This is a genomic window from Halobacillus litoralis (genome assembly GCF_009856355.1).
Classification (GTDB): Bacteria; Bacillota; Bacilli; order Bacillales; family Halobacillaceae; genus Halobacillus; species Halobacillus litoralis_B.
Genome location: NZ_WMEW01000020.1, coordinates 1 through 49,579 on the forward strand (window position 1 = coordinate 1; position 49,579 = coordinate 49,579).

55 protein-coding genes, 12 tRNA genes, 1 rRNA gene and 1 pseudogene are annotated in these 49,579 nt (G+C 48.5%); 19 read left to right on the plus strand and 50 right to left on the minus strand.

Annotated elements, in window-relative coordinates:
* From GLV97_RS18790 to GLV97_RS18855, 14 genes are all read right to left on the minus strand, one after another.
* Positions 1-89: ribosomal RNA gene (locus GLV97_RS18790) — 16S ribosomal RNA — on the minus strand; the annotation flags it as partial.
* Positions 90-203: 114 nt separating this feature from the next.
* A tRNA-Ile gene (locus GLV97_RS18795) sits at positions 204-280 on the minus strand.
* Positions 281-297: 17 nt separating this feature from the next.
* Positions 298-371: transfer RNA gene (locus GLV97_RS18800), tRNA-Gly, on the minus strand.
* A gap of 23 nt (positions 372-394) precedes the next feature.
* A tRNA-Pro gene (locus GLV97_RS18805) sits at positions 395-471 on the minus strand.
* A 6-nt stretch (positions 472-477) separates the two neighbouring features.
* A tRNA-Arg gene (locus GLV97_RS18810) sits at positions 478-554 on the minus strand.
* A gap of 83 nt (positions 555-637) precedes the next feature.
* Positions 638-725 (minus strand) — tRNA-Leu (locus GLV97_RS18815).
* Between the two features lie 39 nt (positions 726-764).
* Positions 765-846 (minus strand) — tRNA-Leu (locus tag GLV97_RS18820).
* Between the two features lie 7 nt (positions 847-853).
* Positions 854-929 (minus strand) — tRNA-Lys (locus GLV97_RS18825).
* 107 nt (positions 930-1,036) lie between these two features.
* Positions 1,037-1,111 (minus strand) — tRNA-Gln (locus GLV97_RS18830).
* 7 nt (positions 1,112-1,118) lie between these two features.
* Positions 1,119-1,195 (minus strand) — tRNA-Asp (locus GLV97_RS18835).
* A gap of 20 nt (positions 1,196-1,215) precedes the next feature.
* A tRNA-Glu gene (locus GLV97_RS18840) sits at positions 1,216-1,287 on the minus strand.
* A gap of 10 nt (positions 1,288-1,297) precedes the next feature.
* Positions 1,298-1,388 (minus strand) — tRNA-Ser (locus GLV97_RS18845).
* A 4-nt stretch (positions 1,389-1,392) separates the two neighbouring features.
* Positions 1,393-1,467, minus strand: a tRNA-Asn gene (locus tag GLV97_RS18850).
* A 174-nt stretch (positions 1,468-1,641) separates the two neighbouring features.
* The gene (locus GLV97_RS18855; protein ID WP_337192773.1) at positions 1,642-2,094 is read right to left on the minus strand and encodes a SprT family protein; all 453 of its coding nucleotides are present in this window, start codon (positions 2,092-2,094) and stop codon (positions 1,642-1,644) included.
* A gap of 73 nt (positions 2,095-2,167) precedes the next feature.
* On the opposite strand from GLV97_RS18855, the gene cmpA reads away from it, so the two are divergent.
* The gene (gene cmpA, locus GLV97_RS18860; protein ID WP_156896544.1) at positions 2,168-2,278 is read left to right on the plus strand and encodes a cortex morphogenetic protein CmpA; all 111 of its coding nucleotides are present in this window, start codon (positions 2,168-2,170) and stop codon (positions 2,276-2,278) included.
* Between the two features lie 36 nt (positions 2,279-2,314).
* Here the strand turns inward: cmpA and GLV97_RS18865 are convergent, their stop codons facing one another.
* The 15 genes from GLV97_RS18865 to acpS all read right to left on the minus strand — a co-directional run bounded on the left by GLV97_RS18865 (position 2,315) and on the right by acpS (position 14,847).
* Positions 2,315-4,483, minus strand: a complete 2,169-nt coding sequence (locus GLV97_RS18865) for a Tex family protein (RefSeq protein ID WP_423784981.1) — start codon at positions 4,481-4,483, stop codon at positions 2,315-2,317.
* Positions 4,484-4,611: 128 nt separating this feature from the next.
* Positions 4,612-5,187, minus strand: a complete 576-nt coding sequence (locus tag GLV97_RS18870; RefSeq protein ID WP_160890332.1) for a SpoIIE family protein phosphatase — start codon at positions 5,185-5,187, stop codon at positions 4,612-4,614.
* A gap of 20 nt (positions 5,188-5,207) precedes the next feature.
* Positions 5,208-5,987, minus strand: a complete 780-nt coding sequence (sigB, locus tag GLV97_RS18875; protein ID WP_027956778.1) for an RNA polymerase sigma factor SigB — start codon at positions 5,985-5,987, stop codon at positions 5,208-5,210.
* Entirely contained in the window at positions 5,959-6,435 is a 477-nt protein-coding gene (gene rsbW / locus GLV97_RS18880; protein WP_027956779.1) for an anti-sigma B factor RsbW, read from the minus strand. Before rsbW ends, sigB begins: the two co-directional genes overlap by 29 nt.
* A 2-nt stretch (positions 6,436-6,437) precedes the next feature.
* Positions 6,438-6,764 carry an STAS domain-containing protein gene (locus GLV97_RS18885; RefSeq protein ID WP_160839723.1) on the minus strand — a complete coding sequence of 109 codons (327 nt, stop codon included), beginning with the start codon at positions 6,762-6,764 and terminating at the stop codon, positions 6,438-6,440.
* 62 nt (positions 6,765-6,826) lie between these two features.
* The gene (locus tag GLV97_RS18890; protein WP_160890333.1) at positions 6,827-7,837 is read right to left on the minus strand and encodes a PP2C family protein-serine/threonine phosphatase; all 1,011 of its coding nucleotides are present in this window, start codon (positions 7,835-7,837) and stop codon (positions 6,827-6,829) included.
* Positions 7,838-7,851: 14 nt separating this feature from the next.
* Positions 7,852-8,253, minus strand: coding sequence for an anti-sigma regulatory factor (locus GLV97_RS18895; protein ID WP_160839721.1), 402 nt, complete (start codon positions 8,251-8,253; stop codon positions 7,852-7,854).
* Positions 8,254-8,255: 2 nt separating this feature from the next.
* Positions 8,256-8,612, minus strand: coding sequence for an STAS domain-containing protein (locus tag GLV97_RS18900; protein WP_027956783.1), 357 nt, complete (start codon positions 8,610-8,612; stop codon positions 8,256-8,258).
* A 5-nt stretch (positions 8,613-8,617) separates the two neighbouring features.
* Positions 8,618-9,487 carry an RsbT co-antagonist protein RsbRA gene (locus tag GLV97_RS18905; RefSeq protein ID WP_160839720.1) on the minus strand — a complete coding sequence of 290 codons (870 nt, stop codon included), beginning with the start codon at positions 9,485-9,487 and terminating at the stop codon, positions 8,618-8,620.
* A gap of 224 nt (positions 9,488-9,711) precedes the next feature.
* Entirely contained in the window at positions 9,712-10,062 is a 351-nt protein-coding gene (locus GLV97_RS18910; protein ID WP_027956785.1) for a type II toxin-antitoxin system PemK/MazF family toxin, read from the minus strand.
* Positions 10,063-10,067: 5 nt separating this feature from the next.
* Positions 10,068-10,349 (minus strand): CopG family ribbon-helix-helix protein, encoded by a 282-nt coding sequence (locus GLV97_RS18915; protein ID WP_027956786.1) that lies wholly within the window; start codon positions 10,347-10,349, stop codon positions 10,068-10,070.
* A 160-nt stretch (positions 10,350-10,509) separates the two neighbouring features.
* On the minus strand, positions 10,510-11,667 hold the full coding sequence (alr, locus tag GLV97_RS18920) for an alanine racemase (protein WP_160890334.1): 1,158 nt from the start codon (positions 11,665-11,667) through the stop codon (positions 10,510-10,512).
* Positions 11,668-11,854: 187 nt separating this feature from the next.
* On the minus strand, positions 11,855-12,883 hold the full coding sequence (locus tag GLV97_RS18925) for a LolA family protein (RefSeq protein WP_160839718.1): 1,029 nt from the start codon (positions 12,881-12,883) through the stop codon (positions 11,855-11,857).
* A 42-nt stretch (positions 12,884-12,925) separates the two neighbouring features.
* Complete coding sequence (locus GLV97_RS18930; protein ID WP_160890335.1) at positions 12,926-14,419, minus strand: NAD(P)H-hydrate dehydratase; 1,494 nt, start codon at positions 14,417-14,419, stop codon at positions 12,926-12,928.
* Positions 14,420-14,481: 62 nt separating this feature from the next.
* Positions 14,482-14,847, minus strand: coding sequence for a holo-ACP synthase (gene acpS, locus GLV97_RS18935; RefSeq protein WP_160839716.1), 366 nt, complete (start codon positions 14,845-14,847; stop codon positions 14,482-14,484).
* 130 nt (positions 14,848-14,977) lie between these two features.
* On the opposite strand from acpS, the gene GLV97_RS18940 reads away from it, so the two are divergent.
* The gene (locus GLV97_RS18940; RefSeq protein WP_160890336.1) at positions 14,978-15,748 is read left to right on the plus strand and encodes a rhomboid family intramembrane serine protease; all 771 of its coding nucleotides are present in this window, start codon (positions 14,978-14,980) and stop codon (positions 15,746-15,748) included.
* Positions 15,749-15,816: 68 nt separating this feature from the next.
* On the opposite strand, the gene GLV97_RS18945 is transcribed toward GLV97_RS18940, so the two are convergent.
* Complete coding sequence (locus tag GLV97_RS18945) at positions 15,817-17,295, minus strand: DEAD/DEAH box helicase (protein WP_160839714.1); 1,479 nt, start codon at positions 17,293-17,295, stop codon at positions 15,817-15,819.
* A 217-nt stretch (positions 17,296-17,512) separates the two neighbouring features.
* Here GLV97_RS18945 and GLV97_RS18950 point away from each other — a divergent pair, with 217 nt between their 5' ends.
* Entirely contained in the window at positions 17,513-18,430 is a 918-nt protein-coding gene (locus tag GLV97_RS18950; protein WP_160839713.1) for a DMT family transporter, read from the plus strand.
* 49 nt (positions 18,431-18,479) lie between these two features.
* Positions 18,480-19,334, plus strand: coding sequence for a DegV family protein (locus tag GLV97_RS18955; RefSeq protein WP_160890337.1), 855 nt, complete (start codon positions 18,480-18,482; stop codon positions 19,332-19,334).
* 42 nt (positions 19,335-19,376) lie between these two features.
* Here the strand turns inward: GLV97_RS18955 and GLV97_RS18960 are convergent, their stop codons facing one another.
* From GLV97_RS18960 to GLV97_RS18975, 4 genes are all read right to left on the minus strand, one after another.
* Complete coding sequence (locus GLV97_RS18960; RefSeq protein ID WP_160890338.1) at positions 19,377-20,642, minus strand: MFS transporter; 1,266 nt, start codon at positions 20,640-20,642, stop codon at positions 19,377-19,379.
* Positions 20,639-21,349: an alpha/beta hydrolase gene (locus GLV97_RS18965; protein WP_160839710.1), complete on the minus strand. Its 711-nt coding sequence runs from the start codon at positions 21,347-21,349 to the stop codon at positions 20,639-20,641. The genes GLV97_RS18960 and GLV97_RS18965 overlap by 4 nt, the downstream gene beginning before the upstream one ends.
* A 71-nt stretch (positions 21,350-21,420) precedes the next feature.
* Entirely contained in the window at positions 21,421-21,804 is a 384-nt protein-coding gene (locus tag GLV97_RS18970; RefSeq protein WP_160890339.1) for a YppG family protein, read from the minus strand.
* Between the two features lie 123 nt (positions 21,805-21,927).
* Complete coding sequence (locus GLV97_RS18975) at positions 21,928-22,206, minus strand: glutaredoxin family protein (protein WP_160839708.1); 279 nt, start codon at positions 22,204-22,206, stop codon at positions 21,928-21,930.
* A gap of 192 nt (positions 22,207-22,398) precedes the next feature.
* On the opposite strand from GLV97_RS18975, the gene GLV97_RS18980 reads away from it, so the two are divergent.
* Positions 22,399-23,490 carry an SDR family oxidoreductase gene (locus tag GLV97_RS18980; protein ID WP_160890340.1) on the plus strand — a complete coding sequence of 364 codons (1,092 nt, stop codon included), beginning with the start codon at positions 22,399-22,401 and terminating at the stop codon, positions 23,488-23,490.
* A gap of 61 nt (positions 23,491-23,551) precedes the next feature.
* On the opposite strand, the gene abc-f is transcribed toward GLV97_RS18980, so the two are convergent.
* The 3 genes from abc-f to GLV97_RS18995 form a co-directional block, all read right to left on the minus strand.
* Positions 23,552-25,387, minus strand: a complete 1,836-nt coding sequence (gene abc-f / locus GLV97_RS18985; RefSeq protein WP_160890341.1) for a ribosomal protection-like ABC-F family protein — start codon at positions 25,385-25,387, stop codon at positions 23,552-23,554.
* A gap of 276 nt (positions 25,388-25,663) precedes the next feature.
* Entirely contained in the window at positions 25,664-26,128 is a 465-nt protein-coding gene (locus GLV97_RS18990) for a MarR family winged helix-turn-helix transcriptional regulator (protein WP_160890342.1), read from the minus strand.
* A gap of 94 nt (positions 26,129-26,222) precedes the next feature.
* Positions 26,223-27,146: a YegS/Rv2252/BmrU family lipid kinase gene (locus GLV97_RS18995; RefSeq protein WP_160839704.1), complete on the minus strand. Its 924-nt coding sequence runs from the start codon at positions 27,144-27,146 to the stop codon at positions 26,223-26,225.
* A gap of 371 nt (positions 27,147-27,517) precedes the next feature.
* On the opposite strand from GLV97_RS18995, the gene GLV97_RS19000 reads away from it, so the two are divergent.
* The 5 genes from GLV97_RS19000 to GLV97_RS19020 all read left to right on the plus strand — a co-directional run bounded on the left by GLV97_RS19000 (position 27,518) and on the right by GLV97_RS19020 (position 32,676).
* Positions 27,518-27,970, plus strand: coding sequence for a MarR family winged helix-turn-helix transcriptional regulator (locus GLV97_RS19000; RefSeq protein WP_160842330.1), 453 nt, complete (start codon positions 27,518-27,520; stop codon positions 27,968-27,970).
* Positions 27,967-29,343: an MATE family efflux transporter gene (locus GLV97_RS19005; protein WP_160890343.1), complete on the plus strand. Its 1,377-nt coding sequence runs from the start codon at positions 27,967-27,969 to the stop codon at positions 29,341-29,343. Before GLV97_RS19000 ends, GLV97_RS19005 begins: the two co-directional genes overlap by 4 nt.
* 166 nt (positions 29,344-29,509) lie before the next feature.
* Positions 29,510-30,181 (plus strand): hypothetical protein, encoded by a 672-nt coding sequence (locus GLV97_RS19010; RefSeq protein WP_160842332.1) that lies wholly within the window; start codon positions 29,510-29,512, stop codon positions 30,179-30,181.
* A 21-nt stretch (positions 30,182-30,202) separates the two neighbouring features.
* Entirely contained in the window at positions 30,203-31,474 is a 1,272-nt protein-coding gene (locus GLV97_RS19015) for an efflux RND transporter periplasmic adaptor subunit (RefSeq protein WP_160839700.1), read from the plus strand.
* A 191-nt stretch (positions 31,475-31,665) separates the two neighbouring features.
* Entirely contained in the window at positions 31,666-32,676 is a 1,011-nt protein-coding gene (locus GLV97_RS19020; RefSeq protein ID WP_160890344.1) for an LLM class flavin-dependent oxidoreductase, read from the plus strand.
* 189 nt (positions 32,677-32,865) lie between these two features.
* Here the strand turns inward: GLV97_RS19020 and GLV97_RS19025 are convergent, their stop codons facing one another.
* Both GLV97_RS19025 and GLV97_RS19030 read right to left on the minus strand, forming a co-directional pair.
* Entirely contained in the window at positions 32,866-33,117 is a 252-nt protein-coding gene (locus tag GLV97_RS19025; protein WP_224872763.1) for a DUF2164 domain-containing protein, read from the minus strand.
* Positions 33,118-33,145: 28 nt separating this feature from the next.
* Positions 33,146-33,733 (minus strand): class I SAM-dependent methyltransferase, encoded by a 588-nt coding sequence (locus tag GLV97_RS19030; RefSeq protein WP_160839697.1) that lies wholly within the window; start codon positions 33,731-33,733, stop codon positions 33,146-33,148.
* Positions 33,734-33,889: 156 nt separating this feature from the next.
* Here GLV97_RS19030 and GLV97_RS19035 point away from each other — a divergent pair, with 156 nt between their 5' ends.
* The 5 genes from GLV97_RS19035 to GLV97_RS19055 are packed head-to-tail and all read left to right on the plus strand — an operon-like array spanning position 33,890 to position 38,356.
* A complete protein-coding gene (locus GLV97_RS19035; RefSeq protein ID WP_160839696.1) occupies positions 33,890-35,116 on the plus strand; it encodes an ABC transporter substrate-binding protein in 1,227 nt (408 codons plus the stop codon).
* Positions 35,097-35,957: an ABC transporter permease gene (locus GLV97_RS19040; protein WP_160890345.1), complete on the plus strand. Its 861-nt coding sequence runs from the start codon at positions 35,097-35,099 to the stop codon at positions 35,955-35,957. Before GLV97_RS19035 ends, GLV97_RS19040 begins: the two co-directional genes overlap by 20 nt.
* Positions 35,954-36,754 (plus strand): ABC transporter permease, encoded by an 801-nt coding sequence (locus GLV97_RS19045; protein ID WP_160839694.1) that lies wholly within the window; start codon positions 35,954-35,956, stop codon positions 36,752-36,754. Before GLV97_RS19040 ends, GLV97_RS19045 begins: the two co-directional genes overlap by 4 nt.
* Positions 36,751-37,719 carry an ABC transporter ATP-binding protein gene (locus GLV97_RS19050; protein WP_160839693.1) on the plus strand — a complete coding sequence of 323 codons (969 nt, stop codon included), beginning with the start codon at positions 36,751-36,753 and terminating at the stop codon, positions 37,717-37,719. The genes GLV97_RS19045 and GLV97_RS19050 overlap by 4 nt, the downstream gene beginning before the upstream one ends.
* Entirely contained in the window at positions 37,712-38,356 is a 645-nt protein-coding gene (locus tag GLV97_RS19055; RefSeq protein WP_160839692.1) for a TVP38/TMEM64 family protein, read from the plus strand. Before GLV97_RS19050 ends, GLV97_RS19055 begins: the two co-directional genes overlap by 8 nt.
* Positions 38,357-38,413: 57 nt before the next feature.
* Here GLV97_RS19055 and GLV97_RS19060 read toward each other — a convergent pair whose 3' ends face one another.
* The 4 genes from GLV97_RS19060 to GLV97_RS19075 all read right to left on the minus strand — a co-directional run bounded on the left by GLV97_RS19060 (position 38,414) and on the right by GLV97_RS19075 (position 42,415).
* Positions 38,414-39,496 (minus strand): FAD-dependent oxidoreductase, encoded by a 1,083-nt coding sequence (locus GLV97_RS19060; RefSeq protein WP_160890346.1) that lies wholly within the window; start codon positions 39,494-39,496, stop codon positions 38,414-38,416.
* Between the two features lie 58 nt (positions 39,497-39,554).
* Complete coding sequence (locus GLV97_RS19065) at positions 39,555-39,872, minus strand: thioredoxin family protein (protein ID WP_160839690.1); 318 nt, start codon at positions 39,870-39,872, stop codon at positions 39,555-39,557.
* Between the two features lie 81 nt (positions 39,873-39,953).
* Complete coding sequence (locus GLV97_RS19070; RefSeq protein ID WP_160839689.1) at positions 39,954-40,772, minus strand: DUF368 domain-containing protein; 819 nt, start codon at positions 40,770-40,772, stop codon at positions 39,954-39,956.
* A 125-nt stretch (positions 40,773-40,897) separates the two neighbouring features.
* Complete coding sequence (locus tag GLV97_RS19075; protein WP_160890347.1) at positions 40,898-42,415, minus strand: glycine betaine uptake BCCT transporter; 1,518 nt, start codon at positions 42,413-42,415, stop codon at positions 40,898-40,900.
* A gap of 362 nt (positions 42,416-42,777) precedes the next feature.
* Between GLV97_RS19075 and GLV97_RS19080 the strand changes: the two genes are divergently transcribed.
* The 3 genes and pseudogenes from GLV97_RS19080 to GLV97_RS20090 all read left to right on the plus strand — a co-directional run.
* Positions 42,778-43,329 carry a GNAT family N-acetyltransferase gene (locus GLV97_RS19080; protein ID WP_160890348.1) on the plus strand — a complete coding sequence of 184 codons (552 nt, stop codon included), beginning with the start codon at positions 42,778-42,780 and terminating at the stop codon, positions 43,327-43,329.
* 101 nt (positions 43,330-43,430) lie between these two features.
* Complete coding sequence (locus GLV97_RS19085; protein ID WP_160839686.1) at positions 43,431-44,963, plus strand: BCCT family transporter; 1,533 nt, start codon at positions 43,431-43,433, stop codon at positions 44,961-44,963.
* 133 nt (positions 44,964-45,096) lie between these two features.
* Positions 45,097-45,289 (plus strand): annotated as a pseudogene (locus GLV97_RS20090) (IS5/IS1182 family transposase); the annotation flags it as partial.
* Here the strand turns inward: GLV97_RS20090 and GLV97_RS19090 are convergent.
* From GLV97_RS19090 to GLV97_RS19120, 7 genes are all read right to left on the minus strand, one after another.
* On the minus strand, positions 45,274-45,606 hold the full coding sequence (locus tag GLV97_RS19090; RefSeq protein WP_160890349.1) for a hypothetical protein: 333 nt from the start codon (positions 45,604-45,606) through the stop codon (positions 45,274-45,276). The pseudogene GLV97_RS20090 and the gene GLV97_RS19090 overlap by 16 nt on opposite strands.
* On the minus strand, positions 45,587-45,733 hold the full coding sequence (locus GLV97_RS19095) for a hypothetical protein (RefSeq protein WP_160839683.1): 147 nt from the start codon (positions 45,731-45,733) through the stop codon (positions 45,587-45,589). Before GLV97_RS19095 ends, GLV97_RS19090 begins: the two co-directional genes overlap by 20 nt.
* A gap of 12 nt (positions 45,734-45,745) precedes the next feature.
* Complete coding sequence (locus tag GLV97_RS19100; protein WP_160839682.1) at positions 45,746-46,771, minus strand: AimR family lysis-lysogeny pheromone receptor; 1,026 nt, start codon at positions 46,769-46,771, stop codon at positions 45,746-45,748.
* Between the two features lie 87 nt (positions 46,772-46,858).
* Positions 46,859-47,470 (minus strand): metal-dependent hydrolase, encoded by a 612-nt coding sequence (locus tag GLV97_RS19105; RefSeq protein ID WP_160839681.1) that lies wholly within the window; start codon positions 47,468-47,470, stop codon positions 46,859-46,861.
* Between the two features lie 69 nt (positions 47,471-47,539).
* Positions 47,540-47,824 carry a hypothetical protein gene (locus tag GLV97_RS19110; protein ID WP_160839680.1) on the minus strand — a complete coding sequence of 95 codons (285 nt, stop codon included), beginning with the start codon at positions 47,822-47,824 and terminating at the stop codon, positions 47,540-47,542.
* A gap of 116 nt (positions 47,825-47,940) precedes the next feature.
* Positions 47,941-48,357, minus strand: coding sequence for an organic hydroperoxide resistance protein (locus tag GLV97_RS19115; protein ID WP_027956826.1), 417 nt, complete (start codon positions 48,355-48,357; stop codon positions 47,941-47,943).
* Positions 48,358-48,428: 71 nt separating this feature from the next.
* Entirely contained in the window at positions 48,429-48,710 is a 282-nt protein-coding gene (locus GLV97_RS19120; RefSeq protein ID WP_160839731.1) for a YkvA family protein, read from the minus strand.
* A 187-nt stretch (positions 48,711-48,897) separates the two neighbouring features.
* Here GLV97_RS19120 and GLV97_RS19125 point away from each other — a divergent pair, with 187 nt between their 5' ends.
* Positions 48,898-49,449, plus strand: a complete 552-nt coding sequence (locus GLV97_RS19125) for an NADPH-dependent FMN reductase (protein ID WP_160839679.1) — start codon at positions 48,898-48,900, stop codon at positions 49,447-49,449.
* The last annotated feature ends 130 nt before the right edge of the window (positions 49,450-49,579 follow it).

Here is a 49,579-nt window from a genome sequence, read left to right on the forward strand (position 1 = left end):
AAGGGATCCGCTCGCTTCCCGCGCTCGACTTGCATGTATTAGGCACGCCGCCAGCGTTCGTCCTGAGCCAGGATCAAACTCTCCATAAAAGTAGTTTGACTTGCTCATCTGCACACCGAATGTGCTTTGTTTCACATTTCTTCATTAAAGAAGAAATGTTTTGACGTACTGGTTGGTTCGTTCAGTTTTCAAAGATCAAATAATGGTGGGCCTGAGTGGACTTGAACCACCGACCTCACGCTTATCAGGCGTGCGCTCTAACCAACTGAGCTACAGGCCCCAATGGTGATTGAATAATGGAGCGGGTGAAGGGAATCGAACCCTCATCATCAGCTTGGAAGGCTGAGGTTTTACCACTAAACTACACCCGCATATATCATGTTGTATTTCTCGATGGTCGGGAAGACAGGATTCGAACCTGCGACCCCTTGGTCCCAAACCAAGTGCTCTACCAAGCTGAGCTACTTCCCGTTAAAATGGCGCGCCCGAGAGGAGTCGAACCCCTAACCTTCTGATCCGTAGTCAGACGCTCTATCCAATTGAGCTACGGGCGCATTTTATAATAGCTTTGCGTTGAAAGCGACTTTTCTATCTTAACACGTTTCCGTGTTGATTGCAACAACTTTTTTAAAATAGTTGGTGCGGTCGAGAGGACTTGAACCTCCACGGGATTAACTCCCACTAGGCCCTCAACCTAGCGCGTCTGCCGATTCCGCCACGACCGCAGCATCATAATAATGGAATGCTGATCATGGTAATTAAAGTGCGGGTGGAGGGACTTGAACCCCCACGCCGTGAAGCACTAGATCCTAAATCTAGCGTGTCTGCCAATTCCACCACACCCGCAAATAAATGGTGAGCCATGAAGGATTCGAACCTTCGACCCTCTGATTAAAAGTCAGATGCTCTACCAGCTGAGCTAATGGCTCTAAAGAAAGGAATCTATTACACTTGGAAATGACTTGTTCTTTTTAAAAGCACAAGAACAATCATACATCTTATTAACAATGTTGTCAACCTTTTTTCGAAGAAAAAATGGCTGGGCCAGCTGGATTCGAACCAGCGCATGACGGTACCAAAAACCGTTGCCTTACCGCTTGGCTATGGCCCAAAAATAGTGGCGGTCCGGACGGGACTCGAACCCGCGACCTCCTGCGTGACAGGCAGGCATTCTAACCAACTGAACTACCGGACCCCTTAAAGGGTGATGTAAAGTGACCCGTACGGGATTCGAACCCGTGTTACCGCCGTGAAAGGGCGGTGTCTTAACCACTTGACCAACGGGCCATTAAGAAAATGGCGGAGAAGGAGGGATTTGAACCCTCGCGCCGCTTACGCGACCTACACCCTTAGCAGGGGCGCCTCTTCAGCCACTTGAGTACTTCTCCGTAATGGCTCCAACGGTAGGATTCGAACCTACGACCGATCGGTTAACAGCCGATTGCTCTACCACTGAGCTACGTTGGAATAATGTCTCAATTTGTGCCGCTCGTTTATCGGCGACGTTTAATATCTTATAACATCCTGCCTTCAATGTCAAACCCTTTTTCGTAAAAAATTGTTGTTTCTTGCGTTTTTCTGGGTTGTTTTGTTAAGGCTTATTTAATTTAACATGTGTGAAGTTGTTCGTCAACACAATTTTTACTTCTTTTTTAAACGGCCTTTACATTTCCCGCAGTGATACTTTTTCGTATCTACTTTCCTCTTTCGTTGATAAGTCTGTCCGCACTGGACACACTCATAAAGGTGAAAGCCTTTCTTTTTGTCAGAAGGAAGCTGCGCACAGAACCTCGGAGATCCTGTTTTATGTAAAAGATCTTTGAATTCAGGGTCGCCATGTCCAAAACCTTTTCCTTCTATATGAAGGTGGTAATGACACAATTCATGTTTGATAATCCCTTCTAATTCAGCACCATCCAATTCTACAACATACTTGGGGTTGATTTCAATGGTTTTTTTTGAAGGAATGTATCGTCCACCTGTCGTTCGAAGACGAGAGTTGAAGTATACATCATCTACAAATGGTTTGTCAAAGTATTTTCTGGATAACTTGTCTGTCCACACTGCCAGCTGCTGTTGGGTCAACGACTGCACAAGCACACCTCCTTGTTCTGTGCATACTGTATCATACGTACTTAAAAAGAGGAACAGAAAGGAGCTGTCCGCCATGCCTTCCTGGTTAAAAGTACAGATGGAGCGTGCTTTTTTCAATAAAGACAAATATCAGATTAAGCTGCTCAATCAGTGCTGGTACTATTATCAGCACCTCTATAAATAAAATACCCGGAAGCCGCAGCTCCCAGGTATACCGCTCCTATTGAGAAATCATCGTCAGGGCAATCCTCTGTTTCTGGACATCCACTTTGTCCACCCATACCGTAACAACGTCTCCGACAGAAACCATGTCCATCGGATGTTTGACGAATTTGTCTGCCAGTTTGGAAATATGGACAAGCCCATCCTGTTTCACACCGATGTCGACGAAGGCCCCAAAATCGACGACGTTACGGACGGTTCCTTCCAGTTCCATCCCCTCTTCCAGATCCTCCATGGAAAGAACGTTGGTCTTCAACAATGGCTTAGGAAGATCATCACGTGGATCACGGCCCGGCTGGATCAAAGCTTTTTGGATGTCTGTGAGTGTGAGTGTCCCTATACCGTACTCTTCCGAAGCGGACGTCATATCCAACTGCTTCAGTTCTTCACTCAACTGGGCATCTCCAAGGTCCTTACTCGTAAATCCAATGTTCTGAAGCAGCTTTCTCGTTGCCTGATAACTTTCCGGGTGAATGGACGTCCGGTCGAGCGGTTCTTCCCCCTCCAGCACACGGAGAAATCCGATACTCTGCTCAAAGGTTTTGGCTCCAAGTCTAGGTATGTCCTTGAGTTCGCTGCGCTTCGAGAACTTTCCGAGTTCCTCCCGCTTCTTCACGATGTTGTTCGCCACTGTTTTACTCAAACCGGATACATATTGAAGAAGCGAAGCGGAGGCAGTGTTCACATTCACACCCACCTGGTTAACCGCCGTTTCTACGACGAACGTCAGAGACTCATTCAATTTCTTCTGGGTAACATCGTGCTGGTACTGTCCGACACCAATCGATTTCGGATCGATTTTCACCAATTCCGCCAATGGGTCCTGAACGCGGCGGGCAATGGATACAGCACTTCTCTCTTCCACTTGGAAATCCGGAAATTCTTCCCGGGCAAGCTTGGACGCTGAATATACACTGGCCCCTGCTTCATTCACAATCATATAGGAAGCTTCCCAGCTGTGCTTCTGAATCATATCTGCGATAAACTGTTCCGTTTCCCGGGAGGCTGTTCCGTTCCCTATGGCGATAAGCTCCATCTGATACTGATCCATTAAAGCAAGGAGTTTCTTTTCTGCACCTTTGGTATCCTTTTTAGGGGCCGTTGGATATATGACTCCAATGTCAAGCACCTTCCCCGTCTCATCGATGACAGCAAGCTTACAACCGGTCCGATATGCCGGGTCCACACCAAGGACGACTTTCCCTTTCAGCGGTGGTTGAAGCAGAAGGCTTCTCAGGTTACTGGAGAACACATCAATCGCCTGCTCTTCCGCCACTTCAGAAAGGGCATTGCGGATTTCTCTTTCCACAGAAGGCTGGATCAATCGCTTATAGCTGTCCTGGATGGCCTCCGTCAAAATATCTCTGAGTGCCCCGGTTGTTCCCCGGTTCACCACTTCTTTTTCAAGGTACTGCTTAATACTGTCTTCGGGCGGCTGGACGGATACCTTAATGATACCTTCCTTTTCCCCACGGTTTACAGCCAGCACACGGTGGGAAGCCATCGACCGGACGGGTTCCTGGTAATCGTAGTACATTTCAAAGACGCCTTTTTCATCTTTGGCCTTGTCTTTCTCCGCAGATGCGATGGTCCCCTTTTCGTGCGTCTGTTTACGAATTCTTTCACGAAATGCTGCATCCTCCGAAATCCATTCCGCCAGAATATCATTGACGCCGGCTCGCACATCCTCAACGGACAGCAGCTCCTGCTCTTCAGAAACATAGGTCTCCGCCTCCGATGCAAAGGCAAATTCCTCCTGTTTCCAGACTTTCAGGGCCAGGGGTTCAAGCCCCTTCTCCTTCGCTGCTGTGGCTCGGGTTCTCCTTTTCTGCTTATATGGTCGGTAGAGATCCTCCACGTTCTGGAGTTTTTCTGCTTTCTCTATGTCGGCTTTCAATCCATCCGTTAATTTCCCCTGCTCGTCAATTAAACGAACAACTTCTTCCTTACGTTCAGCAAGGTTGACGGCATAATTCCACTGATCTTCAATAGACTTAATTTGAACTTCATCAAGTCCACCGGTCATCTCCTTACGATAACGGGCGATGAACGGCACGGTATTTCCTTCGTTCAGCAGCTGAATCACCTGCTGAATAATACTATCTTTCAGCTTCATTTGTCCGGCTACTGATTTGATCAGCTCCGGGCTGTTTTTCCAATCACTCAAAAAAAGACCTCCTTCAATGACGTCCCTCTTATTGTAACAAAACAAAGAAGCGTTTACCTTCTTGTTTCAGGGCTGCTCTTCGAATAAAAAATCCCTATTCCCGGATATAAACCGAAGAATAAGGATTGTTAGTGATAAACCATCGCTATTAATGTTGTATCGTCCTCGCGGTTTTGGCCGTAGAGATTTTTGTACAAGGTCGTAATCTCTTCCGCGTTTCGTACGTGTGTCAGCTTTGCAGACAACCGGCGGTCATTTACTCCGTCAGAGAACATCAGAAAAATCATTCCTTTCTGGATTTTCCCGTGAGTAACCCTCAGCGATCTGGAATAGCCAGATAAATACCCTGCAAGTGGGATATTCCGGTGTCGTTTGCCGTCAGGATCTACAGTAATGACCCCGATATTCCCGATGGAAGAATACGAATACGTCATTCCGCTGTAATCGATTTTCAAAATACCGAGCACAACTCCGCGTTTTCCGACCAGCACTTCATTACACTTTTTCACGAGCGCCTCTACAGAAAGAGAAGGGTGATCTTCAATGATTTCCATGACCGCTTTTGAAGATTCCATCGCCATCTCTCCACTGCCGAGGCCATCAGCCAGTGCACAAAGGAACGCATCATCTGTTTCACGGTAAAAATAACTGTCGCCACAGTAATAATTCCCTTTTTTTGCTTTTTGGAAGACAGATAACTCCACCCGTTCGTTCCCCTTTTCCACTAGAACACCTCAACCGATTCCGACTGGAGAGCTTCCCTCAATTTACGCAGCGCCCGTCTCTGCAGCCGGGATACGTGCATCTGGGAAATGCCAAGCCGCTCGCCTGTATCTTTCTGACTCATGTTTTCAAAATACGTGCACTGCAGAATCTCCTGTTCACGTTCACTCAAGATCGGCAGGACCTTTTCCAGCAGCATCCGCTGATCGATATTGGAGTATCCTTCATCCTGATTCCCGATAAGGTCGAGAATCGTGACGGTACTTCCATCTGAATCTGCTTCGATTTTCCGGTCCACAGAAAGGGCCTTGTAGCTTTTACCCATTTCCATCGTTTCCAGTACATCCTCTTCGGAGACCTCCAGGTACTCGGCAATCTCAAGGACGGATGGAGAACGCTGCTGAATATTCGTCAGTTCTTCAGCTGCTTTTTTGATCTTCGGACCTAGTTCCTTGATCCGGCGGGGGACATGTACACTCCACGTCTTATCGCGGATGAAGCGTTTAATCTCGCCGATGATGGTCGGGATCGCGAACGATTCGAACGATTTCCCGAAATCCTTATCATACCTGCGGATTGCTGCCAGCAGACCCAGCATCCCTACCTGGACGAGGTCTTCATGAATCGTACTGTTCTTCGAATATTTACGGGCGATGGACTCTACAAGGTCCTTATAAACAAGGACCACTTTCTCCTGTACAGCCTCATCTTTCGGATTCTCCTGTAAGTAGGCAATCCATTCGTAAATTTCTTCATTGTGGTGTTGTGATCTGGTCGCCATTTTGACCCACCCCGGTTTCATGGAGGTATTTTGTCATTAATACAATCACTCCATATTTACTGTTGATTTCGACTTTATCCATTAAGGCATCAATCAAAAACAGGCCAAATCCGCCTTCGCGGAGCTCTTCAATATCACCGTCCTGTTTATAAGGTCCGATGTCCTCTTTCACTTCACCAAGGTTGAAGCTTCCGCCGTGATCGGCCACCATTACCTCAAGCCTGTCCTGATAAACACCGAAACCGATGGTGATTTCACCTTCACCCGTTTCTTTATAGGCATGTTTGACAGCATTGGTAATCGCTTCTGAAATAGCCACCTTCAAATCTTCGATATCTTCATACGAAAAGCCCATGCGGTTGGCAATCCCGGACGTGCTCAGACGCACAACTCCGATGTATTCCGCTTTCGCAGGCACCTTCACTTCAACAAAATCAAATGGTTCCATCATTACATTCCACCTTGCACTGTAGAATCAATGTTCATAATTTCAGTCAGCCCGGTAATTTTAAACAGACGGTAGACACGATCCTGCATATGAACGAGGCGGAGCGTGCTGTCGTTTTCCTTCGTCGCTTTCAGGGCACTGATAAACACGCCCAGTCCTGTGGAATCCATATAGTTCACATCTTGAAGATTCACTTCAACGACATCCTGCTCCTTCGTCAATGGAAGCAGCGTTTCTTTAAGCTGGGGCGCCGTGAATGCATCGACTTCTCCGCCAAGCATTACGTTCGCCACGCCGTCATTTTTTGTCACATCTATCGATAAATTCATAAATATCCCTCCCGTGTTGCTGAAAAGTAACCTAAATAGCCAGTACCCGGATTAACAAAACGTTAAACATTCCTTCTCAGGATGATCAACGTAAAGTCATCACGCAGATGGAAGTCCTGGAGGCGCTCAAAGTGCTTGTACACCTGGTCAACGATGCCCTGTGCAGGCAGATGGGAATACTGCTTGATGACATGGAGCACTTCTTCCTGCTCGATAAAACGGTCACCCGTGCGGCATTCTGTCACGCCATCGGTCAAGAGGACGATCATATCGCCCTTCTCCACCTTTTTCTCATACTGGGTATAGGTGATTTCAGGGGACACACCGAGAACAAGGCCCGGAGCATCAATCTCTTCAAATTCGTCCGTATCCTTATGATAATAAAAGCCCGGCTCATGACCGGCAGAAGCATAAGTAAACGTATGATTGTTATTGTTATACAAGCCATAGAACATTGTAATGAACATGCTTGCATCGACATTCCGTTCGACGACCCGGTTCAAGCTGCCCAGGATGACATTCGGGTCAGTCTGCATCTCCGAGAAACTGTCCATGGAATATTTGATCATGGACATGCACAAAGCGGCCGGAACTCCTTTTCCGATGACGTCAGCCACCGCTATACCCAGCCCGCCTTTCTCGTCATGGACAAAATGGTGATAGTCACCGTTCATCTGTTTAGCCGGTACACTGAGTGCTCCGACATCCAGTTCATCAATATCCGGCTTCACCGTGGACAGGAGTGTTTTCTGCATATTGGCTGCAACCGATATCTCCGACTTGAGCTCCAGCTGTTTCTCCCGGAGAGTCTGATATTCCTGATAGGCGAGACCATAGGAAATCATGGTTTCTAAAAGGAAATTCATGGATGTTTGAATATACTCCGGCATATCCGGGTATATTTCCTGTAATGATTGAATGTGCACGTTAATAATTTCTTCCGGTGATATATTCTGCTGCATGGAGTATTTACTGAACTGCTCTGCCTGATACAGAGCCTGCTCATCTTTCGTATTAATATACTCCTGCAGCAGCTCTTTATAATTTTCCAAGTCGAGTTTTAATGTACTCATCGTTTATACCTCCTCTAACGGAGCCATTTCACAACCTTGATTTCTGTACCTTCCCCTACCTGGGATATAATATCGAACTCATCCATCAGCCGCTTTACGCCGGGCAGGCCTGCCCCCAGTCCTCCGGAAGTCGTAAAGCCGTCCTCCATGACCTGGCTGATATCCTGAATCCCAGGTCCTTCGTCCATGGCAACGATGCGGATGCCTTTTTTATTCATGTCCTCAAGCGTTTCAAAACACACTTTTCCGGTCCCTGCATATAAATAGATGTTTCTCGCTAATTCCGAGATGGCAGTGGCGATTCTTGCCTGATCAACGGTACCGAAGCCGATCTTCCTGGAGATATCACGGCCCAGCTGCCTTGCTCCGACAATGTCCCACTCCTTTTGTATGTTCACACAGGATTGAAAATCCATATTCACTCCTCCAATTCCTGGCGAAGTTTAATCAATCCTTGTTCTAGATCTAAAGCTGTAGGAACATCCTGCATATGAATGCCCAAATCGATCAGCGTCATGGCTACCGCAGGCTGAATTCCAGTCAGCACTACTTTTGCCCCCATTAAATCTGACATCGTTACGACATCGCCGAGTACTTTAGCAATAAACGAATCGATAATGTCGACAGAAGTCAGGTCAATGACGACACCTGTAGCTCCACTCTCATGGATTTTTTTCAACAGGTCTTCCTGGAACTGGATAGCCGTCTGATCATCAAGGTCGATTTGAATAGAAATCAACAGGTAGTTATGAAGCTTTAATATAGGTATCCTCATTCGTTTCACTCCCCATCTAGCGAATCAATCAGTTTTTCAATGTCCTGGTCGTTGGAACGAGTGTCCTCAATACGGCGGTTTGTCAGCTCAAGAGCTGATTGGAAGCCTTTGCGGAGGGAACTCTTCGTCGGGAACTTCCCAAGATCGATACCGAGATTGACGATCGTCTGTGCAATTTCCGGGCGTATTCCGACGAGAATACAGCGTGAACCGATCAAACGGACCGCTTCTGCCGCCTGGATAATGTGATGCGCCACCATCGTATCGACAACCGGCACACCCGTAATGTCGATCAGCACGACTTCCGCATTATGCTTAATCACGCCATCCAGCAGGTTTTCCATGATCAGCTTGGCTCTTTCCGTATCAATCGTACCGATCAACGGCATGATCGTGATGTTATCCATCACAGGGATCAGCGGTGCTGATAATTCCTGCAGAGCCACCCGCTGCAGTGAAACGATGTGCTCCCAGCTTCCTGAATACTCATTGACGAGACGGTTGATGATCGGATCCACCCATCCGTCCACTTCTCTCAGAATTTCAGAAAAATGATCGGAATCAACCTTTTCCGACTGCTTGAGAATAAAATCCGTTACAACACGGCGGAATACCTGCATACCGTCCGTCAGGTAGCTCAAAGGCCAGCCAAGATTGATGAGGCGTTCAGAAAAATCATCCAGATCCGAGGATAACCCCTGTTTTTCTATGCTTGAAAATATGACGTTCACGAACTCCCGGTTCGTATTTTCAAACATTTCCTCAGAAATCGTTGATGTATAATCATTCTTTTTATGAGCATCAACTTCCTTCAACCACATATTGACAATATCGTCGCTGTGTTCCAGCACTACGTTTTTTAATCGTTCATCCATTATCGAACCCTCCGCCATTGATACCATTTCATATTTTCAACTGCTGCTTTTGCTATCTGGGTATAATGTTAACAAAAAAGGTCAGGTAATAACACCAATCCGTTTGTAAAAAAACATGCCAACATCAATACCCTCTGTATTTCTATTATAAACTACATTCGACAAAAAAAATAAAGCCGCCTGCAAACCAGGCAACTTTATTTAAAAAAAAGAAAAAAGGTAAGTTAGAAGTCGATCAAACCGAGGCTGACCTGCAGGGATTTATTCACCTGCTGCATCATCGGTTCGTCCAATTGGGTGATCTTGTCGGTCAAACGCTGCTTGTCAATCGTTCTGATTTGCTCCAATAGGATCACAGAATTTCGCTCGAACCCATATTTTTCTGCATTGATTTCAACGTGAGTAGGAAGTTTGGCTTTTTGTATTTGCGCTGTAATCGCGGCAATGATTACGGTCGGGCTGAAGCGATTACCAATGTCATTCTGAAGGATGAGTACAGGACGAACGCCGCCTTGTTCGGATCCCACAACCGGGGACAAATCAGCGAAATAAACGTCACCTCGTTTGACTATCACAGGCTTCACACCCCGCTCACTAATTGCTCCAGGGTGTGTTCGGCCTCCTCTTCAGCTTGAAACGCTTCTGAAGCGATGTTTAAATTGATTTTCGCCATTTCCATATAACCTCTTCGCATCGATTCCCGAATATGACGTTGTTTTTTCTCACGCAAATACATTTTAGTTGCTTGACACATGAAATCGCTCCGATCACTGTTATCGAGTTGAATGAAGCCATCCACTTCATTGAGTAGGTTATCCGGAATCCGGATGACAATCTCCTGCATGCTGTCGGACAAAACCATACACCTCCACCATCTTCTCTCAAAAGAAACCAGTCAAATAGTCCACTCTAATCTTATCAAACGGGAGTGTCCATTGCAAAGGCGTGTTGGAATTTTTTTGTGTATTGGGCTGCTTTCCATCCTTACATCGGGAGATTTGTCCTAAACCTCTTCTTTCCTGTCACAACGTATTTCTTACTTCAATCGTCTTCCCGTCTTTCCGGTATACACGGGGAACCCTGTGGCTGATGATACAGGGAATTTCATAATTGATGGTATCCAGCCAGGCAGCTATTTCATCCGCCGTGATTTCGTCATTCCCCTGTTTACCAATTAAGGTAACCTTTGTCCCTATAGGATATTCCTGATCCAGCTGAATCATGAATTGATCCATGCAGATTCTTCCGACAATCGGATGGCGTTTCCCGTCGACGAGGACTTCCATGCCCTGCAGGCGGCGGATCCAGCCATCGGCATAACCCAATGGAACGGTTCCGATCCATTCTTCTTTTTCTGTCGTATACGTCGCTCCGTAGCTGATCGATTCTCCGGGACCCACCCGTTTCACGTGCACAAGACAGCTGGTCAGGGAAAAGGCCGGGGTCAATTCTACAGGCCGCTCCTGCTTCACATCTTCGGAGGGATAAAGTCCGTACATGCTGATCCCGAAACGGACAAAGTGGTCCATCCGCTCAGGAAAACGCATACTTGCTGCACTGTTACTCGTATGTATTTCGACATCTTCCGGCCAATTCCTCTTAAAATGCTCTGCCAATCGCTGAAATTCGTCCGCCTGCTGCTGATAGTAATCCGTATCCTCATCATCAGCGGTGGCAAAATGAGTGAAGATGCCGGTCAGCCTGAACGTATCATCGGCTTTGACAGCCCGCAGGACACCGTCCATTTCCTCCGTATCACGGACACCGATTCTTCCCATTCCTGTATCCAGCTTCAAATGAATGGACAGCGGCTTCTCACACTCGGCCGTCTGCACCTGATGCAGCCATTCTTCCTGAAAAACCGTAACCGTGATGTCGTTGGCCGCCGCCAGCGGAGCGTCTTCCGGGCGCGTCCATCCCATCACAAGAATCGGGGCCTCCATCCCTGCATCCCGAAGCTTGAGCGCTTCATCCATAATGGCAACTGCCAGTCCGGCCGCACCTGCGCGCAGAGCTTCCGCTGCGACCTGCACATCGCCGTGACCGTAAGCATCTGCTTTGACGACCGCATAAATCCCTGTTTCAGAGGGGAGCCTGCGCCTCAATTGTTGAATATTTGCTTCTATCGCTGATAAATCAATTTCCGCTATCGAATCTCTATAGTATCTGTCCTGCTGCACCTTGCCCGCTCCTCTCCTTTTTCTATCCTATTATTATTGAGCGGAACATTCCCCGCTGTCAAATGGGCACCGCCCCCCTTCTCCCGACAGCCTCCCTCCATAAAAAAGCCGCAGAGCGCTGAACGGCACCTGCGGCTTTTTTATAAAGAAAATAAAAGCAGACGATACCGCCTGCTCCACCCTTCATCTATTTCACCATAGCTCCATGGTTGATGGAACTGGCCACGGCGACCATTTCTTCCTGGGTCAGCTCGTTGCTGGCAAGCTGGTAGGTCGTTCCATTATGGCTCCACTCCAGACGGTTATGCTCCAGCGCCCCAATGACGCCGTCATCCAGCTGCACCGGATCCCCATTCACATGAACCGAGTACTGGGCGCTTGCCGGCTGCACTTCCGCCTTTTCCTGAACGAGTGTGAAGTTCTTGTCTCCGGCATAGGTCATGATCATACGTCTGCCGTCATCTGTCTTCACTTCCCGCTCTTCCGCAAGCTCTGCACCGAAGGTTTCCTGCGGATACAGCACTTCCTCCAGCTCCTCATCCGCTCCTTCCATGTTCGCTACCGGAGCCTCAGCTGGGGACATCGCCATATTTTTGTCTACATCAAAATCCTCTTTTTTCAGCGAGTCATCCTTAGTGAAGTTCGCAAACGAAACTTCTACGAGCGCATTCATATCCTGATCAAAGACTTTGACCATAACGGGCTGGTAGGATTTTTTATCGAAATAAATTTCCTGGTAAGGGAGTGTTTTGTTATTTTGATAGTTGGTTTTCGTCTTGAATTTAAAATAGTTTTCCGTTGCTGTGAATTCCGCTTCCGGATCGGCCTTGATATCATTTAGAAGAGAAGCAAATAAATAGGGCTGACTTGTATTCTGCGGCCAGTCACTCTGGAATTTGAAACTCTTATTCAAAGCCGGAGTGAGAACATAGACACCGGTATCGTTTTTCAGAATGACCTGGCTCCCCTTTTCATCCTGATCGTTCTGAAGTTTGACGCGGTAGTAATCGTCTTTCTTGTGCCACACTTGAATGTGATACTTCTGCTCTTCCTTGCCTGTGCGCATCTTCATGTTCGCTTCCGTTTTATAACCCGCCATCTCTTCTGTCTGTTTCTCAAGCTTCTTGATTACATCCTCTTTTGACTGGGAGCCGCACGCGGTCAGAGCCCCCAGGATGAACAGGCTGAATAAAAGGATCAGAAAACGTCTTTGCATCAGACTCCACTCCTTTGTCTCTACTTATGGACAAAGGGAACGTTATGTTATGGATGAAGAGAGTGTACGAAAGGTATGGGACAGCCCGTCAATGACATCGGTGGCCAGCAGGTCCACTTTTGAATGGCCCTGCTGTACGAGTTGATCCGCTGTGTATCCGTGCAGGACGCAGCCACTGCTGAGTCCGTCCAACGTGGATGTGGACTGCATCAGCATCGAAAGCAGAATGCCCGCCAGGGCATCTCCACTGCCGCCTTTAGCAAGCCCTGCATTCCCTGTGGCATCCACGCGCTGCTCTCCATCCGGCGCCGTAATGATGGTCGACGGACCTTTCAGGACGAGGTAAACCCCATACCTGCGGGCAAACGCTTCGGCCAGAGAAAACGGAGAAAGCAGGACCTCCTTGATCGACAAGCCGGTCAGATGGGCAAACTCTCCCGGGTGCGGGGTAAGGATGGTCGGAGCCGTCCTCTTTTCCAATTCACCGAGAAAGTCTTTCAGCACATACAACCCGTCCGCATCAATCAATAAGGGGACGTCGGTATGAGTAACAGCGTGGCGGATCAGCTCTTGAGAAGCTTCTCCCCTTCCGATACCCATGCCAGCCGCCACACCATCGTATGCAGACAAATCCAGCGTGTCCCTCTGGACAAATGTGGCCTCCTGGATATAAGGGGAAATGGATGGAACCGCCCCTTCCTCCGTGGCGATGGCAACCAATCCAGCTCCGCTTCTAAGCGCAGCCCGTGATGTCATCGCGGCAGACCCCGGCATTAGAACCGAACCTCCAATGACCAGACCCCTGCCGTGGGAACCTTTATGCGAATGGTCATCACGGGAAGGAAGTGTCTGCTTCACATCATCCACCGTCCACAAACGCCGATTCACAGAAGGAGCGGTTTTTGGCGGAATGCCGATTTCAACGACAGACCACTGCCCGTACCAGGGCTGTGTATGCTGGAGAAACGCACTCAGTTTCGGAGCCTCGATCACCGATGTATAATCGGCTTTGTAGGCCGTGAACTCCTCTACTCCTTCATCCGCAGGAACGCCGGTTGGGAGGTCGACGGCAAGACGAAGCAGAGGAGCCTCATTGCAGTACCGGACGATTTGGTTATAAGGTTCACGCAGATCACCCCGGACACCGATGCCGAGCATGGCGTCTATAGAAACATCCGCGCGTCGCAGATACTCTTCCGCGTCTTCCACATCCGTCCATTTTTTCACTGTGTGACCGGAAGCTTGGAAGATCTGCTTATGCACAGCTGCGTCTCCCTTGATTTTGTCATCCGGAACAACCTGCACAGCCTCGACCGTGTACCCAAGGTTCAAAAGGGTACGTGCAATCACGAAACCGTCTCCGCCATTGCTCCCGGCACCTATCCATACGATGATCCTGTCCGATTTCTGAATGTGTCTGACCAGATCACAGGCGGCCGCACGTCCGGCATTCTCCATAAGCATTGGTCCTGCCAGACCGGCCTCTGCCGCAGCCTGATCCCGTTCGTACATCTCTTGTGCGGTTACAATATCCAATTCGTTCCCTCCTACCCGCATTACATGTTATGAGACAAGCGGTTCAATTATGTCTTGCCTGACTATTCCCGACCGGCCTCTTCCAAAACCACCTGGGCCACTGCATGACTCCGGCTGTGGGTGATCGACACCCAGATACGGCACGTTTCATAGCCCTTTGCCGTCATAAGCGGCGCCCCATTTTCTGAAGCGAGGATTTCCATATCCTGAAAACTGAGTGCTCCGATGCCGGTACCTGCTGCCTTCGCGAAGGCTTCCTTGGCTGCGAAGCGCCCGGCAGCAAACTCTGCCTGCCGCTGTTCCTGGAGAGCCAGACAGCGCTGATATTCATTTTCTGTTAATATTCTTTGAACAAAGCGCGGCTGACGCTTTATACTTTGTTTAATACGATCGATTTCGACCATATCGATTCCAATTCCTTTGATCACACCGCATCTTCCTTTTCCATATCAATCTATCACCAGTATACCCCAACGTACCTTTGTTAAAAAAAGAATACGCAGATGGTGATGGGACTACACTTTTAGATAACAAGACATCATAAAGGAGACGAATGTCATGTTTTTACGAACAGAGAGCTTTAAAGAGTTTCTGAGATTTTATCCAGTGGTTTCCGCGCTCGTCGGAATTCATTTCGGTCTATGGCTGCTTGCTGATTTCCTTCAGCTGGGCTTTGCTGTGGATTTGAAGCAGTGGGGAATCGGCGTCAACGTACTCGTGTTAAATGGAGAGTACTGGAGACTGCTGACCCCCATCTTTCTGCACGCCGGCTTCATGCACGCCTTATTCAATTCCTTTTCCCTTGTCCTGTTCGGACCTGCACTTGAACAGATGCTCGGCCGCGTGAGATTTATCGTCATGTACCTGGCCGCCGGCATCGCCGGCAACATCGGCACATTCATCGTCAACCCTGATGCGTACTACGCGCACCTCGGGGCCTCCGGAGCCATCTTCGGGATTTTCGGAGTGTACGTGTTCATGGTGCTGTTCCGGAAGCATTTAATCGACCAGGCCAACGCGCAGATTATCATCGTCATTTTTGCCCTTGGGCTTTTCATGACCTTTACCCGCCAGAACATTAACATTCTCGGTCACCTCTTCGGCTTGATCGGCGGTTTCGCCATCGCTCCTGCCATTCTGAAAAAAGCCCGCCCGTTTTCTCTCTGGCAGATCCGCACCCGTCATTCCAGCCGGGACAGTGACGAGATTTCGTTTGACCCTAACCGGTGGAAAAAACGACGGTACGGCCGTGGCCGCATCGGCAGATACCTGCTGTGGGGCATCATCATTTTTCTTGCCTTGTTTGCACTTGTGAACCGGTCGCTGTAATACAGGCGGCCGCTTGAAACAAAAAAAGATCCGCTTCCTGACAGATAGGAAGCGGATCTTTTTATTTATTAGCTGCGGCCTTTGTTTTGGTAGCTGCCGCGCTTGCCGCCTTTACCGCTGAAGTTGCGGTTGCGGGATTTGTTTTTGTTCTTGTTGTTGAAGTTACGGTTGCCGCCGCCTTTGCGGTAGCCGCCTTTTTTCTTGCCTTTGTCACGCTGAGCGTTTTTCACACTGATTGGTGCAACATAGGACAGGTTCACAGGAACTTCACTGCGCTCTTTTGTCATCATCTTAAGAGCTGCTGCGATAAGATCTGAAGGCTCATAGCGCTCAAGCAGTTCTTCCGCTGCATTCTTGTAGTTGTTCAAGTCATTGTTGTTCACTGTTTCAGCAATCTTTTCGACAGCCACTTTCTGCTGACCGCGTGCAGCTTCTTCAGAAGAAGGCACTTTCAGACGCTCCACTTTTTTCTTCGTGATTTTTTCGATCAAGTTAAGCTGATCTTTTTCACGTGGTGTTACGAAGGAGACAGACTCCCCTTTACGTCCGGCACGACCTGTACGGCCGATACGGTGTACATAGCTTTCCGGGTCCTGTGGAATATCGAAGTTGTACACGTGGGAAACTTCAGAGATATCCAGTCCGCGGGCTGCCACGTCTGTAGCTACAAGGATTTCGATACGTCCACGCTTGAACTTGTTCAATGTAGACATACGCTTCCCTTGAGTCAGGTCACCATGAATGCCTTCTGCGCTGAATCCGCGCGCTTGAAGACCGTCAGCGACTTCGTCTACACGACGCTTCGTACGACCGAAGACGATCGCTAATGCTGGATCATGAATATCAAGCAGACGCGTCAGTGTATCAAATTTGTGCTTTTCCGGAACTTCCACGAAGAACTGCTCGATGTTTTCCACCGTCATTTCCTTCGCTTTTACTTTGACTTCTTCCGGATCGTTCATAAGAGTTGTTGCGATGTCGCGGATTTCTTTCGGCATGGTTGCAGAGAACAAGAGTGTCTGGCGTTCTTCTGGAAGAGCCTTCAGAATGTCGCGGATATCATCGATGAAGCCCATGTTCAGCATTTCGTCCGCTTCATCAAGGACAGCTGTGTGCACGTTCTCCAGTTTAATCGTTTTACGACGAATGTGGTCAAGTAAACGTCCAGGTGTCGCTACCACGATGTGGTTGTTCTTCAACGCACGGATCTGGCGCTCCATATTGGATCCACCGTAAATCGGAAGAACGCGTGCGCCTTTCCCTTTACCAAGGCGGTTCATTTCTTCAGCTACCTGAATAGCCAGTTCTCTTGTCGGGGCGATGACAAGACCTTGAACACCTTTCACCTGTTTGTTGATTTTTTCAAGCATCGGAATACCGAATGCCGCCGTCTTACCCGTACCTGTCTGAGCCTGCCCAATCACGTCTTTCCCTTCCAGTCCTAGAGGGATCGTCTGTTCTTGAATTGGTGTGGTTTCTTCAAAGCCCATTACGTCCAATGATTTGAGAATCGGCTTTGATAATCCTAGTGATTCGAATGTTGTCACTTAATTCCTACTCCTTTATGTTTAAATCTTCTACCTATATCCATGTAAAAAAAGCCTTCTGCCACAGGAAACGGGAGAGGCTTCTCTGGTATCTGCCTGATAGATTTATTCATCATAACATATTTAACACACTATATTCTACACATTTCCGCTATGCTTTTCAAACCCAATAATGATAAAATGATTAAAAACCGACCTATACCAGAGGAGGGCTAGATTGGAAAAGCCTCCGGTGCATCCTTATTTAATTCTGTTTATCGGAGTGGTTTCCATATCCACCTCGGCCATTTTCGTCAAGCTTGCGGGCGACGCCCCTGCTTCAATGACGGCATTCTACCGGCTGCTGCTTGCCGCTGGTCTGATGGCCCCTTATGTATTATGGAAACATTCCGGTGAATTCAAACACATCCATAAAAAAGATTGGCTCCTGGCCACGATCTCAGGAATTTTTCTCGCCTTTCACTTTATCTTCTGGTTTCAATCCCTAAAATATACATCCGTGGCAAGCTCCGTTCTACTCGTTTCCCTGCAGCCCGTCTTCGCTTTTACGGGCGCCTATCTGTTTTTCCGGGAACGATTCACTGTCGGAGCCATTCTCAGCCTTTTCATTACATTGATTGGCAGCGTCATCATTGGATGGGGGGATTTCCAGCTGAGCGGAATGGCACTGGCCGGCGACATTCTGGCGCTGCTTGGAGCGGTTACGGTAACTGGTTACTTCCTGCTTGGTCAGAGCCTCCGCCAGCGGCTGTCCCTTCTCACCTATACACTGATTGCTTACGGAATGGCAGCCGTAACCCTCGGTCTCTATAACCTGGCCGCGGGCGTTTCCTTCACAGGATACTCCGGGGAACAATGGTTCATTTTCCTGGCCCTGGCCGTGATTCCGACCTTCTTCGGACATTCGCTGTTCAATTGGACACTGAGATGGTTGAGCGCCGCCTCCATATCCATGGCGGTTCTTCTCGAGCCGATCGGAGCGTCTCTTTTAGCTTACTGGATCCTCAAGGAATCCATTACATGGGTTCAGTGGCTCGGTGGATCCATCGTTTTATTCGGCTTGATGATGTTTATTTTAAGTACGACAAAGAAAGTCGAGCCTACATTAACCCATGAAGTGAAAAAAGAACCCTGAACCGAATCTGGTATACTGGAAAGACGATATTTTGAGAGCAGGTGACTGAATGACTACACAACTAATCATCGATGGCGGCGGAGATGTCGCGCCGGGAATGATGGAGAAGCACAATATTCTCTCTGTCCCTTTAAATATTCATTTCGGGGATGAGCATTATAAATCCGAGGAAACCATTGATCTGGAGACATTCTATACAAAAATGAGAAATTCAGACGAGCTTCCCGGGTCTTCTTCCCCGAGTCCGAATGATTTTTATGAAACCTATAAACGCTTGGATCCATCTACAAATATCCTCGTCCTTGCCATCAGCCATGGACTGAGCAGCACGTACGAAAGTGCTGAAATCGGTAAAAACATGCTGCTTGAAGAAGAGCCGGACCGCCGGATCGCTGTCCTGAACACGAAAACAGCTTCCTGCGGCATCGCCCTCCTTGTAGATGAAGCAGGAAAGAAAATGGATGATGGGGTATCCTTCGATGAGCTTGTCGCCCACATGGAGGACCGCATCGAGAATACGATTACGCTGTTCATTTTGAAAACATTGGAAAACGTCATCAAAGGCGGCCGCCTCGATAAAGTCAAGGGCGCGCTCGCCAAGACCTTGAACATCAAGCTTCTAATGAAAGCAAGTGAAATCGGGGCTGTGGAAGTAACGGAAAAGGTACGGGGAAACAAAAAATCGATCCGCCGTTTCGTGGATCAGATCGGGGAATACGCCCATTCCTTCGAAGACCGGGTCATTGCCCTTTCCCATTCCAATGATGCAGAACGCGGGAATCAAGTGCTTCAGATGATCAAGGACCGCTATCCATTCAAGGAAAGCCTGTTTATGGATATGGGGCCGTTGATTGCTACTTATGCAGGTGAAGGCGGCCTCGCCATCGCCTTTTTCAAGGATTAAAAATACAAACACCGTATGCCGGAGCCGGCATACGGTGTTTTTTTATCCATGATAGGTTTCATAATCAGGCTGCGGAGAGAGCAGAGCCAGAACCACTGCGGTGACTGGAAACAACATGGTAAGCAGTATGATTTCCTGATAACCTCCAAGCCAGTCAAAAAAAATACCGAAAGGAAGCGGCCCCAGAGCGGAACCAACGACCATCACGGTCTGAGCAAGCCCCTTAATGCTCCCTAGGTGGGCACGTCCGAAATAATTCGGCCAGACGATGTTCAACACAATCCGCTCAAATCCGTTCACTACTCCCCATAAACAGCCAAAGCCAACAGCAGCCGCCCAGGAGTCCGTCACCAGCAGAAGCAGCAGCGTCAAAAGATGTCCGAAAAATGTAACGGCCAGAATATAGTGGACCTTGAACCGGTCAACAAGCCACCCACTGACAAAGGTGACCGGAAAACCGACCACGGCCATCAGCGTCAACACCATCGCTGCAACGCCGGCATCAAGACTGCGCAGTTCCATAATGGACACCATATGAAACGTAATCGCTGTATTGACGAGCGCAGGAACCGTTACACAAAACAAAATGAACCAAAAAGCCCTGGTGGCCATGGCTTCTTTCAATGTCCAGTTTTTTTCATTCCCTTCAACATTCGGATTTTTAACCTCCTGCCCGTCTGAAGGTTTCCGGCTGCCATCAGGCACGTCGCCTGTATCTTCCGGCCGGTTTCTTACAAGGAAAAAGGCGAGCGGTACAAAAATCACCAAAAGAGCCGTCCCCCAGATCCCCCATGTCATCCTCCAGCCGAATGCTTCTATCAGCCACGTATTCAACGGGGGCAGCAGAGCGGAGCTTGCAAATCCTCCAACAGCCATGACGCTGAGAGCCCGTCCTCTTTTCCGGATGAACCATTGCGGAACGAGTGTATTCGGAATCAGCGTCATCGACCCCTGTCCGAACAGCCGGATCAGGAAGAAGCCGATGAACATCATCACTGTGCCTGATAAAAAAGCATTCCAGAAGAGTGCCAGTGCCAGACAAGTCCCGACAGTGATCATCATCACCCGCTGGCCGAAACGGTCAATCAGACGCCCCATCAAAAATAACGTCAGTCCTGCCGCCAGAGTAGCTCCGGAATAAATACCGGAGACAAGCGATCGTGTGTAATCAAAATCCTCTATGTAATAATCGATGAAAATGGAGATGGAATACGTCTGCCCCGGCCCTGAGAAAAACACGCTCAAACCCGCAATAAAAACGATCACCCATCCATAATAAAAGGGTGATCCGTCTTTTCTATGATTCATGTTACCCCCTCCCGCTGAGCACTGCCGATAAACTCGAGCACTCTGTTGAACAGTTCGTCCCGGTCATCCCCGTGGCAGATAAGGTGCTTGGACTGCTTCAAAAAGACGACCTCTTTTTCTTCTGACGGAATTTCCTCCTCTAAATAATCCGCGGCTGCTTTAGGGACCATGCCGTCCAACTCCCCTTGGATAATCAGGACGGGGCAGGTCACTTCTCTTAAATAGGGACGTGTGAATTGAACACATTTCATGAATTCAACGGTTGAGAACACGTAGGTGTCCCGGAGTTTCTTCTGATAGCGCCGGAACAGCTCATTGTCTGCCAGCACACCATTCCACGCATCTCCGGCCATCTCCAGCACATCCTTCACCATCTGCGGCAGGCTTACGTATTTTCCAGCAGCTGAAAGCAGCACGAGCCGGTCGATCCGGTATTTAGCTGTTAAATAAGCCGCAATCATCCCCCCCATGGAGAACCCAACGATATACACTTCATTGTGTCGTTTCATCAAATCCAGAAGCGCCAGTTCAGCAGCTGCAATCCACTCCTGATAATAGTGACCTTCCAAGTCGAGATCCTCCCCATGGCCGGGCAGGGTCGGGTTGGTGATTTCCCAATCCGTTCTCGCTTCCAGAAAATCGACGAGCGGCTGCACTTCCTCCGGGCTTCCCGTATACCCGTGAATACACAAACATCCAATGCTCATAACCTTTTCCTCCGCATCCTGCAGTTTTTTCAATATGGAAGAAAGAAAACGCGCTGACATCGGCAGCGCGTCTATTTGATCCCCTTCACAAAGGTGCCGATGCCTTTGACGATCGGACTGACTTGTTGAACGGTCTTCATCACCTGACCGGTGGTATTCATCATTTTATCAAAATCAAATTGACCCTCTTCGTTTTGAAAATAGCCGATCACACTCTTCCCTGCTGCTGCGGGTTGAAAAGAGGAGGGACCGCCTTCATTCCCGGTTTCAGTATAACCGGAGTAAGGGTTACTATTCACCTGGTAATACGGATAGCCGTAGGAGGCGCCTCCTTGATACGGATAGAAGGCATTCCCCTGATAATAAGCCTGCGGGTAAGTATCCTGGCTGTACACAGGAGGAGCCGGATACCGGTACCAGTTCTCATAGTAAGGATAGGAATAATATGGGTACATGACTGTGCCACCTTTAACGTATTTACTTCAGCCTATGACAAAGCCGGTAAAAAAGTGAGGCGCAATCGCCCCGTACGCGAAACGATAAAAAAACAAGTGACTCTCATCACTTGTTTCCTTTATTTATGAAAAGTTAAATGAGTCCGCTTGGGCATATATATCTTCCCTCAACCCCAATACCTGCTGGAGTTTACGTTTCTGAAAGCCTAACACACGGTGATCATCGACAAAGGTGGCCGGGGTTCCGTAGACACCCTTCCCCTGAAGTTCCTTAAAATAAGTACGGTTTTCCGATACGTTCCGTTCCTCAAAATCTATATTCCACTCATTCAGTAAATCCATGACCTGGTTACAAGAGGCACAATCGCGACTGGTGTACACAACAACATTCTGGTTTCCCATGGCTCCCCTCCTCATGCCGGTTCAATAAACGTTCATACAGCTTTTTACCCTGATCCATTGAGTTTAAACGTCTATTCCTCACCTATATTTACCACATATCCTTTATCTTTAATCCCCCTTTTTCCCCATAGAGGAAAAGGAATTCCCTCCCCTTATCCCGAAAGGAAATAAAAACAAAATGGAGGCGGTTCTATGACACATACGTATGTATTTACAGGTTTCCCCGGTTTTCTGGCAGTTGAGCTTCTGAAGGACTTGTTCCGCACCCGCCGGGTGGAGCATATCTACCTTCTTCACTTATCTCATACTGAAAAGGAAGCCCGCAGGCGGCTGCTTGACTGTCTCGAGGATCCAGCCGTGGATCCGAGCCGCATCACCCTCCTGAGCGGGGACATTACAAAGAAAAATCTCGGGCTCGATGCGAAAACGGCTCAGAAGCTGAAGCAGGAGCTCACTCATTTTTATCACCTGGCTGCCCTATATGATCTGGCCGTACCTCTCGCTCCTGCGCTTCAGGTAAATGTCCAGGGGACACGAGAAGTCCTCCGCTTTCTGCAAGGCTGCACCGGATTGAACCGCTGCTTGTATTTCAGTACCGCCTACGTGTCCGGCAGAAGACAAGGGCCCGTTTATGAACATGAACTGGAGCATAATCATGGTTTCAAGAATCATTATGAATACACGAAATATGAAGCAGAAAAGCTTGTACGCGAATACCGGATTCTGCCCATAACCATTGTCCGGCCGGGAATCGTTGTCGGCCATACACGGACAGGTTCGACAGCGAAGTTCGATGGCCCCTACTATATCTTGAACCTGCTGAATGTACTGAAGTCCCTTCCTGTAGTCCCTTATTTCGGAAAAGGAAAAGCACGGGTGAATCTCGTTCCGCACGATTATGTCGTCCAGGCAGCCAATGTTCTCACCCACCTTCCGGAAAGAGAAGGAAAAACCTATCACCTGACAGACCCTCATCCCTATACGGCAAAGGACATCTATCATCACTTCACGCACTTGTATGCTGATAAACAGCCTCATCTGACGGTACCCCTTTCAGCTGCCCGCCAGCCGTTAAAGCTGAAACAAATCCGCAGAAAGCTCGGCATTCGAAGAGAAGCGCTCGACTACTTTGAAACCGGCGCTGATTATGAGGCATCGAATGCGGAGAACGATTTAAAGTCTTCCGGCCTGTACTGCCCGGATTTATTCTACTATACGCAGCCCCTTATCCGTTATTATGAGGAACATAAAAACGATCCAGCCAAACATGCCTCTCTATTATAAACAAGATAAAGCTCACAATTGGAAAACAAACAGAAGCTGGAGGACGCCCTCCAGCTTCTGTTCATTCAGCCGCTTCTTCCAGCCAGCTTTCATACAACGCCTCCAGCCTGGCATCAAGCTTCTGTTTCTTCTGTTTCAGCCTTTCCACTTCTGAAGAAGGTGCGTTCTCCAGTTCCTTCTCCAAACGGGCGCCCTCTTCTTCGAGCCCCGCAATCTGATCTTCCAATGAAGCGGTCTCTTCCACAGTTTCAGGGGGCAGCTCCTTTTCAGCTTCCTCTTCTTTCTCATCCGGCCAGTGGTGCTTCGTCTCTTCATACGTCCCCGAGTACCGGTATCCTCTGCCTCCGGCCAGATACATCGTCTCCTGAAAGCACCGGTTGAGAAAATGACGGTCATGGGAAACCCCGATCACCGTGCCGGAGAAGCGACCAAGCGCTTCTTCCAAAACCTCCTGGGATTCAATATCCAGATGGTTGGTCGGTTCATCGAGCAGCAGTACATGAAGGTCCTGCTGCATGAAGATGGCGAGCTTCAGGCGCATCTGTTCCCCGCCGCTCAAATGACGGATCTTCCGGAAAACATCATAGCCGTAAAATAAAAAACCGGCCAGCTGACTGCGCGCCTCTCCTTCTGTTACACGGATAGAGGTGCGGTAAAAATCGATCATCCGCTGATCTGGGTCCGCCTCCTTGAGCGGATGTTGAGGAAGATAGCCGATTTTCATTCCAGGTGCCCGTTTGATAGTCCCTTCATCCAGCCGTTCCTCTTCAAGAAGGAGGCGGAGCAGTGTAGACTTTCCACTGCCATTCGATCCGACAACGGCCAGGCGGTCCTGATACCGGACGTGCAGGTTGAACCCTTTGAGAATGACGGACTCCCCATAGGCCTTTCTTCCGCCATCCACGATAAAGACATCTTTACCTGAACGGCCTCCCGCTTCGAGGGAAAGCTTCATTCGTTTCGGATCCATGACAGGCTTATCGATTTTCTCCATCCAACCCAGCGCACGCTCCATACTTTTCGCTTTTTTGAACAATTTTTCGCTTGGAGGGGAAGCCTCATTCGCCCACTGTCTCAACCGGCGGACCGCATCCTTCATTTTCTTGATCTTTTTCTGCTGTTCTTCATAATGGTGAAAATCGATCAACAGCTTTTCTTCCTTCTGCTTTTCAAAGGACGAGTAATTCCCCTTATAACTTTCCACGCTTCCGGAATCAAGATCCAGAATATCCGTGACCACACGGTCGAGAAAAAAACGGTCGTGGGAGATGATGCAGAGCGTTCCGGGATATTGCTGGAGAAACCCTTCCAGCCACTCGACTGCTTTCAAATCCAGATGGTTGGTCGGTTCATCCAACAGCAGCACATCCGGCTTTTCCAGCAGCAGTTTCGCAAGACCAAGCTTCGTCTTTTCTCCCCCGCTCAACGTATCGAAGGGCTGATCGAGGAGATGGTGGACCTTTAACCCGTGTGCCACCTGACGAATGGAAGACTCCACCTCGTAGCCCCCTCGGTCTGCAAACTGCTCCTGCAGGCTGCCATACCGCTCAACGGCTTCCTCCATATGTTCTGGAACCATCATTTTCTGTTCCAGCGCTTTCATCTCTGCCTCTATTTCCAAAAGTTCCTGAAAAGCTGATCGCAGATATTCCCGGCCGGACCGTGTCCAATGGGACGGCATCTGTTTTAAGCATCCGATGGCGGCTCCCTTCTGGATAAATACGTCGCCCCCATCGACCGCTTCTTCTTTGGTCAGAATATTGAACAAGGTGGACTTCCCACTTCCGTTCCTTCCGACAAGACCGACACGCTGGCTTCCTTTAATTTCCATGTTCAAGTTTTCAAATAAAATTTCGCCGCCAATGATTTTATAGATATGTTTAAGGGTTATGATCAATTTCTGTTCCTCCTAAAGGCGTATTAAGAGCACAAAAAAAGCCAGAGGTCCCGTTACCTCTGACTTTTGTTCATGCGTATTGAATCAGGTATGAGACATTACAGATTCCTATTCAGCTGTCATTTTTGGACATACGTGTCCCGTTGACGGCTGAAATGTGAATAATTGCACGACGCAGATAATTCAATTGATAATCAAGCGCATGCATCTGTAACATCTTCCTACCCCCTTCGCCTTTAGTATTACGTCTATTCTAACGTATTATCTGAATATTGGCTACTCTTTATGCAGGCCGGCATTCTTCCCCAGTTTCTTCAGCAGGGCAATGGCCTCGTTTTTTTCCTCATCTGTCAGGCCGCTCATGATGGATTCAATCTGCTGCCAGTGATCCGGAAAGATACCATGAAGCAGGTCCCTGCCTTCTGCCGTAATCGACGCATACGTAATCCGGCGGTCTGTCGGACAAGGGACACGCTTTAAATATCCTTTCTTTTCAAGCTTGTCCACGACATACGTAATGCTGCCGCTGGCAAGGAGAATTTTCTCTCCGATTTTCTGCAGGGGCTGGTCACCCTGATGGTAAAGAAGCTCCAGTACGCCGAATTCCGTCGGGTTCAATTCATAACGCTGGATATCTTCTTTCACCAAATCACCGATCGCCCGCTGCGCCTTTGATAAGACGACAAACAGTTTCAATGATGGATCTTGTTTTTTCTTAAGGTATAATTCATGTTCGTTCATCCGGTTCGCCCATCCTTTTTAAAAGATAAAGATAGTATAAGTTTAACAAATTCGCAATGTCAATCAGACACGGGCGGATAAGCTGGGAAAGACCCTACACGTCAGATGTCGTATGGAGGGCGTTCGGTCCGCCTCCCAAAAACGTGAAATGTCCCGGAAGCACATCGATCTGTGCGGGAGTTTCCGTTTTAATTTCCCCGTCCATATCCACTTCTTCCTTCGATTCCGTTTCAATAGTGATATGACGCCCCTGACGGTAACTGATGTCCTGTATTTTCTGATCAACGGATCTCTCTCTTCCCATGGCCAGCCATTCTCTAAATACGGCCAGACTGGAGTTTTTGACGATCAACACATCAAATTTCCCGTCCTGCAGATCCAGCGATGACATCGGAACTTTCCGGGTACCGATGAACTGCCCATTCATCACGAGGATCATCACCGCTTCTCCTTCCAGTTTTTCTCCATCAATGGTCAATGAGAAGTCGAAGGGTTCGGAACGGTTCACTGTTTTTAAGGCACTGATGAAATAACTCAGCACGCCGAGCCGGTTTTTCTGGTTTTCATCAATATTGAATGATGTTTGGGCAACAAGGCCGATGCCCCAGAAATTGATGAAGTACGTATCTTCTGTCTTTCCGGCATCCACCTGCAGCTCTTCTCCCTTCATAATCGAAGCAGCTGCCTGATCCAGCCGCTGTGGAATATCAAGCACACGGCTGAAATCATTGCACGTTCCGGCGGGAAGAATACCGATCACCGGCCGCTTTTCCAAATCGGCCATACTATTGATGCATTCATGAATCGTGCCGTCTCCCCCAAGGATAAGAAATACATCTGTTTCCGGACCGTGCGTCCTGCATACGTCACGAAGCTCTACCAGCGAAGCCGTCTGTATCACACGCAGATCTTTGACCTCTTTAGTGACTTCAGGCAGAACCTGCCGGAGCGCAGGTGTGATTTCATTGTCTTCTTTATTTCCGTTATAGAGAAGTATTCCGGTTTCGAATCGCGGCATAATATCCCTTCCTTCCTCCTTACATAATTGACGAAAAACGTCTCGTTGAAACGATTTCCTGTTTTTTCATTTATCTGTCTTCACCTTATTTATTTCGGTGTCTAAGTAAAAAACCAGCGATTCATCCCTGCCTGAAAACCACCCGTATCCTTTCCCCTATCAGGGGGGAGCGGATGAACTGCATCACTGATCCTGGAAACAGACCGCCCCTGATATCCCTTTGTTCACCCCTGTTTCTCTTTTAATCTCATTGCACACTACTTCCTCCATCCACCCATGAACGAAACGTCGGACACATCCAGGGAGGCAGAAGGGTTTACGAATAGTCCTCTTTGTTTTATACTATATTTTGTTTAGGGGGCTAAGTAATTATGAAAAAGCACATGGATGAATCTCTGGGATATCACATTCACATGGTTTCCCATTTTCTAAGAAACGTATATAACGAACGGCTCGGGGAGTATGGATTGACCCATGCGCAGGGAAAAGTCATCCACATTTTAGCCAGAGAGGGCGAGCAGCCGCAGGTGGAGCTGCAGAAGCGTCTGCACATTAAGCCTTCCTCTATGAATGGTGTCGTGGAATCCCTGCTTAAATATGAAAGAATATCGAAGCGGCCGAGCGAAGAGGATAAGCGCACAAAGCTGATCACTCTTACTGAAGCCGGCATGGAACTTCACGAAATGATCGTCACAACCATTAAGGAAATAGAAACAGAAGCTTTCGCTGACCTCTCTCAAGAGGAACAGCAGATTATGACATCCTGGTTGAAAAGAACGCAGGAGCGCATAAAATCACAAACAGCAGGGAGAGAAGACGTATGAAAGAACAAAGTCAGCGTTTAGGCACTCAGCCTATACCAAAGCTGCTGGCCAACTTGTCCATTCCAGCCATGATCGGAATGTTCGTAATGGCGCTGTACAATGTCATTGATACATTGTTCATCGCCCGCGGCGTGGGGATTCTCGGCGTCTCCGGTGTAAGCATCGGATTCCCGGTCATGATGGTCATCATGGCGATTGCCGCTGCCGTCGGTATTGGTGGGGCTTCCGTGATTTCACGACGACTCGGGGCAGATAAAAAGGATGAAGCCGATCTCGTCTTCGGAAACGTCCTGATCATGATCATCCTCATCAGCAGTGTCGGCTTCATCGGTGCCTTCACCTTTTTAGAGCCGCTGCTGAAGATTTTCGGAGCGACAGAGAACATCATGCCGTATGCGAAGGATTATTTATTCCCGATTATGGTCGGGTCGCTGTTTTTCTCCTTCGCCTTTGCAACGAACAATATCATTCGCTCTGAAGGAAATTCCAGGTTTGCGATGATCACCATGATCATTCCCGCGGTCCTGAACATCATTCTTGATCCCATTTTCATATTCGGACTGGATATGGGCGTACAGGGGGCTTCCGTTGCTACTGTCATTTCCCAGGCGACTGTATCGATCGTCGTTTTGAATTATTTCCTCAAAGGAAAGTCCTCCCTGACCGTCCGGAGAGCCGCCTTGAAGCTTCAAACAAAGATCATCAGGGAAATCATTACAATCGGTATGCCGGCGTTTATCCGTCAGGTGGCAGGAAGTGCGATGATGATCGCCATCAACCTCATGCTCATCAAATTCGGCGGAGAATTTGAAGTCGGTGTTTTCGGTATCGTCCAGAAGCTTGCGATGTTCACCATTATGCCGATGATCGGTGTTCTTCAGGGGATGCAGCCTATTATCGGCTATAATTACGGCGCGCAGAACTATGAACGTCTAAAAGAAACCGTGAAACTCGGGATGAAAGTCGTGACCATCATTTCTGCCGGTATTTTCGTTGTCATGATGGCCTTCCCGAATGTGCTGATGATGATCTTCACCGGGGATCAAGCGACCATCGACACTGGAGTTCACGCCATCCGCATCATGTTTGCCTTTGCCGTTCTGATCGGTGCTCAGGTCGTCAGCGGTGGTCTGTATCAGGCGCTCGGCATGGCCAAACCGGCGATGATTCTTTCTATGGCCCGTCAGGTGCTTTTCCTGATTCCATTAGTACTGATTCTCCCGAACTTCTTCGGAGTCACCGGTGTATGGCTCGCCTTTCCGGCTGCCGATCTTCTGGCATTTATCTTATCCATGGTCTTCCTTTACAAAGACCGCACACTTTTCTTCAAACCGAAACACTTGGCATCCAATTACGAAACAGCCCCGTCTTAACCATCAGCCCGGCATCGTGATGCCGGGCTTTTTACAGCTCTGCAGCCTTCCATTCCATCACTCTCCAACTTTTCCCAAAGATTCTCAGCAATTTATAGCAACCCATGACATTTTCCGTTAAAATGATACAGAGAATGCTATTTTTCACTGGTAAAGGATGAAGTGTATGACTTACTCTGTCCACTTGATCAAGCTGTTCATCAGGCGTGATGATCATTTGTTCAAGCTGAATGAAGCAGAAAAACTGAAAAACGTCTGGAATCTATTATTCTTTTTACTCGCTCTCACTTTACTCACCTTTGTCTGGACAGCCTGGCTCGGCCTCGGCACCGATGCGATTTCTGCCAACATGACAGAATTGACAAGGGCCGACTATGAACTGAGGAAGGCTTGGTTCCTGATCGGCAGGGCAGCTTACGGACTGCTGTTTTTTTTATTCCTTTTATTTATCTCTTCGTTCTTTTACTGGTTATTCAATCACGTATCCTACAAAAAGCTGATCATTGTGCAGATGAATGTGCTCCTGGTCATGCTCCTTGAACGCATCACCTGGGTGCCTTTGATGGTCTATGCAGGGATTGACTGGTATGTTTCTCCTCTCTCTTTTGGAGTAGCTGCCTCCTACTTCACCTCTTTGGAGTGGGTCATTTATTTTTTCGGATCTATTTCTCTTTTCCAGCTGTTTATCATCTGGTATCAGGTCAAATGCCTCTCCCGTTTGTCTAGAACGAAAACCGGCTGGATCTGGACCGGTGTGATTTTCTGGCATCTATTGCTGTGGGCCGGAACTTCCGCCCTTGCCTATTACGATTTGTATCTTCTTTACTTAATAAGGTAGGAAAGCCGCAGGTGGATATCTATGAAGAAAATTAATATTAAAGGAAGAATGCTGGGTTTGTTGATCATCGCTTTCATTACGACGAATGCGCTGTTGATTTATCTGGACGAAGACAGCCACATCGACCGCAAATCCTATCTCCACACATGGTCGCAGACCGTTACCCAGGACCTTTTTGAAAAAGTCGAAGCGAAAGGCGTATTTGCTTCGCAGGCCTCCGTCCCGGTTTATTTTGACGGAGCTGACGGTTCCTTCCAGCAGTTTCTCGTACGTGAGGGAGACAAGGTGCAGGAAGGCGATGACCTCTATACATACAACGTCGAAGATTACGCCGCACAGGAAACCCGTCTTGAAGGGGAGGTCCAGCGCATTCAAGAGGAAATCACAGCCGTGGAGGACTATATCGATAACCTGGAGGGCTATGATATCCCTGACCCCTCTGCTTCCAACGATCCATCCACTTCCTCTTTTTTCGGAGAGGACAGCCGTTCCACGGACAATGACGCCGCTTCCTCTGCAGGGTCTAAAGTAGAAGCTGAGTACCTTAAGGAAGAGGAGCTTGCCAGACAACAGGCTGAGCTTTCGAAACAGCAGGCGCTGCTCGAAATGGCGGAAGACCAGCTGGACCAGCTGCAGGAAACAGGGGAGCAGATCACGGTGACCAGCCAGTTTTCCGGCACCGTCACGGATATCGATGAAGAACTCAAGGCGCCTATTCTTACGATGAAATCGGCCGACCTTGTATTGGAAGGCGAAATCATGGAAGAAGACCGGACACAGGTGGAAGAGAATCTAACCGTTGATGTTTTTGTACCAGAGCTTGAACTGGAAACCACCGGAACCATTACGGGACTGGACGAATTCCCGAAACAGACCGATCTTGAAGGGAAGAGCCGTTATCCATTCACTGTGACAATGGATGAAGTCGATGAGGAGCTTCTCCCCGGCTATCATGCAGACATGAAAGTGATCACCTCCGAATCCAGGGAAGCGGTCGCTGCCCTGGACGATGCCTTGTCAACAGAAGAAAACCTGTACGCCTGGGTGATGAATGGAGACGGCCTCCTGGAACGTCGGGAGGTGACCACCGGTATTGAAGAAAACGGGCTTGTTGAAGTCGTATCCGGACTTGAAGATGGAGAATGGATAGCCGTGGCGCCGAAGGATGAATTCCGTAACGCCTCTGTATTCATTACCTCCGTGCAGATGGAAGACCTTCCTGTCAAACACCTGATTGAGCTGGATCAGTCAACGATTTTAAATTACGGGCTGCTCGGATTATTATCGAGGTAGCCAAGCAAAGAAGACGGCCGCATGCGGCCGTCTTCTGTTTGCAGGCACTTCCCGGGGCCGGGTCCGCGCGTACTTCCTCCTCTTTCTAAAGCCTGTTTTCACACATATTCCAAGCCATATGTATTGCATCTTTCACGTGTCCATGGGACGATAAAAGATAATTAAAACGTTCACTTCAAAGGGGGCCCATAATGAAATTAAGTGTATTGGATCAGTCCCCTGTGTTAGCTGGGACAGACCCACAGGAAGCATTAAGACAAACAACCGAACTGGCAAAATGGACCGACAGACTGGGGTATCACCGTTTCTGGGTATCTGAGCACCACAGTTCCGGCAGCCTTGCGGGATCTTCACCGGAAATCCTCGCTGCTCACCTCGCCGCTCATACAGAAACCATACGGATTGGCAGCGGAGGCGTTCTTCTGCCTCACTATAGTCCGTTTAAAGTGGCTGAATCCTTCCGCGTGCTGGAGACCCTTCATCCGGACCGGATCGACCTCGGTGTCGGCCGTGCACCCGGTGGTCTGCCGAATATCAATCTCGCCCTGAATAAAGGTAACCTCCCGAATGTGGAGGGGTATCCTTCCCAAGTCGAAGAACTGATCGCCTATCTGCACGGGCACGACCCGCACGGAATGGGGATACAGGCTACCCCTGCAGGAGAAACCGCCCCACCCGTGTGGATGCTCGGTTCCAGCGGAACAAGTGCACGAGTGGCCGGCGAACTTGGAGCTTCGTATTCATTTGCCCATTTCATTAATGGACGTGGAGGTACACGAGCGATGGAACGTTATTTCAACCATTTCACCCCTTCTCTGCAGCAGACGGAACCGGAGGCGAATGTTTCTGTTTTCGTCGTCTGTGCAGAAACCGATGAGCGTGCCGAGTATTTAGCGGCAAGCTTGGATCTTGCACTGCTCCAGATTGAAAAAGGTGGACGACGCACCCATTTCCCCACACCGGAAGAGGCGCTTTCCCACTCCTATACAGTTTTTGAAGAGGAACGGATTGCGGATAACCGGAAGCGGATGATCGTCGGATCCATCGAACGGGTGAAGGAAGAAATTGAAAAACTGGCGGCCCTTTATCAGGTCGATGAAATTATCATCAATACCATTGTCACTCCATTTGAAGAACGGCTGAAATCCTATGAGCTGCTGGCCGGGGCTTTTGAGCTGTCTCCTTCCACCACTATGACGTAACGTCATAGTGGTTTTTTTATGCTTTTCCCCGCTTTCTATTGATTTCCTCTTTTTTTATGCCGACGTATATAGTTGTCAGATACCGCATCCCCGGTGAAGAACGAGCAGATTCAGCAGGACCGATGGCAGAAGAAGAAGGAAATAATCCTGTCCCCCGCTTCAGAACCATGATCCTGAAGCGGTCTTTCTTCATCGTCGCTTCGGGCGGCCGGCGGGACGCTCAAGCGAACGGAGATCCTCATCTACATTCATCACCTTCTGCTCCACCATCTGACGGGCATCCTCGACTCCTTTATTATAAAAGAAAGGCCCCATTTCCTCAGCCATCTGCTGGACCCATTGGTCTGCCGCAAGGTCCCCGATGACTTCTCCACGCTCAAGCTCAAACCACTCCTTGACCCGTTCAGTCATGTATTCCTGCTGTTCCTTTTTCAATTTCACAGCTATTCCCCCTTTTCCTACCATCCTATCACACCATCCCTGTCACACAGACAGCTTTATTCGGTTGTTCAGGACGGATATGGATACAGACATTCCGGAAACCGGCGTGGGTCAGCATGGCTTTCATCTGGCCTCCAAGGACGTGCACTGTATCATCTCCGGCCCCCTTCTCGTGAGGACGAAGCGTTAAAGCAATCCTTCCATTTTGATTCATTATTGTATATAGATGCGCCAGTGTCTCCTCAGGCTCTTCCCAGAAGGTGACATTGTTGACGGCATAGACCTTATCCAGCGGGCGGTGGAAACGAGTCAGATCTTCAGCCCATCCGTGAAAAACCCCCACCTGCCCGGCGTTTTTGAAGCTCCGCCATTTGTGCAGGACCGTTTCGACCATCACTTCGGATGGATCCACGCCATACAAGTGGAGCCCTTTGACTGTGGAAGCCTGTTCTAAAGCTTTTCCTGCTCCACATCCAATTTCCAGCACTTCTTCTCCTTCCTGAAGATCGAGAAACGATAATGTCCAGCGGTTCAGCTGTTCATTCTCTTTTTCCATAAAGTGTCCAGCGATTTTTCCCACCCATCCGGATGGCCGTGCAAAATGTTCATACAGCATGGACTCCCCTCCTTCTCCGCTTCTTGTACCCCTCTTTGACCTCAGGTAAGCCTATTGATGAAAGGGGTTTAGTTCCCTTCCAGCGATTTTGTTTGTATGATAGATGACAGAGACCTGTACTTATTTTTATATAAAATGACCGCAAGGGGGAAAACGATGAAAAAAAAGGGCTTGCTTATGCTGTTCATGACACTATTACTGGCCGCCTGCAGCAGCGGTGGATCCCAGGAGGAAGCATGGAAGGATATGTCCTGGGAAGCCGTTGAGGAAGAAGCAGATGGCACAGAGGTCCGCCTTTATATGTGGGGCGGTGACGAAGGAATTAATCGTTACATTGACGAATGGGCGGCACCCCGCCTGAAAGAAGCACACAACATAACCCTGGAGCGTGTCCCTATGGATGCTGCGGAAATTCTCCAAAAGCTCCAGACAGAAAAACAGGCCGGGAAACAGGACGGTCCCATCGACATCATCTGGATCAATGGAGAAAACTTTAAAAATGCAAAAGAAAACGAACTTCTGGCCGGATCCTTTACGAACAAGCTGCCGAATTTCAACGAATACTATGACACGGAGGATCCAGCCTTCCAGACGGATTTCGGAACCTCTGTGGAAGGGATGGAAGCCCCGTGGGGGAAAGTCCAGTTCGTCTTTTACTATGATGCCGATCAGATCAGCGAACCGCCTTCCTCTTTTGCCGAACTGCAAAACTGGATTCATGATCACCCAGGAAAGTTCACCTATCCGAGGGCGGAGGATTTTTCCGGAAATGCTTTCTTACGCCATGTCTTATATGCCCAGGCAGAAGAACCGTCCAATATCTATGAAAATTCTCTGAGTGAAGCGGACATCCAGCCGGCAGCGGAAAGCACCTGGGCCTACCTGAAAGATATTCAACCGGACTTATGGCGGTCAGGAGAGCACTATCCGAATGACTTAACGGAGCTTGACCGATTGTACAGCCAGGGGGAAGTATGGATGACGATGGGCTACAATGAGTCCCGGGCGGAATCCTTGATCGAGGACGGTGTCTTCCCTGAATCCACCCGTTCGTTCGTATTGGAGCCTGGATCAATTGGGAATACCCACTTTTTGAGTATCCCCTTCAACAGTTCCAACCCGCCGGGGGCGCTTGCCGCCATTAACTTCCTGCTTTCCCCGGAAGCACAGCTGGCCAAGTTCAAGCCGGATTACTGGGGGGAAAACACTCCGATCAGTTTCGATCAGCTGCCGGAAGACATGAAACAGGAATTTGAAGCGGTGGACAGAGGGGAGAGCGTGCTTTCTACGGAAAGACTGGAGGAAAGCTTCCTGCCTGAATCAGAAGCCGCCTACGTCGAATGGATGAAAGAGCAGTGGTTTGATGAAATCGTTCAGCCTTAAACCATACCTGCTTTTCCTGCCGTCTGTCCTGTTTATGCTCCTTCCTCTTTATGGGCTGCTGACGGCTGTTCTGAACAGCTTCGGCCGCCACAGAGGCTGGACCCTGGACTATTACCGGCAGATCTTTGAATCCAAGCGGTTTGTGATGTCCCTGGCTTTCAGTCTGCAGACAGCACTGATTGCCACCCTGCTGTCCATCCTTATCGGACTGGTTTTGACACGAAGCTTTTATCCGATACTTGAGAAAATAACACCACGTGTCAGCGTCTGGATTCCCATGCTGTTCCCTCATTTTGTCTGGGGGTATCTGGTCATCCTGCTTCTTTCAGAAACCGGGGTGGCCGCCCAGCTTCTGACGGCTGCCGGATGGATTTCCGATCCACAGCATTTCCCGGTCCTAACCAGGGACCCGCACGGAATCGGAATCATCCTGACCTATGTATGGAAGGAAGTTCCGCTTGTCATCCTGATGCTGCTGCCGGTCTATGCTTCAATCCGGCCGGAATACTATGCACTCGTTGATACACTGGGAGGTTCGGTTTGGAACAGAATCACAGCTGTTGAGCTGCCTCACCTGCTTCCAGTTTTAATGGAGACGAGCCTGATCATTTTCTCCTTCACCTTATCGGCTTACGAAGTACCCGCTCTTCTCGGCACGACGTTTCCAGAAATGGTTTCCGTTCTCAGCTATGACTGGTTTTACGGAAGCTCCTGGCAGAAACGCCCGCTGGCCTTTGCCGCTATGGTCAGCATCAGCTTCGTTCTGCTGGTTCTGTCCTTTATCGGATATGGGTATTTAAATAAAGCCAGGTGGAGAGCTGTGAAAGGAAATCGTTCATGAACCAGAGACCACGTCTATTTCTAGTTATTACGCTGCTGTTTTTCCTGCTGCCGGTTCTCATCCTGGCCGCCCAGAGCTTCAGTGCTCCGTGGCGGTTTCCGTCTGGATCCGGACTGGATTGGGAGCTTGGCAGCTATGAACAGCTGCTGCAGAGCCCTATGCTCTGGAAAGCAACATTCACTTCCATATGGATCGGTTTCATTGTGTTGATGCTGAATGTGGTGATCGGGGTGTTTACAGGAAAAGCGCTCACAACCGTCCCCCTTAAAGGCAGACCATGGGTGGAGGCTTTACTGCTCTCCCCCATCCTGATCCCGGTACTCGCCATCGCCATGGGTCTGCACATTTTTATGATCCGCGCGGGGCTGGCAGATACCGTACTCGGTGTCATCATCATCCACCTTGTTCCGACCGTCCCTTACAGTATCAAAATTTTTCATAACAGTTACCAGCAGATCGGACGGGCAATGCTTGAACAGCCTCACATTCTCGGTTCCGGCTTTTTCAGGCAGTTGTTCACGATTGAACTGCCCCTTTTGAAGCCTGCACTCCGGAGTGTCACCTTTCTAACCATTGTCATCAGTCTGAGTCAGTATGCCATTACGGCCATTATTGGCGGAGGGCGTGTGTTGACGCTGCCTCTTGTATTCTTTCCATTTCTGGAAAGTGCCGATGCTTCCGTCATGTCCGCGTTTTCCCTCTGGTTTGCTGTCATACCAGTGGTGATGTATACCTTAGTGGAAGCTGTCATTCTTCTGCTTCCGTACTCTCGCCTGCCTTGGAGGAATAAACGATGAGCCCGACTACATTAGAAGTAAAGCAATTGAAGAAGACCTTCCAGGAAGACCTGATATTAAACGACCTTTCCTTTCAATTGAACAAAGGGGAAATTCTCAGTGTCGTTGGACCTTCGGGAAGCGGAAAAACGACGCTTCTGCGCGTCCTTGCCGGTCTTGAATCACCGACAAACGGTTCCCTGTGGATGAATGGTAAGGACATTACAGCCACGAAAGCCAACCGGCGGGACATCAGCCTCGTTTTCCAACAGCCGCTCCTGTTCCCTCATATGACCGTGAAGGAGAACATTGCCTATGGAGCAAAAGTATCTAAAAAATACAGCAAGCCGAAGATTGAAAGACTGATGGAAGCGATTGGAATGAGCCGGTACCGAGATCATTTTCCTTCAGAAATATCCGGCGGTCAGCAGCAGCGGACAGCCCTTGCCCGCGCCATGGCGACAGAACCGGAAGTGATTCTTTTCGATGAACCGTTCAGCAGCCTGGATCCTGCCTTAAGGCAGGACCTGCGTTACTGGGTCAGGGACTTTCTCGTGGAACAGAAAACGACCGCATTGTTCGTCACGCATGATATGGAAGAAGCGATGATTATGGGGGACCAGATTGCTGTCTTCCAGGACGGGGAATTTCAACAGATCGGGGACGCCTCGGTGCTCCACCACTCCCCTGCCAACCAAAAGGTTGCATCCTTTATGGGCGGTCATCTGATCCTGAATGAAAACGAGTTCGTTCCACTGGCAGAAATCCACCTTTCCACCCTTGAAGGGGTTGAAACCCGCACATTCAAAGGACGGCTGGAACATCTCACTTATCAGCACGGCCGTCCGGTCGCCCATATCAGCGTTCCGGCTCTGGCCTCCAGAGTGGCGTTACCTGTTGGAAAATTCACAGCAGATACAGAGGAAGTCACCCTGCACATCCCGACTTCCTGCATTCAACGATTTGAGGTGAACCATCATGAATAAAAAAAACCTGCTCCGATCGCTCTTATTCCTGGCCGCTTTTATTGCGGTGGCCTGGTTTGCCCGAAGCCGGTTCAATATTGATCCCCAGAACATCCGGGCCTACATCCTGTCCTTCGGCAGTATCGGCCCACTCATTTTCATGGGGCTGTATGCCATCGGACCGATTGTCGTTTTCCCAACCTCCGTTTTATCGCTTGCGGCGGCCTTTGCGTACGGCCTGTGGCCGGGCATGCTTTATATCGTCATCGGAGCAACCGGAGCCGGGATTACCGGCTGGATCATGGGACGTTTTTTTGGAGATTCCGTCCTGAAATTCCACCAGTCCAAATGGGCTTCTTCGATTTATGAACGGATGAAGGGACAGGGATTTTTATACGTATTTGTCCTGAGACTCATCCCCCTTGTCGGGTTCGATATTCTCAGCTATTTGTCAGGGATGACTCGTGTGAAGCTTCCACCCTTTATCCTGGCTACTGTTCTCGGCATGCTGCCCGGTACGTTCGCCTACAGCCTCGTCGGTACAAGCCTGGCGAGTGGAGACAGAACATTGATTTTCGCCGCTTTGAGTGTTTTTGCCCTGATTCTCGTAATCACCTACCTTTTCCGTAACAAAGTAAGGGCCTGGTTAAAGATTTGAATATAAATAATAAAGCCTTTGAACCATCCCATGTCGGCATACGGTTCAAAGGCTTTATTATTTATATTTGGCCATGAATTCACGGTCAATTTTATGCTTCAGCTTCCATGCTTTATGATTGTGCGCATGAACAGCTCCATAGATCAAAAACCCTTTCCGGTCCCCGGTGGATAGAATATACAGGGCTTTCTTCTGAGGCACGAACGCTTCAAGCGGACGACGCTGAAAGTGATTTTTTAAGTTTTCCCATAAAATCGGGCCCTGTCGGACAGCATAAACGCCGCTTTTCGGAAGATCAGGATCGGTTTCCAGGGTGATGCAGTCTCCCGCTCCAAACAGGTAGTCATAGTTTTTGAACTGCAGCGTACGGGATACGAAAGCAAAACCACGGTCATCCACGTCCAGTCCTGCACGAATGAAAATCGAATCACCGACAGCCCCTCCCAGCCAGAGCACACCGGTGTGGCGGATTTTGTTCCCTCTGCTGGTTTCAATGCTGTCATCAGCAACGTGTTTCACTTCCTCATTCTCCCACACACGAACCCCTTTCTTTTTCAGGATGTGCTTCATCCGCGCGCGCACCCATTTCGGAGTGTCTGATAGAAGAGATCCTGATGTAACGAGACGAACCTGTCCCGGTCTCTGATGCATATGTTTGTAACTCTGGATGGAAAGGGCCAGTTCTGTTCCTGCCGCCCCTCCTCCGACGATCAGAGGCTGGGGTGTTTCCCTTAAATCCTTCATGCGTTCAGTGAAATGGTAGTTCGGTTTAATCGACTGGGCTGCTGAGTGCTCCACAGACTCCGGCAGGCTGCGCGAGCCGATATCAAAGCTGGCAGCATCAAAGGGATAAACACTTCCATCGTGGCAGATGACCTTCTTCTGTTCCGGCCTGATCATAACCGCTGTTTTCTGAATCAGCTGTACCCCGGCCCTTTGGGCAAGGGGACGAAGATCCACCCGTGTATCCTCTTCGGTATAAATCCCTTCCGTAAAACCTGAAAACATACCGGAATAATATTGATAAGGGGACGGTGTAATAAGACAGACATCCACATCAGATAAACCGTGTTCAGCCAGCTGTTTCAGCACTTCCAAGTGAGCATGACCAGCGCCTACGAGCAGCAATCGTTTTGACATCCTTCCACCTCCTTATAGAAAACGCCCACATGGAACCAGCCATGTGGACGTTTACGTATTATAGGCTTGCCTGCAGGAATTCCTGTACTTCTTCCGGCGTTTTAGCATCCGCACTGTGCAGATGAGCGGTCTTTTGGCCGTTTTGGAAAACCAGCAGGCTCGGAATTCCCATAACTTCGTACTTTTCAGCCAGTTCTGGAAGCTGGTCACGGTTGACATCGTACCATTGGTAATTATTATATTCCTCGATAATCCCGCCGATAAACATGTCCATGCGGCGGCAGTCCGGGCACCAGTCTGCCTGGAATTTCACGATGACCGGATGTTCACCGGCAATCGCTTCATTAAACGTTTCCACACTTTGTATAGATTCCATTTCTATCAATCTCCTTTAACCAAGCTCTTTCCTCATCATAATCAAATCAGAACCGTTTGTCCTGCTTTCCGCTCAGAGATTCTATCCCTTGTATTCCACACGTCCAAGCAGCCAGGCTGCAAGCAGTCCCCCAAGGAATGTAATGATACTGGCAGTGAGGAGACCCGTCGATTCAGGAACGCCGGGAAAGATGACAAACACAGAACCGATCACGAGACCAATAATGACAGCAAAAGTGCCTGACGTGTAATGATCCAGGAAGAATTTCACGATTTTACTCATGGAAATCAAACCGAGCAGAATTCCGAAACCGACCACGGCAATGATATCAATACGAAAATCAGAAATTCCTGAGGTTACAGTTGTATAGACGCCGATAATCAGAAGAATGAAGGAGCCGCTGATCCCGGGAAGGATCATGGCACTGCTGGCGATCCATCCAGAGAAGAATAACAGCAGATATCCAGACATCGTAATCTCTTCCATTGCCGTCGTTTCTGACGTCTGGAAAATGGCCATGGATGCCACGACTGCAGCACCAATCAATAAAAGGACGTAGTGCTTACCTTGGAATTTGTTTTTCATGTCTGCTTTATGGGTCAAATACGGAAGGACCCCGATGATCAATCCCAGGAAGAAAAACTGCGTCGGACCCGGGTAATGCTCAAACAACCAGTCAATGACACTGGCCAGCAGGGCAATGGATGTGACAATCCCGATGCCGAGCGGCAGCAGAAACTTCAAATGTTTCTTCCATTCCTTACTGAAAAATCCGTTGATGGCCTCAATTAAACGGTCATAAATCCCCAGAACAACGGCGATGGTGCCTCCACTGACGCCGGGGACCACATCACTCGCTCCCATTAGAAGGCCGCGGTAAATATTTCTCCATTCCCACATGTTTCTTTACTCCTTTTTCACAGGCAGATATTTTTTTAGTCATTCTTTAAGCTTCCATCATACCTTGTCTTGAAGAAAAATACAAAAAGCAAAAGGCCCGGTTTCCCGGACCTTTTTTCCATGCATCAGGCGGATGTTTTTTCTTTTTCCCTCTTCCCTTTTTCAAGAGCGGCTTTGTCAGCCCTAAGCGCTTTATAAAGGGAAACAACCATGAGAATCATGATAAAGGAAAAAGGAAAAGCCGCAGAGATCAAAGCATTTTGAAGTGCCTGCAGTCCTCCGGAATACAACAGGACAGCGGCCATGGAAGACTGAACGATTCCCCATGCGAACTTGACCATCGTCGGCGGGGTCAGAGACCCATTCGTCGTCTGCATGCCCAATACGAACGTTGCAGAGTCTGCAGACGTGATGAAGAATGTTCCGATCAGTGTCATAGCAATAATGGAAAGAATCAAACCGAGTGGATAGTTATCCAACATTCCAAACATCGCCTGTTCCGTAGCCAGTCCGGCGATATCGGCATCCCCGGACTGCTGCACCTTGATGGCAGAAGATCCAAAAGTGGAAAACCATAGGAATCCGACAACCGATGGGACAAGAAGCACGCCGGATAGGAATTCACGTATGGTACGTCCTTTGGATACACGCGCAATAAAGATTCCGACAAACGGAGACCAGGCAATCCACCAGGCCCAGTAGAAGACCGTCCAGTTGTTAATCCACTCACGGTTCTCTGCATTGTTCGGAGAGAGGCGGAAACTCATTGTCGGCAGGTTCTGCAGATACGCTCCGATCGTATCGGTAAACATGTTCATAATGAAGAGCGTTGGTCCGACGATCAGCATAATGACAAGCAGAGCAAGGGCAAGGAACATGTTTGTATTACTTAAGTATTTGATCCCCTTACTGAGCCCTGTATAAGCAGACATCATAAACAGAACTGTAACAATCCCGATAATGATCAGCTGCACCCCGAAAGAGTCTTCAATCGGAGTCAGGTATGTCAGTCCACCGTTGATCTGCGCAGCGCCGAAGCCGAGGGTAGTCGCTACACCGACGATCGTGGCGAAAACCGCAATGATGTCAATCAGCTTTCCGAACGGGCCTTTCATCTTATCTCCAAAAATCGGCTCCAGTGTGGAGCTGATCAGAGCGGGGGCACCGCGGCGGAATTTAAAATAGGCAAGGACAAGAGCAACAATTGCGTAAATGCCCCAGGCATGAACGCCCCAGTGGAAATAGACAAAACGCATCGACTCATTCAATGCCGCCGCCGTACCTGTTTCTGCTGTGGGTGCATTGTTTGCGTAGAAATAAATCGGCTCCGCAGCCCCCCAGAAAACAAGGCCGATTCCCATGCCTGCACTGAACAGCATGGCAAACCAGGTGGCATAATTATAATCCGGTGTATCGCTGTCCTTTCCAAGCTTCATCTTTCCGTAAGGACTGAAAATCATATAAAGACAAAAAACGACGAAGCCGGTCACGATTAATAAATAATACCAGCCAAAGTTGACAGAAATGAACGACTGGATTTTCCCTGTAATCAATTCCAGGCTTCCCGGGGCCCATGCCCCCCAGATAACAGAGAATAATGCAATGGCTAGTGTAACCCAGAACACCGAAGTAACTTTCTGCATGATTTGCTCCTTCCTTCCTAAATAATGGTAAAAGAGGATGTGAAATGCGGGGAAAAAGTCGGACACTGCATAACTATCGAATACCCAAACCTAGAAAAATTAAACAATTGTCGTCAATTCCTGCATAAAAAAACAGCCCTTAAATTTTATAAGGACTCCTCAAATCAAAGTGTACCATTTTTCCCATAAAAATCAAAAAACGGCATGATTCGACACTTTTATACATCACGCCATTTACGACTCCCTCCTTTACCAGACGGTTTGCTGACCATCTATGGATCTATACATATGTGAGCGTTTAAGACCACCCTTATTTTTCCATAGTTCTTCTGCTACAATGAACAAAAATGAGGAGGTGGATGATGTTAAAGGGACATTTAATCGAACTGCGTCCAGTCGCAAGACATGATCTGGAGCATTTATACCGATGGGGGAATGATGAACAGCTGGCTGATCTGGGGCATGGCAGTTCATCCGCTTACCAAAACAATAATCCGAAGGAAGATATCGAGGCGTTTTATGACAAAAACCTGACCCAGCAGGCTTTATGGGACAAGGGACGCGTTTTTATCGTGTATACGATCGGAACGAACGTCCCCATCGGCAAATGCGATTACAGAGCGTTAAATCCTGTCACCCGCACAGCAGAAGTCGGCATCAGTATCGGTGAGCGGGCCTACTGGGGACAGGGATATGGAAGCGATGTTCTTTCCACCCTTTTGAAGCATCTGTTCAATACGTTGAACCTCGAGCGTGTGCAGATGGACACGTGGAGCGGCAATACCCAGGCTCTACGACTCTATGAGAAAGCGGGCTTTGTAGAAGAAGGCCGCTTGAGAAAGAATGAATTCGTCCAGGGCTCTTATTATGATACGGTTCTTCTCGGTATGCTGAGAAGTGAATTTGAAGCGTAAAGAAAGACTTGGGTTTCTTAAGGAAAATGTAGGGAATTACATACATAACACCTCAGAAATCACCCCTTTTTCCCACGTCATTCTTATGAAAGGAGACGACGATGAAAGATCATCTGAACAATCCTGTATTCCTCATTTCCGCTTCGGTCATTCTCGTTCTTGTCGTTATCGGAGCGGTCAACCCGGAAGGCTTCGGCGCTGTAGCCGGGACCTTGTTTGAATTTACCACGATCAATTTCGGCTGGTTTTACTTACTTTCAGTCTTCGGCTTCGTCATTTTCCTTGTAGGACTTGGCTTAAGCAAGTACGGAAAAATTAAAATCGGTCCGCCGGATTCCAAGCCGGAATTTCCGTTCTTTACTTGGATCGGCATGCTTTTTTCCGCTGGTTTCGGCGTCGGCCTCGTTTTCTGGGGCGTTGCTGAACCGATGAGTCACTTTTTTGAAACCCCGTTTCCCGGAATGGAAGGGCAGACAGAGGAAGCGGCGCGTGTTGCCATGGGCTATTCCTTTTTTCACTGGGGCATTAACCAGTGGTCTGTCTTCACCATAGTCGGACTGCTGATTGCTTTTCTGCAGTTCCGTAAGGAGAAAAACGGCCTGGTATCTACAGCCCTTGAACCCGTTCTCGGGAAGTCAAAGCCTGTGAAACATACCATTGATTCCCTTGCTGTAATCGCTACAGTCATGGGGATTGCCACGTCCCTCGGTCTTGGAATCCTGCAGATGAATGGAGGATTGAATGCTGTCTTCGGCGTACCTAACAACACTACGGTACAGCTTGTCATCACAGGTGTGCTTTTAATCCTATACTTAACCTCTTCCAGTACAGGGCTGGATAAAGGGATCAAGTGGCTCAGTAATTTGAATCTCGGCCTCTGCCTTTTACTGCTTTTATTCGTGTTCATTGCCGGCCCTACGGTTTTCATCCTGAACAGCTTCACTCTTGGACTCGGGGATTATATTACGAATTTCGTGACCTACAGCCTGCGCCTCACTCCTTATGAGGGAGGAACATGGCTGCGGGAGTGGACCATTTTCTACTGGGCCTGGGTTATTGCCTGGTCCCCCTTCGTCGGCGCCTTTGTGGCCCGTGTTTCGCGCGGGAGAACGATTCGTGAATTCATCTTCGGTGTGCTCGTCGTTCCACCGCTCATTGCCTGCTTATGGATTGCAACATTCGGAGGAACGGCCTTAAACAGCGATCTGAATAATGGAACACAGATTGCAGAAGCTGTCAGCAACGATATTACCATTGCCCTTTTTGAAACCTATGAGTTTCTACCGATGACAGGGATTCTGTCGATGCTGTCCATCTTCCTGATTGCTACGTTCCTGATTACATCTGCAGACTCAGCGACGTATATTCTTGCCAGTATGACATCGAACGGGAGCCTGACTCCTGCTCTTGTCATTAAAATCGTCTGGGGACTGCTGATGGCAGCCATCGCCGGTGTTCTATTGGTAGCCGGAGGTCTGGATGCCCTTCAGACGGCATCGCTCGTATCCGCTCTTCCGTTTACCGTGATTATTATTCTCTTTGTTTATGCTTTCATAAAGATCATACGAAAAGAACCGCTGCCTCGGCGGAAGTATGATTCCCATGAAACCAGCAGTCACAAGAAAAATGCGTGAACCAAAAAACAGCTGCCCTCTAAAAAGGCAGCTGTTTTTTAATTTCTTTTATTTTTCACTTGTTTTCCTATAAATAAGAATCTGTATAGGCGGGAATTTTTTGTTTCAGTCAAGAAAAGAACGACAAAATGAAATGGAAATCGTAACTATAGAAGAGCTCGTCCCGGTAAATCACTGAGTTCGTAAGATCGACCCATACATAGATTTCTCTTTTATCCCCGATAAAGTACGCCTATGCTATTCTGAAGACAATGGGCGTCCTTCCCTTGTTCCTCTTGTATGATTCAAAAATGATGTTCATCGGTTATTTTTATGGCATCCGAACGTGGGTTATACCGGCAGATACAAACAAATGCTGCTGATCGAGAACGGCATAGGCCGCGCTATTGCCGCTTGCGGGGGAAGGAAAAAATGAAAGAACAGGCGCTGATGACAGCGTCCTGCCGGAATGTGAAAAAGATTGTCCTCCATCAGCAATGGGGATCTGGATGAAGGAGAATCTTTTTCGATTTTTAGAGAACTCCCAAGGATCACCGCTACTGGCGGTAAGAAAGAAAAAGCTTGTAAGAAACAGGGATTTCTCTACAAGCTGACAGCTGCCCTCTAAAGGGGCAGCTGTTTTTTCAACCGATACCTGGGTCACCGGGATCGTACATCACTTCCGATCCGGATCTGTCATTCTGAATGCCGGCCGGTGATACGACCGCTGCCGATAAAAGAGAAAACATAAGAACACAACCAACCACCGACAATTGAAATGCTTTTCTCATTTCCAAAGCCTCCTAATGGGTTTTCAGTCGTTTCATATATTCCAATGGGACACGGGCAAAGAAATGGTCACCCCTTTCCGTTATAAAACGGGTATAGGCCCTGTAAAGCATGTCCATATCCCGATTCACGTACCCGAGGTAGCTTTCCTGAAAAGGTGTAAGAGATGAGAGGGATTCCAATACCTCCCTGGCTCTTTCCAAGCGCCCATCCGCAAGATCCAGGTGAGCCTGTTCCACCGGATCTGTCGTATGAACGCTTTCTGTCCGATTGTGAAACGCGGATATAAACGGAATGGTATGAAGGCGGATCATCTCGGCAAAGGAAGACAATTCATATTGATCAGCGATAGCCAGGGCTTCCGTCAGCGGATCCATGGCCGAATCATAGCCGTTGAACAGCTGACAAAGGGCGAGAATAAAATACATCCGGCTTTTGCGGCGCGGGGAAAGCTCCGTGTTGATCATCTTATAAGCATGCCGTCTGGCTAGTATCGGGTTATCCGTTTTCCAGTAATGGTGAAACAAAAGTTCCTGGTAACGCTGATTGAGATAGTAATACATGAGCGGTTCATCCACACTGGCTAAAGCACGGTCACAATCGTCCAGGTACTTATCCAGAGCAGTAAATACTTTCAAGTCATAGTAAGCGTAAATCATGAGAAACAGGTGAAGGCAGTGCAGGGAAGGGTGGCTGCACTGATACTGCTGCAGCTCGGTCAACTGCTCCTTGGACACGGGTGTATTCACGCGTTGAAGGAGAAGATTGTAAAGCGGAAGAACTTCCTGATGTATGTAGGGAGAATGGAGTACGACAGCTAAGTCCTCGAAGAAATCATTCATATAAAAGAATTCGAGGCAGGCCAGCTGTTCATCGATGTGAGTCGGAAAATCAGCAAGAATCATATCTCTCGTACGAAGCTGTGCTTCTTTTTGAGAGTGGATCTTCAGATTTTCCAGGTAAATCATGTACAACGAGGAAGTATGCCGCATATGCAGGCTGGCGAACGGTCTCGGCTCTATTAACTGATGATCCTTCATAGGTCCAAGGACTCCTCTCCTATATCTATTTCCATTTTATTGAAAATTCAGCCGTTTGTCTATATGAAGTTGATTCGATGATGCCGTTCAAAAAATTGTTGAGGTAAGGAACCAGACGTTCCATAGGACAAGACTGTAGACAATCATTTTCTCACTCGGTGATCCGGTTCGGAACGTAATGAGGAACTGCTGATGCTTCTTAGAAAAAGGATAAAAAAGCGGAATCCCTTTTTTAGTCAGATAGTCACCGAACAAATGAGAAATGACTCCGATCACCAGACCGGCAGCAAGAACACGTGGAACTTGGAATGCCTGCTCAAGAACAGCACTGTAAACAATCAACAGGCCGACAAACAACAAGGAGTGTGTCATTTTTCTATGGCCGCGGATCATAATGAGAACCGGCAGCAGCATCATGACAAAAATCTTCAATTCCTCTCGATATGTATTCAAATAAGATGGGAAAAACAAATAACACAAAAATGCGAGCGTAAAAACCGTCAGTAAGCCGCGCCAGAATTTCTGCCCGAACGTGGAGGTCGGAGTATCAATATCTGGAAGCAGCGAACCGATTAATACAAATACTAAAAATAAGACCATTTGAAACGGCCGTTCGGAAACAACTTCAAAAGCAGGAATCAACGTCAGCGCGCCTACCCCGAAGGTGAAGCCGACAACCTGGTGTCCTGGTGCCATCATGGAGTATGCCGCTCCCCTTTCTTCTATTTCAAGCTAAAAAAATAAACCCACACAAAAGTGGGCTTTCGGTTAACAGTCTTTTTCAGGAAGACCGGTCATTTGAAACTTCGGTCCTTCCATCGTCTGTTTTCCTTCTATAGTCAATGGTTCAATTAAATGTGCGATTCTCTGGTCAACCGCGACAGGGATCGCATTGATGTAATGCAATTCGTCGTCGGCTTCAGGTTCACCAAGTGTCATCCCAATATCAGGCTCTCCGCAGCCGTATCCGGCGAAAAACAACCGGAGGCCGGGTGCCTCTTCCTCTTCTAATATCTGCTGCAGTAAGTCACGCGCTTCATTGGTGATTTGCACAGCTCTTCACCCCTTCCATTATAAAATACCACACGACCGTTTGAAATAGAAATCATCCGCCTAAACGCCCATAAAAAAAATCCCGGGGATTTCCCGGGATCTTTCATTGTTTTTGTTTAAACTGCCTGAGCATTGATTTCTACATCAATGTTGCCGCGTGTAGCTTTGGAATAAGGGCAGACCTTATGAGCTTCTTCTGCCAGTTCTTCCGCTTCTTCCTGGGAAACACCTTTGATTTTCACGTTAAGGACAACGCCGACTTTAAAGCCATTGTCTGCTTCGTCTTTCATAAGGCTTACGTCAGCAGTGATTTCAGAATCGATATCCTTTTTCTGATTGCTTGCCACAAGGTTCAGGGCACCATCATAGCAGGCAGAATATCCTGCAGCAAACAGCTGCTCAGGGTTTGAACCTTTTTCTGAACCTTCACCAGGCATCGTAAGATTCAGATCAATAAGACCGTCATCGGATTTCACGTGTCCATTACGGCCGCCTTGGGCTGTTGCATGCGCTGTAAACATAACTTTACTCATCATTATCACTCCTTGACTAGTATAGAGACTCCATCCATTACATACCTCATCTTTCCTGATGATAAACCTTTCTATTCCTTGTATACCCGAAATTCATCCTGCAGCGACTCCGGTGCCATTTTCACCATCCATTGAAGAACATACGTAAAAACTGCCAGATCATCGACAAGGCCGAAAAAGACGAGCACATCCGGAATCAAATCCCACGGAAAAACGAGATAAGCTGCCAGAAGAAGAACAGAGACCCATTTCTTTTTGAGACTGACCTGCCGGGACTGAAAAAAACGGATGATGAACGGCACAGACTTCCGCACATTAAAAAGAAACTTGATCCTTCTCCAGAAACGTATCATTCCCACGACCTCCCTCCTTATTCATTCCCGTTTTCCCAGCCTGTTACAACCACTGCTTTCCATTGCTTTCACTGTGCGTATACTTTACCATAAAAAGGAGAACAAACCGGAATCAAAAAGAGAGAATAGCCCAGACAACACCAGTGGCATATACTATACACAAAGACCAAAAGGGGAGAAGGATGTCATGAAGATCTTGCTGCTTAACGGAACAATTGTCGGAAAAAAAACAAGGACACTGCTTGATGAAATAGATAAATATATTCAACTCCTTCCAGATGACCATGAAACGAAAATTATTGATCTGGAAAATTATGAACTTCAATTCGTTGACGGTCGCCCGGCGGAAGAATATAACCAGGATATGCAGCGTTTGATCCAGGAAATCGAGGAGGCCGATGCCTACGTCATCGCGACCCCTATTTTCCAGGGTTCCATTCCAGGAACATTGAAAAACGTGTTTGATGCCGTATCACCTCTGGCTATGCGGTACAAACCCGTCACGATTATCGCCAACGGCGGCACCCTGCAGCACCACCTGGTCATCGAAAACCAGCTGAAACCGATCCTGAACTACTTCCGCTGCATGGTCACACCGAATTACGTCTATACCCATACCAATCACTTTTCCACCGATGGCGAACTCATCGACGAAGACGTCCGCAGCCGACTCAAAGAAATGACCATCGTCTTCAACCAGTACCTCCAAATGAGCCGCCACTTAGAACCCGATAAGTAAATTAGGGTGTGGAGAGGAGCTGGGAGGCCTGACACGTATAAGCCGGGCATTGCAGTGAAGGGAACTTTCTTCACGGAATTGACCGGCTTATACCGCGAAGGGCTGCTCCTCGGAACCGGATTACAAAAAA

Bases quoted from the DNA above. Each gene is read 5' to 3' on its own strand.
- cmpA (WP_156896544.1), top strand. From the start codon at position 2,168: ATGCCTTCCTGGTTAAAAGTACAGATGGAGCGTGCTTTTTTCAATAAA.
- GLV97_RS19070 (WP_160839689.1), bottom strand. From the start codon at position 40,772: ATGTGGGAATGGAGAAATATTTACCGCGGCCTTCTAATGGGAGCGAGT.
- GLV97_RS19035 (WP_160839696.1), top strand. From the start codon at position 33,890: ATGAAAAAAAAGGGCTTGCTTATGCTGTTCATGACACTATTACTGGCC.
- GLV97_RS18900 (WP_027956783.1), bottom strand. From the start codon at position 8,612: ATGAGGATACCTATATTAAAGCTTCATAACTACCTGTTGATTTCTATT.
- GLV97_RS18980 (WP_160890340.1), top strand. From the start codon at position 22,399: ATGACACATACGTATGTATTTACAGGTTTCCCCGGTTTTCTGGCAGTT.
- rsbW (WP_027956779.1), bottom strand. From the start codon at position 6,435: ATGGAACCATTTGATTTTGTTGAAGTGAAGGTGCCTGCGAAAGCGGAA.
- GLV97_RS19120 (WP_160839731.1), bottom strand. From the start codon at position 48,710: ATGATACGTTTCTGGAGAAGGATCAAGTTTCTTTTTAATGTGCGGAAG.
- GLV97_RS19105 (WP_160839681.1), bottom strand. From the start codon at position 47,470: ATGATGGCACCAGGACACCAGGTTGTCGGCTTCACCTTCGGGGTAGGC.
- GLV97_RS19065 (WP_160839690.1), bottom strand. From the start codon at position 39,872: ATGGAATCTATACAAAGTGTGGAAACGTTTAATGAAGCGATTGCCGGT.
- GLV97_RS18885 (WP_160839723.1), bottom strand. From the start codon at position 6,764: ATGAATTTATCGATAGATGTGACAAAAAATGACGGCGTGGCGAACGTA.
- GLV97_RS19040 (WP_160890345.1), top strand. From the start codon at position 35,097: ATGAAATCGTTCAGCCTTAAACCATACCTGCTTTTCCTGCCGTCTGTC.
- GLV97_RS19080 (WP_160890348.1), top strand. From the start codon at position 42,778: ATGTTAAAGGGACATTTAATCGAACTGCGTCCAGTCGCAAGACATGAT.
- GLV97_RS19060 (WP_160890346.1), bottom strand. From the start codon at position 39,496: ATGTCAAAACGATTGCTGCTCGTAGGCGCTGGTCATGCTCACTTGGAA.
- GLV97_RS18975 (WP_160839708.1), bottom strand. From the start codon at position 22,206: ATGGGAAACCAGAATGTTGTTGTGTACACCAGTCGCGATTGTGCCTCT.
- GLV97_RS19095 (WP_160839683.1), bottom strand. From the start codon at position 45,733: ATGAGAAAAGCATTTCAATTGTCGGTGGTTGGTTGTGTTCTTATGTTT.
- GLV97_RS18970 (WP_160890339.1), bottom strand. From the start codon at position 21,804: ATGTACCCATATTATTCCTATCCTTACTATGAGAACTGGTACCGGTAT.
- GLV97_RS18925 (WP_160839718.1), bottom strand. From the start codon at position 12,883: ATGCAAAGACGTTTTCTGATCCTTTTATTCAGCCTGTTCATCCTGGGG.
- GLV97_RS18890 (WP_160890333.1), bottom strand. From the start codon at position 7,837: ATGAGTACATTAAAACTCGACTTGGAAAATTATAAAGAGCTGCTGCAG.
- GLV97_RS18915 (WP_027956786.1), bottom strand. From the start codon at position 10,349: ATGGTTTTGTCCGACAGCATGCAGGAGATTGTCATCCGGATTCCGGAT.
- GLV97_RS18940 (WP_160890336.1), top strand. From the start codon at position 14,978: ATGTTTTTACGAACAGAGAGCTTTAAAGAGTTTCTGAGATTTTATCCA.
- GLV97_RS19045 (WP_160839694.1), top strand. From the start codon at position 35,954: ATGAACCAGAGACCACGTCTATTTCTAGTTATTACGCTGCTGTTTTTC.
- GLV97_RS19125 (WP_160839679.1), top strand. From the start codon at position 48,898: ATGAAGATCTTGCTGCTTAACGGAACAATTGTCGGAAAAAAAACAAGG.
- sigB (WP_027956778.1), bottom strand. From the start codon at position 5,987: ATGGCGACCAGATCACAACACCACAATGAAGAAATTTACGAATGGATT.
- GLV97_RS19055 (WP_160839692.1), top strand. From the start codon at position 37,712: ATGAATAAAAAAAACCTGCTCCGATCGCTCTTATTCCTGGCCGCTTTT.
- GLV97_RS19005 (WP_160890343.1), top strand. From the start codon at position 27,967: ATGAAAGAACAAAGTCAGCGTTTAGGCACTCAGCCTATACCAAAGCTG.
- GLV97_RS19030 (WP_160839697.1), bottom strand. From the start codon at position 33,733: ATGCTGTATGAACATTTTGCACGGCCATCCGGATGGGTGGGAAAAATC.
- GLV97_RS19085 (WP_160839686.1), top strand. From the start codon at position 43,431: ATGAAAGATCATCTGAACAATCCTGTATTCCTCATTTCCGCTTCGGTC.
- GLV97_RS19050 (WP_160839693.1), top strand. From the start codon at position 36,751: ATGAGCCCGACTACATTAGAAGTAAAGCAATTGAAGAAGACCTTCCAG.
- GLV97_RS18995 (WP_160839704.1), bottom strand. From the start codon at position 27,146: ATGCCGCGATTCGAAACCGGAATACTTCTCTATAACGGAAATAAAGAA.
- GLV97_RS19020 (WP_160890344.1), top strand. From the start codon at position 31,666: ATGAAATTAAGTGTATTGGATCAGTCCCCTGTGTTAGCTGGGACAGAC.
- GLV97_RS18955 (WP_160890337.1), top strand. From the start codon at position 18,480: ATGACTACACAACTAATCATCGATGGCGGCGGAGATGTCGCGCCGGGA.
- GLV97_RS18960 (WP_160890338.1), bottom strand. From the start codon at position 20,642: ATGAATCATAGAAAAGACGGATCACCCTTTTATTATGGATGGGTGATC.
- GLV97_RS18990 (WP_160890342.1), bottom strand. From the start codon at position 26,128: ATGAACGAACATGAATTATACCTTAAGAAAAAACAAGATCCATCATTG.
- GLV97_RS19115 (WP_027956826.1), bottom strand. From the start codon at position 48,357: ATGAGTAAAGTTATGTTTACAGCGCATGCAACAGCCCAAGGCGGCCGT.
- GLV97_RS18965 (WP_160839710.1), bottom strand. From the start codon at position 21,349: ATGAGCATTGGATGTTTGTGTATTCACGGGTATACGGGAAGCCCGGAG.
- GLV97_RS19010 (WP_160842332.1), top strand. From the start codon at position 29,510: ATGACTTACTCTGTCCACTTGATCAAGCTGTTCATCAGGCGTGATGAT.
- GLV97_RS18905 (WP_160839720.1), bottom strand. From the start codon at position 9,487: ATGGATGAACGATTAAAAAACGTAGTGCTGGAACACAGCGACGATATT.
- GLV97_RS19000 (WP_160842330.1), top strand. From the start codon at position 27,518: ATGAAAAAGCACATGGATGAATCTCTGGGATATCACATTCACATGGTT.
- GLV97_RS18895 (WP_160839721.1), bottom strand. From the start codon at position 8,253: ATGGATTTTCAATCCTGTGTGAACATACAAAAGGAGTGGGACATTGTC.
- GLV97_RS19015 (WP_160839700.1), top strand. From the start codon at position 30,203: ATGAAGAAAATTAATATTAAAGGAAGAATGCTGGGTTTGTTGATCATC.
- GLV97_RS19100 (WP_160839682.1), bottom strand. From the start codon at position 46,771: ATGAAGGATCATCAGTTAATAGAGCCGAGACCGTTCGCCAGCCTGCAT.
- GLV97_RS19075 (WP_160890347.1), bottom strand. From the start codon at position 42,415: ATGCAGAAAGTTACTTCGGTGTTCTGGGTTACACTAGCCATTGCATTA.